This window comes from Cryobacterium sp. Hh38 (assembly GCF_004403235.1).
Lineage (GTDB): Bacteria > Actinomycetota > Actinomycetes > Actinomycetales > Microbacteriaceae > Cryobacterium > Cryobacterium levicorallinum.
In genome coordinates this window covers 1-57671 of sequence record NZ_SOHD01000003.1, presented here as the reverse complement: position 1 = coordinate 57671, position 57671 = coordinate 1, and the positions used below count along the sequence as shown (strand labels likewise).

Here is a 57671-nt window from a genome sequence, read left to right as displayed (position 1 = left end):
TCGCGAATTGAACGGCATCGGGGCGCTGATCAATAACCTCGGCGGCTTCAGCAACCTCGTGATTGTCGATACCGAGCTGCGCCCCTCCATCGCGTCGCCCGACGCCATGGGCATCTACGGCTACAACTTCACCGCGACCCGGTTGAACATCAACAATGTCATCGACGGAATCCACGTCACCGGCAGCAACGTCGTGATCAAGGACAGCTGGATCCACGACAACCTGCACTACCGGAACGACCCGAATCACGGCGGTACGCCGAGTCACGACGACTCGATCCAAATCCAGGTCGGCAACAATATCAACGTCACCGGCAATCGCCTGACCGATGCGTACAGCGCTGCGGTGCAGATCACGCAGGACCGTGGACGGGTCGCCAACTTCTCGTACACGGACAACTACGCTGACGGCGGGCACTGCACCGTGAATATCGCCGAAAAGGACTATGGGCCTCTCCAGGGTACGACGATCACCGACAACGAGTTCGGCCGCGACACCAGTCTGAATAATTGTGCTGTCATCGCGCAGACCTCGACGAAGATCGACTTCGCTCGTAACTACTTCACCGACGGCAGCCCGGTGAAAATTTCCAAGGGGTAATTCTCAAAAATCCTTAAACGGATGCGGCCGGACCTGTTAACGCAGGTCCGGCCGCTTTTTTCTGTCCAAATTTTGCAAAGTGTCTACCCCTGAACGAGGGGTGAAACTGAGAAAGTGATGTGATCGCTTGTAGCATTGCCCATTGTGGGTAATGCTCATCTTGCTCAACAAGGCCTCCTACAGCCTCTCACTCGCACCTCCTGATTCTGTGCACTAGACGAAATGTGAACCATGTCCTCCACTGCTTTCGCTTCGCGTTCTACCCCTCGACCTTCTCGCCGCCTCGCCCTCATTGCCGCGGCCGGCGCCTTCGCCGTCGCGTTCAGCGGCGTCGCCGTTGTACCGGCCAGCGCCGCCGTCAACACCGTCACGGTCGCCGTGCCGGCCGGTAGCAAGGTCTCGAGCGACCTCGGTACCATTCCGGCCGACGCCGCTTCCGTTGACGTCATGTTCGATACCACCGCTGCCGCCCGCACGGACATCAAGGTTCTGGTCGGCCCGGAGTACACGCAGCGCTACTACTTCACCGCTCCGGTCGGTGATGGCCCCGAGCGCACCTACACGGTTCCGGTCACCAGCAAGTCAGACGGAACCATTGTCGTCGCCAGCAGCGACGCCAACGTCAAGGTCGAGATGACCGTCGTCGGCTACACCAAGAAGGTCGTTCCTGCACCGACCCCGGCTCCGGCACCCGCCCTGGCTCCCGCACCCGCCCCGGCTCCGGCACCTGCCCCGGTACCTGCGCCCACTCCGGCACCGGCTCCGACCACGGTGCCCACCGGCACTATGCTGAACGGCACAAATACCGGTGTTCCCGCCGGTACCGTGCTCAAGGTCGTCAACGGTGACATCACCGTCACCGTCCCCGGTACCGTGCTCAACGGCCTCGATATTCGCGGTCTGGTCAAGATCAACGCCGCCAACGTCACGATCAAGAACTCGATCATTCGTGGTCGTGCCGACAAGCCCGGCGTACTCATCAACAACCTGGGTGGCTTCAGTAACCTGGTCGTGACCGACACTGAAATCTTTCCCACCGTCATGTCGAACAATAACCACGGGATCTACGGTTATAACCTCACCGCGACCCGCCTGAACATTCACAACGTGATCGACGGCATCCACATCACCGGCAGCAACGTGACCGTGCAGAACTCCTGGATCCACGACCACGCACACTACGCGCAGGACCCGAACCACGGCGGAACGCCCAGCCACGACGACGGCATCCAGGTTCAGGTCGGCAACAACATCAAGGTCAACGGCAACCGTCTGACAGGCGCTTACAGCGCCGCCGTGCAGGTCACGCAGGACCGCGGAAAGGTCTCCAACTTCAGCTTCACCAACAACTACGCCGACGGCGGACACTGCACGGTGAACATCGCCCAGAAGACCTACGGCCCCCTGGTCGGCACCGTCATCAAGGACAACACGTTCGGCCGTGACACCGACAACTTCAACTGCGGTATCGTCTCGTCGACCACGACCATCATCGACCACGCCCGCAACTTCTTCACCGACGGCACCGCCGTCACCATCCGCAAGGGTGCCTAAGCCGCAGTACTCCCCACCCAGCTAGCTCCCACCAAGAATTCCCTCGCAGGAAACCAGGCGGGCCCCACGTGCGCAGCACGCGGGGCCCGCTTTTTTGCATGTCCAGCGCGCCGAGTCAGGCGCCGCGCCGCTGCGGACCCGGTCCTGGTCCCGCCCGATCATCGCAGGCCAGCCGCACCACTGCGGGCCTCGCTGACAAACGCGACACCACCTCGAACCCGGCCGCCTCGAACAGCGAGAGTGACCCTTGGTAGAGCTCCGCCGCCGACACCGTGGCCTTCGCCGTCACATCCACCGGGTAGCCTTCGAGCACCCGCGCCCCCAGTTATCGTGCCTGCTCCACGCGCCCACGCGCCCACGCGCCCACGAGCCCACGCGCCCACGAGGACGAATGGACCCGGCAGCTGCTCGTGTTCCTGGCGAAGTAGCTGAACCCAGGAGCGCCCGTCACTGACACGTGAAAAGCCCGCGTCGGCTTGCCGATCTCAGGACTTGATTCCTCTAGATCATCACGACGTTGTTGATCACGTTTGCGGCACTCCGGTGCATCGGCTCCTGGTGCGCCCGGGCGTGCTCGCGGAGGCTCTCGAAGGCTTCATCCATATGGATGTTGTTGCGGGCGGCGATGACGCCTTTGGCCTGCTCGATGAAAACCCGGCTGGTGAGTGCACGCTGCAATTGCGCATTCATCGTGGCATTTTTTCGAGCCGAGCGTTCGTGAAGGAGACTGATGGTCGCGACGTCTGCCAGTGCCTGCCCGATTGTGGAGTCTTCACTACTCAGGGCGCCTATTCGCGTTCGAAACAGATTCAGTGCTCCGATGGTGTTGGGACGAAAGCGCAGGGGGATGGCATCCACGGAGTGGAAACCCTGCGACAGTGCTGCCTGAAAATTGGAGTACCGACATCCGTCCGCCGCAATATTGCTCAGCATGACGACCGCGCCGGACCGATAGGCGTCGACGCAGAGACCTGCAGGTTGCCGTTTGAATCAGCCAGTAGAAGGCTCGCCGCGGTGGCGTCGAGCAACACCACACATTGATCGATCAGAGTGCGCGGGAGACGCTGGTGGCAGATTGCACGACCAGAGTGCGGGGCACTAACCGGAGGAGGCTCCGACTTCAAGGCCCACAACGACCGCGAAAGTCGATCGACCTATTCTCCGCAAGAGATCAGGCTGCGGAGCCAGGTATGAGCTTCTCTGCACGATAGCGGTCGAATAGGGACGTGAAGGAGTCGATCGTGCGGTGGTGCGGGGTGAAGCCTGCGAGGCGGCTCTTGGTGATGTCGGTGAACACTTCGATGGTGCGGCCGAGGTCGGCGTCGGTGTGCCACCAGGACGCGATGCGCCCCAGATCGGACTCGACGAGGCCGTGTGCGGTGGCGACGTCGGCCCAGACCGGCTCCATGCCGGCCATCTGCACCTCGAGGGGACGCGGCTCGTTCACAAAACCTTCCGGAATGACGTCAAAGTAGGCGGCGATCTTCGGCCACATTGCGCGCCAGCGAAAGACATCGCCGTTGACGACATTGAATGCTTCGTTGGCCCCGGCATCCGTTGTCGCGGCCCACACCATCTGCTCGGCGAGGATGGTCGCGTCGGTCATGTCGGTGACGCTGTTCCACTGGGTCTCGCTGCCGGGAAACACAAAGGGAATGCTGAGGTGCTTGCACAGAGACGCCTGCGCGGCGAGGGTGAGTCCCATGTTCATGAGGTTGCCAACGGCATGGCCGATCACGGTGTGCGAGCGGTGCACCGACCAGGTAAACCCTTGGCGAGCGGATGCCGCGAACAGCTCGTCTTCCTGCGCGTAGTAGAAGTTCGCCACATTGAGGCGCGGTTCGTCTTCATGAAAGGGGGTGTCGGGCATATTGCCCTGTCCGTAGGCCTCGAACGGGCCGAGGTAGTGCTTGAGCCCGGTGACGAGGGCGACGTGGCGCACCGGCGCGTGGGCGAGTGCGGCGAGGAGGTCCCGCACCATGCCGGCGTTCACCTCGATGTTGAGTTCCTCGGTGTCCTGACGTGACCAGGCGGCGAAGAAGACCTGTTCGGGGTTCTCGTCGGCCAGTGCGCGCTTCAGGTCGGCGGCGGAGCGCAGGTCCGCCTGGATCCAGCGCACCCCGGGTAGGTCGCGGCCGCTGCGGCGGGCCAGGGCGAGAACCTGCCAGCCCTGGGCGGAGAGCTGGTCGACGACGGCGGATCCGGTGATGCCGGAAGCCCCGACGACGAGGGCGGTGCGGGTGTGGGGCTCGGGTGAAATAGTCATTATTTTGTGTAACCGTGTGGTGTGGGAGGTATTCCTCACGCCATGGCAGCCCAGTTTGGGGACGACGTTGCCGGACCGGAGGTGGGGCCACGACCGCCGCCGGCGGGCATCCGTTTCTGAGGTGAGGCAGGCAACTACGTCGACGCGTCAACTAGACACGCGGCGCTGGGCGTTCCTCCGCGACGACGTCTGGTCTGTTTCGCTTGAGCAGGCCCGATATTTTGAACACGATCCCGACGATGATCAGGCCAAGGATCAGGCCGAACACGGCCGACATCGCGGTGTCGGTGACCCAGACGACGATGGGGCCAGCAGCTACGATGGCGTTCGTGACGGCGTGCAAGACGTCATAGGGGCCGTGCCAGAAAGTCTCGACGAGGTTGACGATCACCAAATGGCCGCCAACCCACAGCATTGCGACCGTACCGATGATTCCGATCATTCGGAACGCAGCGGGCATGGAGGCCACGATGCGCGCGCCGGTGCGTCGCACTCGCCGTGCGGGGTTTTTCATCAGTGACAGGCCGATGTCGTCGATCTTGACTAAGAGCGCGACCGCGCCGTAGACGAGCACGGTCATGCCGAGGCCGATCACCACCAACGCGCCGAGCGTCATCCAGATGCCGAAATCGGGGTCGAGGCTGGCCAGCGCGATCAGCATGATCTCGGTGCTGAGGATGAGGTCGGTGCGAATGGCGCCGAAAATGAGTTTGCGCTCATCCCGTGATTCGGCCTCGTCGATGGCGTGATGCGCGCCGAACCATTCGGTGACTTTCTCCGCGCCCTCGAAGCACAGGTAGGTGCCGCCGAGGATGAGCAGCCAGGGCAACACCCAGGGCGCGAATGCGGACAGGAGCAACGCGAGCGGGATGATGATGACGAACTTGTTAAACAGACTGCCGAGGGCGATGCGCCAGACGACGTGCAGCTCGCGCGCGGGTGATAGCCCCTGAACATATTGCGGGGTGACGGCTGCGTCGTCGATGACGACACCGGCAGTCTTCGCGCTCGCTTTGAGAGCTGCGGTGAGTATGTCATCGACGACGGCAAGCAGGCCGACCGACATGTGGTTCTCCTTGGCTGGGGGCGCCCAAGTGAAGGGCGCCGACAATAAAGTCCAGAGTACCGTGGGGGAGGTGGGTGCGAGCCGTGGCAATTCGGCATCCGCTCTTAAAATGGGGATGCTGCTCCGGACGGAGTGACCGTTTCGCACAAGGCCGAGTGGAACCGGCACGTGCTCGCGTTTGAAATCGTTGAATGTGATCCGAACGCGCATGGTGCTGCGCATGCTAACTGGACAGCGATACCAGCGCGGTCCAGGTTTTCCCGAAGTCGTCGCTGGCAGCGATGCCGGTGACGTCTGCGACGAGGATCCAGGGCGAGGAGCCGCCGACGACGGCGAACGCTTCGGGGGCACGTCCGGTCGTTCCGGTTTGCGTCCACGTCTCGCCGTCCAGGCGCCAAACTGCGCCGCTGGGATCCAGACCGACCAATCCTCCGCCTGCGTTGGCGTCGACGGTGTCCAGCAGGAGCAGCACGGGGGCGCCAGGCATCGCGCTGAAGGTGCGACCCACGTCGGTGCTCAGCAGGACGCCTTCGGCGGTCGTGGCGTAGAGCCGTTCGGCCTGAGACGGATCCGCGCTCAGGTCGCGGAGTGCAAGGTTCGCTCCCGCTGTCCAGGTGAGGCCGGAGTCGTCACTGATAGAAACGTTCCCGGCGCCCGCGTCGTACCCGTAGACGCGCAGGGTGCCGTCGTCGAGGGGGACGGCATCCAGATCGTGAAAATCAGTCTTGCCCGCCAGCGACAGGGCCGTCCAGGATGAGGCGCCGTCCGTGCTGGAGATGAGCCCCAGGTTGGGGAGCGCCAGGTCGCTGGGTTCGCTCGGATCTGGGTGACCAGACGCCAACAACTGCCCGGGCGCGGCCACGGTGAAACCCATCGTGTCCTGTGCAAGGCCGGCGATCTGTATCGGCTGGGTCGTGTCGGCTCGTGGCGCTCCGGCCAGATAAGTGTCGGGCAGCATGCCGGTCGGGATGAGCCACACCCCCTGGTGGGTGGCCGCGTAGGTATCTCCGGTCAGGGGATCGGCGCCGAGGCCATGCACGTGCTCGACAGCGTTCGCCGTCGAGTTGGTGCTGGGCGTCGAATCCAGATTATTAGTGGAACACCCCGTAAGGATGATAAGGCCGACGAGCGATACCGACAGGGCCGGCATTCGGCATTGTGATCGGTTGAATTTAACCAAGAGTGACTCCGCGAGTGCTCATGAAGGGTTGTGGATTGACGCGGGCACCATTGACGCGTGTTTCAAAGTGCACGTGACAACCATTGGACGCACCCGTCGTTCCCACGAGAGCGATGGTGGCGCCTGCGGAAACCTGTTGCCCGGTGCTCACGAGCAGAGAGCTGTTGTGCGCATAACCGGTTTGGGTTCCGTCACCGTGGTCGAGGAGGACCCAGTTGCCGTAGGAGCCCAGCCAGCCGGCGTAGCTGACTGTTCCAGCCGATGCGGCCGACACATTCTGCCCGCAGCCCGCGGCTATATCGGTTCCATAGTGGAACGCACCGACTCCCGCCACCGGTTTATTGGGTCGAGCCCCATACGCTGAGCTAATCCAGCCTGACACGGGCAAGGTCCAGCCCTGTCCGTTGGGCGTGCTGCTGCCGCCCGCAGGCCTGCTCGCTGCTGCGGCCGCCGAAGCGGCGGCCGCAGCAGCCTGGGCGGCGCGCGCTTTCGCGGCGGCAGCTTCGGCTGCCCGTCGGATTTCTTCGCCCGCAGCGTAGTCGGCTTCCGTCGCGGCGCGATCCTCGGTCAGAACTGCTAGCTGCGCCTGTAGAGTTGCGGCAATTTCCTGCTGGTCGGCCAGTGCCGTCTCCACCCGGATGCTCGCGGCCATCGCGTCGGCCAACGCGGTTTCAGCCGTCTCGGCTAGCGCGCCGAGCGTCTGCTGTGCGACCTGGGCCTGATCCGTGAGCGATCTGGCGGAGTTTGCATCAGCGGCGGCGGACTCATAGACCACGCTCATCCGCTCGGTCAGCTTGCTCATGGAGCCAAGCTGATTCAAAAGGTCGCTGGCGCTAGGCCCGTCTAAAAACAGCGACAACGACAGGTCGCTGTTTCCCGACCGAGCGAGCATGGCCGCCAGCCGGCCGGCCTGTTCGCCCGAAATGGCGGCGTCGGCCGAAGCCGCGTCGGCCTGGTCCCGCAAATTCGTTGCTCGCAAGGTCGCATCGTCGAATGCGTTTTGCGCCGCCTCGTAGGTGGCCGCGCGACGAGATGCTTCGGCACGCGCAGCATCCACTTCGGCGGTGAGGCCTGCGATCAGCCCGGTCAACTCCGTGACCTGCGCTTGTTTACCAGCTTCGGACGAACGTGCGGTTTCCACATCGGACCAGCTTGGGTACTCGGCTGCGCCGGCCGGCACCGCGACCAGAAGGAGCGACAGAACCGTCACTGCTACGAGAGCGAACCGAGCGCCAGCCCTGCGCCTAGCCAAGTGACACCCCTCGGGTGCTCATGAATATTTCCGCGTCGATGCGTTCACCGTCGACGCGGGTTTCGAAGTGCACGTGGCAGCCGCTGGATGCACCTGTTGATCCCACTACGGCGATGATTTCACCGGCCACGACCAGTTGACCGGCGTCGACGAGGAGCTGACTGTTGTGGGCATATCCCGTCTCGACGCCATTGCCGTGGTCGATGAGAATCCAGTTGCCATAGGAACCCTGATAGCCCGAGGTGACAACTTTGCCTCCGGTGGCAGCGAAGACGGGCTGGCCGCAGGGTGCGGCTATGTCGGTTCCGTTGTGGAAGTCGCCGACACCATCAACGGGTTTGTTCGGGCGAGAACCGAAGGGGCTCGATATTCGGCCCAGAACTGGTAGAGCCCAGCCTTGGTCGCTGAGCTGGCCCGGACTTAAGCTGGCCCATTCCCCATTGCTGGCGACTTCGGTGTACGAGGCCGGTGCGGGTGCTTCCGTAATGGTGTATCCGTCGCGTTCAATAAGAACGGATGCCGTCCCTTCCGCACTGAGGCTTTGTAGCTCGTCCGCCGGGGCGGCGCTCGCAGCAGCGGCTTGCGGTGATTCTGTGTTGACCGCCAGCGCGGGCAGGGACGTGCTTATTGCGAAGAGAGCGATCATCGCCATGGCGCTTCCGGCCGCAGCGCGCTGGCGCAGCGGGATCGAACGGGGTACAACTTTCGCCGCTGGCGCAGTTTTCCAGGGGTCAGAGCGACCCGCGCGCAGCCTGCTCTCCATGGCGCGCAAATCGCGTCGTGACATTGGTGGAATGGCGCCGGGAAGGCGGGGCGCTGTGGCGACGTGACCGGTGTTATCCACGTAGTACCGCCCCCGCGACGCGCAGCAGAGAAAGAATTTGACGGCAATGCATACTTGTGTCCTTGCAGGTCATTCAGAAAACGAACGGTGGGTTCCACCGGCGGGTCCTCCAGAGAAGGACCCGCCGGACGTGCCGCTCTAAAGCGAGGCGAGGAGCTTAGCCATTTCGTCGATTTCGGCCGTCTGCGTCTTGACGATGTTGGCGGCCATCGCCTGCGCATCCGCATTCTCCCCATCATCAATTTCGAGCTGCGCCATCGCGACAGCGCCCTCATGATGCACCGTCATTTGTTCCAGGAACAGGGTGCTGGCCTCTACCCCAGAGGCATCGTGCAGCGCCATCATGTCGTCGTCGGACATCATCCCGTCAGAGCCGCCGCCCATGCCGCCCTTGCCCGACATGCCGTTTTCATCTTCGCCCCATGCCATCAACCAGTCTTTCAGCTGCGTGATCTCCGGTTCCTGAGCGGCCTTGATCTCCGTCGCGAGGTCGATCACGCTTTCATCAATACCGTCCTTGGCAAGGAGGTCATCGCTCATTTGAACGGCCTGCGCGTGATGGGGGATCATCATCTGCGCAAAGGTCACGTCGGCGGAATTAAACGCCGCTGTGGTTTGGCTGGCGGAGGGGGCTGCTGAATCGGTGGCGGGACTGCCGCCAGCGCATGAGCTGAGGGTGAGAGTGGCCGCGAGGGCCACAGCCGCATACAGAAAAGTTCGTGGTTTAAACATTGTTCATCCATTCGTCGTAGGCAGTAGAAACCGACTGGCCGCAAGCACGGCAAAGCTCCGAAGTCACGTGCTGGCTCGGAACTACATCACGGTCTAAACGCGACAGATGGAGAGAAGAGTGAGGCTGGGGCGCCGAACCGGCAGGACGATGGTGCGCCAGGAGTTCGGGAGGATGCTGCCGGCGTCGAGCAGGCGCCGATATGTGGCCGGAAGCCGAGTCAGGAACACCAGGGCGACGAGCGTGAGGAGCAGAACGCAGGTCATCGCGAGAAGGGCGCAATCAAGCATCCCGCCCAGGCTCCCCGACGAGATCGAAGCAACGACGGGAGCAGCCATGACAGCACCCATTCCCATCACCGAAGATTGTTGCTCAGACACAGTCGATGAAGCAGCGGGCGGCGTATGCATGGCATGCCCGGTGGCCTCGGAATGAATGGCGAAAACGGCGAAAAGCAGCGCGACGAGAGCGAGCAAGGCGACGAAAGGCGACAAAGAGACGGGGGCAAAGATCCGTTGTGCCGCGCGATCCCGTGTCATTTCACCTACTTCATTACCTACAGCCAAGATTGAACTGCCAATGTCTTCCCTCGCAGAATACCCCACGGCGCGCTGTGAATCCTGAATGCCAGTCGCACGCGAGCACAACTGCGGGCGGTGACGGCGCTTTCTGCGGACGGCACGGGCAACGCTTCAGGCAGCCACCGTTGATTCCACCTGTGCCAGAGGTGTCGTCGGAGCGGTCCACGTCCGAAGCGCAATGATGCCGGCGAGTATCCCTATGCCGGCGAGCACCCCTGCAGTCGGTGCTAGACCGAGCACGGCACCGAGTATCCCGGCGAGAGGATAGGTGACGATGAAGCAGGCGTGCGAGAGGGAGAACTGTGCGGCAAAGACGGCCGGCCGATTCGTTTCGTCGGACGAGCGGCGCAACAGCCGTGCCGACGGCGTCAGGATAGACGAGGTCGCGGCACCGAGCACGAACCAGATCACGAGGAGGCCAGACCAAGTTAAAGGTGTTGCCGGCGCGACAACAATGCCGGCGAGGGATAGAAGCCCGACGGGCAGCACCGCACAGCCGAGCAGCATGACGTTTCGGTCGTCAAAGCGCTCGAGTACCCGTGGAAGCGCGAGCGCGACGAGCATGGACCCGAATCCGTAGCAGGCCAGAGCGAGGGCGAAGTCAGACTGAGCACGGCCGAAGTGGCTTTGCACGAGTACGACGGTGTTCACAATGACCATGCCGGTCGACGTCGCGACGACCATGTTCATGGCGAGCAACGCGCGCAATTCCGGTGTGCGCCAGAAGACGCGTACGCCGCGGGTGAGGCGGTCCAGAAATGGTGTTGGAGTGGCGACCAGGTGCGTAGGCAGGGTGGTTGTGAGCACGAGCAGGGCAGAACCCACGAATCCGACGACAGTCCCCACGAAGAGAGAATGGTAACTGATCACGGTCAACAGGGCGGCGGCCAGGATGGGGCTTAGAAGCGATTCGAGGTCGTAAGCCAGTCGCGACAGCGACAATGCCCGGGTGTATTCACTTTCATCCGGAAGCACAGCCGGAATCAGCGCTTGGAATGCCGGGGTGAAGGTTGCGGAGGCGGCTTGCAGCACGAAGATGAGCACGTAGATCTGCCAGGCCTCGGTGACGAACGGCAGCGAGAGCGCGACGATCGCGCGCAGCACATCAGCTGACACCAGCAGCATCTTGCGCGGCACGTGCGCCGTCAGGGCGGAGATCACCGGGGCAATACCGACATAGGCGAGCATCTTAATGGTCAGCGCGATGCCGAGCACGATGCCGGCGTCGCCGCCGGCCAGGTCGAAGGCGAGCAGGCCCAATGCCACGGTGAGCAGTCCGGTACCGATCAGCGCCACAATTTGCGCGCTGAACAATCGGCGGTACGTGCGGTTTCGCAGAACCTCAAGCATGAGCGCTCCCGTCGACTGCGTCAGTAGCCCGTTCAAGCGGATGCCGGTGGTGTGCCGGTGTGCCCTCGACGGCATGCTCGGCCTGGAAAATCGCATCCGCAACGAGCTGGCGGGCATGCTCATTGGCCAGACGGTAGAACACCCGCGTGCCCTCGCGGCGGGTCGCCACGATGCGCCCGAGCCGCAGCTTTGCGAGGTGCTGGGAGACTGCAGCTTGAGACTTGTCGACTGTTTCGGCGAGCTGGTTGACCGACAGCTCTGTGTCGCGGAGGGCCAGAATGATGCGAATTCGCGTCGCGTCGGCGAGCATGGCGAAGACCTCCACGGCCAGCTCGACGTACTCCCCATCCGAATCAAGCGTGCACGTCTTCTTATCTGCATTCATATGCAGATTATTGCACATGCATCCTGTGTTGCGATAGAGGCGCTGGACCGGGTGAGATCGGTGGTCCAACCCGCGGGCGAGACGCTGGCGGCCAGCTATGGCGTTGGTTAGCGGGCCCGTCGCGGCGCGTGTCAGCGTCATGAAAACGATGGCCCGCAACCCGGTCCTTAACACTTCCCCTACAGGGTCTCTTAGCCTCGATCCACCGGTCGAGTTGAGGTTGTGGCGGCGCGTTAAAGCGAGAATGCCTGTCGGATCAGGAAAAATAAAACTGACTTAGGGTTCAATTCGATCGCTCCGAGAGGCACCTCGTAGATGCAACTTTTCCATACTTCGAACCGTTTGTCGGCCGCAGGGCTGGTCCAGGCGCTGGCTCTGGCGGTGAAAACGGCTCTCGGGGAGCTTGTCGATGCCCGGCTGAGCCTGCCCAGCTACTTCGGCGCGAACGCCGGATTGAAAGTCACCGCGTTGGTCGCGGGGATGCTCGCCGGCGCCGAGGAGAAGGTGATCACGGTCGTTCTCCAGACGGGCATGCTGAGGCTTCGCCCGGCTGCATCCTGAACTTTGCAGTCTGAGTGCACGCCAATGCGGCGGAGGGGTAGCGGAGCTCCTCCGCCGCATTCTCGTCCCGGCGGCATGATCAGCGCTGGAGGAGCGCACCTGGATTCAGTCGAACCGGTTAGTGGCCAAGCGTCGCAGGGCGAGGGCGAGAGCCAGACGCACGCGTCCGCGGGGAGAGCGCGGGTCGAACCCCAGGGCGTCTGCGAAATCAGCCGCCTTGGCCTGGACGGTCGAGTGGTGGAGTCCGACTTCCACAGCGACGGCGCGCAGGCTGTCGGTATCTGCGATTGACTCCAGAATTGCGGCAGCGCGCGGCTGTGACTGCACCAAAGCTTCCAGCGCGATCAGGTCGGGGGAATCATGCGCACGCCCGTCCGTTGCATCGGCGAGAAGTAACATGACTCCGAGTTCCTCGGCGTTCACGACAGGCTCGCGCTCCGATGAGAGCCGAAGCGCGATCAAAGCGGATGCCCAGGATCGGTCGAGCGCATCGGGCGGTGTCGAGATCCCGATCCCGGCGCGTTCGGTTGGCTCCACGACTTCCATGATCTCGGTAGCCTGAAGGCCCGCGCGAATGGATCCGAAGTCCGTGCTGAGAACGACGCTGGGCCCACTCAGTATCGTGTCCTCCGGAGTGGCGGAAACCCGGTAGAGCGTGCGGGGCACCAGGCGCAGTCGGTGTGTAGCCTCGAGGCGGGCTTGTGGCGTTGACTCTGAGTCAATGATCACTTGCAGGGCGCGCCGCGTCGCAGCGGCAGGAGATGTTTGCTCCCATGCGATCCCGAGTGCAATGGCCAAACGTTCGAGGATCATGTCGTCGTTCGCGTGAGCTGATCCCTCGCGTTCGATCCAGGCCATGCCGCCGCCGAAGGAATGCGACGGCCATCCATCACGGGTGCAGGGTTCCAAAGCGCGAACCCCCGAAGCGTCGATGCGCAGGACGGCGTCGTCGGAGCTGAAGCCGGCAGCGCATCCGCTTAAAATCGCGGCCCCCCGCAAGATGACCTGTGTGCTGGCGTGGCCGGCGACGAGGGCGTCGAAGTACGCGATGACCTTGATGGTTTCGGTCGCCTCGGCGTCGAGAGCCGTGAGACGACCCACGAGTTCCTGCATCTTCGCCACTCATTTGGGTTAGTCGTTGTGCCCACCATAACAGTCGACGCCGACGGGAAGGGTGGGCACAACGATGTCTTTACGCGCCGAGGATGCGGTGTAACCAGGCGACGCGCGCCGCTCGCGCCTCGAGGGACAGAGCTGCCTGAGGAGCCATCGCGTCGAAGCCGTGGAATCCGCCGGGCCAGACGTGCAACTCAGCAATACCTCCTTGTTCCCAGATCTTCGTCGCATAGGCGACGTCTTCGTCACGGAACACCTCGGCCGTCGCGACGTCGATAAAGGTTGGCGGAAGATTGGTCAGGTCGGTGGCGCGGGCCGGCGCGGCATAGATAGATACGTTTTCGGTCCTGCGTCGATCACCGAGCAGGGAGTCCCAGCCCGTGTCGTTGCTCCCGCGGTCCCAAACACCGAATCCGTCAATCTGGTGGCTCGAAACGGTTTCATTGCGATCGTCGAGCATGGGATAGATCAGCAGCTGACCGGCGAGGGTCGGAGTGCCGAGGTCGCGCGCTTTGAGGGCCACTCCGGCCGCCAGTCCGCCACCAGCGCTGGCACCACCGATGACGATTCGGTCGACGTCGATACCGAGTCCGTCAGCATGATTGGCCATCCAGGCGAGTCCGGCGTACGAGTCATCAACGGGGTAGGGGTCGGGATTCTCCGGCGCCAGACGGTACTCGACCGACACGACGACAGCATCGAACTCCATAACCCAGGCGAGATACTCGTCAGCGCCCGTGAACCGGTCGCCGATAATCATTCCTCCGCCGTGCAGGTGATAGATTCCGGGGCCGCCGGCGACATGATCGGTGCGGGAGAAGATCGATACGGTCAGGTCTGGTGCACCAACCGGGCCGGGAATGGTTCGCTCCTCATGGCGGATCGGACGGTCTCCGATGATCTCGTTGATCGGCGTCCCGAGCAGGCCGCCTTGGCGAAAGGGAACGATGAGTTCCGGGGTGATCGTCGGTGGCAGCATTTCTCCAATGACGGCAAGAACAGCGCCGAGTTCGACATCGAACGGTGGAGCGGGGTGGGTTGCAATTGTCATGTGGACCTCCATTGGTCTCGGTCACGGCTTTGTGGCCTGACCCGAGTATGCCGCCTGTCGCCAAGGCAACGGGACCGCCGTCGATACGCATTTGCGTTCGGTGTACCCGCCATGTGGCGGACCAGACTCGATCGCGTAGAACGGACCGCTCTCCCGGTTGTTTCTCCCCGTCGGGAAATCGAGTCAAGAAGATGAGCAGTCAAATGGAAACAAAAAGTCTCGGCAGATCTTGCGATCTTCAAGGACTTTTGGTGGGCCGTTCGCAAAACCCAGCAGGGCGCGGATCGCGGGGGAATCGGGGAACGATTTTCCTCCGCACGGCGCGCGATTTTCCTCCAGTTCGCAGAAATTAGCACTCACCGCTTCGCGGGGATTCGGATGACCGCAGAGCGTCGCGCAGCCCTGCACGCCCTCATGAACCGCCGGTAATCACCTCGCTGTGCACGGATTGTCATTGAGTGCTGGCAGCAAATTCTCGATGATGCGGCAGTCGACACCGCATCGAGCATCCAGGCCTTTCCCGGCCGCAAGGCCCACGTAGAGGGGCAAAGATTTGGCCCAGGCCGGGAACCGACGGGGTGAAACGGTGCGAGCGTGCCTCGCATGAAATCCTCGCGCCTCTGCCGGACATGCCTCAGTATGAGAGTTGTGACCGACACCCAGCGCGAAAAGCGGATGCGCAACCTCGTTGCGCTCGTCGGCGACCCTGTGCGCCGCTACCTGCACCGACGCACCGACGCCGCGACGGCCGACGATGTGATCGGCGACACGCTGCTCGTGTGCTGGCGCCGCCTCGACGAGGTGCCCGACGATGCCCTCCCCTGGGCGATCGTCGTCGCTCGACAGTGCCTCAGCAACGCCCAACGCGCCGAGCGTCGCCGCACCCGTCTCATCGGCCGCATCATCGCGATCGACCCGCCGGCGGCCGTTGCACACGAGAACCCGGCAGCATCCACCGTCGATGAAGGCACTGCCGTGGCGGCCCGCGTGACCGCAGCCCTCGCCGGCCTGCGTCGAGACGATGCCGAGATCCTGCGGCTGTGGGCGTGGGACGAGTTGACGAGCCCGCAGATTGCCGTTGTGCTCGGCGTCAGCGCGAACGCAGCGGCGATCCGGCTGCATCGCGCGAAGGCGCGCCTCAAGCAGGAGCTACTGAAATCGGGCCACCCGACCGGACATGTACCTTACAACGAAGGGAGCGACGATGCACGACGATGACCGTGCGCTGCGCGATCAGCTGCGCGCCGCCGATCCGACCCGCGCGCTGCCCCCTGCCTCGCCGACGTGGCTCGACCACAGAATGGAGCAGATCATGACCGACCAATCCGTCACCACCCCGACTGTCACCCCCGAGACACCGCGACGCGCGTTCCGGCGGTGGATGCCGGTGGCCGGCGTTGCCGCGGGCCTCGCCATCGCCGCCGCTATTGTCGTACCCCTCGTTCTCGGTGGTCCGGAACCCACCGTCGAGGCGCTGCAGCCTCCCATGGGTGGAGGCCTCGCGAGCGGTAGCTGCCTCGTACTCGAGCCGACGACCGTCGCGGCGCAGGAGCAGGCGTTCGCCGCGACGGTGCTGCAGATCCAGGGCAACACCGTTTTGCTGGAGGTCACAGAGCGCTTTGTCGGCGAGGTCGCCGACCGCGTAGAGGTGGCGCAGGTCGACGCGATGACCTCCGATTTCTCGGGCGTGCCCTTCGCGGTCGGCCAGAGCTACCTCGTCGGCGCAGTCGATGGAACGATCACGGGATGCGGCGTGACCGGGGCCGACAGTGCCGAGCTTCGCGCGGTCTACGACGCAGCGTTCCCTGGCTGATCCAGGTCCGCGAGTGCGGCTGGCGGGAAAAGTGCGTGGAATCGTCCCATCTCATATCGGAACGTCACGGCGGTCAGTGCGACCGCTGTGACGTTCCCCAGGAGCACCACGACTCCGGCGGAGTGTAGCTGGGCACAGCGGCTGGTCATTGGAGTTGCGGCGATGACAAAGGACGAAAATAGAGGCTACATTTTTCATACTCTCGCCGGCAAGTGAGGCGGGTCTGACCCAGAATAACCGGCCGACAGCCCACCGCCTCAAATAACTGGCGGACGCTCGCGCAGCATCCCCTCATACCAGAAATCGCTCCTGAGAATCCTCAGGAGCGATTTCTTTTTGTTCCGACCGGGCCGTTTTGCGAACGGACTTTTGGTCGGGCTGACAGGATTCGAACCTGCGACCCCCTGCAGAATCGAAGGCGATTCTGAACTCGACTGAATGTCTTCGAAACTCGCGGATTCCTTTGATTTTTCAGGGAACCGGGCGGTTCGCTTGATCTGAGTGTACGCGTTCAGGTTGGGTCGGCGACGGTTGATTTAGGTGGGTTAATAGTGCGCATTCAGCCAGGATAAATGTGAAAAGCTGATGCGAAGTGGCGCGAAAGACGTGACTTCGAAATAAAGTAACCGGCGTCGTGCACGGCTAAATAAATGAGCCGAAAATCGATCTTCTCGGGGCGGGAAATTACTGTGGCCGTTAGAGAAAGTGTCGACGGTGGGACACTGCGCCGCGCCGCCGACCGCCCATTTTAGGCGTCCTTTAAATCGATGCCCTTGGTTTCCTTCATCATGAAACAGGCCACACCGGTACACGCGCAGAGAATGACGATATAGACACTGGACAGCCAGCCAATATCCAGGGAGTTGAAGAGAGCGTTTAGATAGGGGGCGGTGCCGCCGAACACGGCCACCGAAATGGAATAGGCGAATCCGATGGCCCTGGTGCGGATTCTGGTCGGAAAATTTTCAGAGAGGATCGCCGAGAGCAAAGCGCCGGGGATAGCGACGATCACCAGGGCGATCGCCGAGGCGAGCAGGAGCGTCCACCCTGCAGAACCAATCATGGCGGTCAGTGGGACGGACAGCGCGATCATAAGAACGGCGAAGATCAGCATCATCGGGCGCCGCCCGACTCGGTCGGAAATCCATCCCCAGAGCGGCAGGGTTGCCAGAGCGATCAACTGGGCCAGCAGGGTCATCCAGAAGGCGGTGCCCGAGTCCATGCCTTTCTGGGTGATCGCGTAGGTGGAGGCGTACGAGGTCCAGGTGTAGTGAGCGGCTGTCACCCCGGAGGTCATGGCGATCATCAGCACGATTGCGCGCGTAACCTGGGCCTTTGGGAGCGGTGCCGGCTTTTCGGTGCCGGCCGTGTGCTCGTCGAATACTTCACTTTCGCCCATGTTGCGACGCATATATAGAGCCGCCAGGGCGAGGAAAGCACCGAGGATGAACGGGATGCGCCATCCCCACTCGGCCACACTGTCGTCGGGCATAATATTGGTCACACCGCCGGCGACACCGTAGGCGAGTACAGATCCGCCGAAGATGGCGATGAACACGGCACTGCCCCAGAGTCCGCGATGCCGCCGAGGCGCAATTTCCGCCACGTAGGTATAGGCGGTCGCGGTTTCTCCGCCGTGAGCAAACCCCTGGATGACCCTGACCATGAGCAGAAGGAGTGACGCCCAGGCGCCGGCATTCTGATACGTCGGCATCAGAGCCATGGCCAGACTTCCGCCAGCCATCATGAGCATTGTGGTGACCAGGACGAATTTGCGCCCGCGCCGGTCGGCGACCATGCCGAAGACGATGCCGCCGAGTGGTCGCATCAGGAAGCCGACGGCGAATACTCCCAGGGTCGAGAGGAGTCCGGAGATGGGATCGTCGGGATTGAACATGGCAGCGGCGATGAACGGCGCAAAGACCGCGTAGGCGCTCCACTCATACCATTCGAGAACGTTGCCGAGAGTGCTGGCGATTAGATCCCGCCGCTTCGACCGTTCGGTCACGCCGCTGGTTGGTCTGGCCGTATCGTTATTGGTCTCGTCGATCTGGGTCATCAGAAAAGGCTCCTTTGCCTTAAGGTATTCACGTCAGTGCGTCCCAAGCGGGATGTCGATGGGTCGCAGGTCGGACACTTTGTCGTGCGGGTAGAATCCGGCCCCGGTCTTTCGTCCGAGCTGTCCGGCCTCGACCAGCCGACGTAGGTTGTTCGGAACGATGGTGGCCGGGTCTTTGGACTCGGCATAAATGGAGTCGGCCACGTCGCAGACCACGTCAAGCCCAATGAAATCCGACAGCTCCAGTGGCCCGATGGGATGCCCGCAACCGAGTTTCATACCGTCGTCAATGTCTTTCGCGGAGGCATAGCCGGCGTCCAGCATGCGAGCCGCCGAGAGCAGATAGGGGATCAAGAGCCCGTTGACCGCGAAACCCGGTCTGTCATCAATGGTCAGCGGTGTTTTGTGCAGGCTCGCGCGCACAAAATGTTCGACGGCCGTCACGGTGTGCGGGTCGGTCAGGACGGTCGGGATGACCTCCACGAGGTTCATCCTGGGAACGGGATTGAAGAAATGCAGCCCAAGGAACCTACCCCTCCGGGTCAGGGCTCCGGCGAGTTTGGTAATGGGAATCGAGGAAGTGTTGGTGGCAATGATGGTCTCGACAGGAACGCATTTCTCCAGCCGTCCCAGCACGGAAAGCTTGATCTCGAGGATTTCCGGCACGGACTCGATGGCCAGGTCACACATCGAGAATTGTGACAGGTCCTCCACCGTGTGCAGTGCGGACAACCAGGATTCGGTGTCCTGACCGCTGCTTTGATGCTTGTCGACCGAGCGTTGCAGCGCCGCCTCAATGTGCGTTCGGGCAGCCCGCAGCGCATCTGTTGAAGTATCATGCAGCAGCACCGTCCTGCCCGCGCGGAGGCAGCTTTCGGCGATTCCGCGGCCCATGGCACCCGAGCCGACAACACCGACCGTTTTGATCCTCGATATTGCCGTTTGAGGCGTCATGCCTCGTACCTCCTGATCAGAGCGGCGAGTGCCTGACCGCCGCCGATGCACAGCGTGACGATGCCATATTCCGTGTCGCTGCGCTGCAAATGCCGGGCGGCACGGAGGGTCAGGATGGCGCCGGTCGCTCCGATGGGGTGGCCCAGGGCGATAGCCCCGCCGTAGGGGTTGGTCTTTTCTGGATCAAGTTTCAGGTCACGGATGACGGCGACGGACTGGGCCGCGAACGCTTCGTTAAGCTCGACGATCTCAATATCTGCCGGACTGAGTCCGGTCTCGTCAAAGAGTTTTCGCAGCGCCAGGGCCGGGGCATAGCCCATCAGCGCCGGATCGATCCCCGCCGTCGCGACATATTCCAGAGTGGCCAGGCCACCGAGTCCTCGTTCGCGGGCCGTGCTGTCCTTCATCAGAATAACGGCCGCGGCGCCATCGTTGATTCCCGATGAGTTGCCGGCGGTCACGCTGCCCCCCGTCTGAAACGCCGGGCGGAGCCCCTGCAGCGTTTCAAGGGTAGTGTCCGGGCGCGGTGCCTCATCGACGGTCACAGTCACCGGCTTTTTTCCGGGAACCAGAACCGGCGTGATTTCCTCGAGAAATACCGCCTGGGCTTCCGCGGTGCCCGCTCTGCGTTGGCTCTCCCAGGCAAACTCATCCTGTTCCCGCCGAGACACCCCGTATTTTTGGGCTACGTTTTCGGCGGTGACACCCATGTGTTTTTCGCTGAACGGGTCGGTGAGCATGGCCAGTGTGCCGTCGATTTGGGTGCGGTCCCCCAGCCGGGCATTGCCGCGGGCGTTGTAATCCAGGAAGGGCATCCGGGACATCGATTCATCGCCGCCGGCCAGGATGGCGTCGGCTCCGCCCCAGCGCAGCTGCTGCGCAGCCGACCAGATGGCCTGCAGACCGCTGCCGCAGAGCCTATTCACGGTGAAGGCGGGGGTGCGCTCGGGCACGCCGGCTGCCAGAGCGACGCGGCGGGCGTTGTAGGCATCCGCACCGGCTTGGCCGACGCAGCCCATGATGACCTCGTCGATATCGGCCGCGGTAACGCCGCTGCGCGCCATTGCCGCGGCCGCAGCAATAGCGCCCAGCTGGTGTGCTGGCACGGCCGCCAGGGCCCCGTTGTATTTCCCGACGGGCGTTCTGGCTCCGTCAACGATAACTATCTTCTGCTCTGACACTGCAATCTCGCTTCTATGACGTGAATGTGCTTGGCGTGAATGGGTTCAGGATGCGACGGTCGAGCCGACGCCGGCAAACTGCCGGGCTCCGTCCAGTAGCCTCGGGATGCCTTCTTCCAGCGAGGGGCCGAAGCCGGTGTCGCCCGGTCGTTCACCCTTGAGCCAGCGGGTGTAAATGGCTTCGCAGAAGATGGATGCCTTCCACAGGGCCAGCGTCTGGTACCAGGGCAGCGCATCCAAATCCAGATGCATTCGCTCGCGGTACCGCGAAATGAGCTGATCACGGGAGAGATATCCGGGTTCGCGGGTCACGCTGGTCAACTCGAGCGGCGTAGGAAAACTTCCGGGTTCCGAATAGGTTGCCGTGAGATAGCCAAGATCTGCCAACGGGTCACCCACCGTGGCCATTTCCCAGTCCAGGATGGCCATCACGCGTGCCGGGGACGACGGTTCAAACATCAGGTTGCCGGCTCGGAAGTCACCGTGGATCACTGTGGCGGCCTGGCTGGTGGGAATATTGCGTTCCAGCCAACCACCGATGCTGACGACCTCGGGCAGATTCCGGGTGGTGTTCACCTCCCACAGGGCAGAAAAGCGCTCGACCTGTCGCTTCAGGTAGCCTTCCGGACGCCCGAACGTAGCCAGCTCACCGGAAGAAACATCCACCTGATGCAGCTGCACCAGGGTGTCGACAACGGCGGTGCTGGTTGCCTCACGCTGCGTCATGGAACCGAGGTAGTTCGGAATGCGATCGGTGATGACGGTGCCGCCCAGGAACGACATGATGTAAAAGGGAACACCGAGAAGCGACTCATCGTCGCAGACAGCGAGGATTTCCGGAACCGGTACTCCCTGCTTTCTGACCAGCTGCTGGATTCGGGCCTCACGGACCATGTCATGGGTGGAACGCGGCAGGGGGGGACGTGGCCCCCGGCGCAACACAAACACCTCGCTGCCACGCTGGAGACGATAGGTGATATTGGATTGCCCATCTCCAATCCGACCCCAGGACAGCCGGCCGGCACCGAGGCCCCTAGCATCCATGAACTCTTCGACTGCGTCCAGAATGAGAAGCGCCGGTGAGCCCAACTGTGCCGCATCGGTGCGGCTGGCGACGACTTCGACGCCGTCGGGAGCGGTGTGCATCAGTGAATTTCCGCCAGCTCGGTGTTGAGATCAGCGGCGCGCAGAATACGACGGTCCGTAGTGGAACCGTGCACATCGGCCAGGTACGGCTCGCCCGCATCGACGGCCCGCTTCCGCATCGACGAGGCGCGCCGGGAGATGGCCCATTTATGGGTCTCGTTAGCGCCGTCGTAAATTCGGAACGGACGAACCTCGTTCAGGTACGCGGCCAAGGGAAGCGCGTCGGAAACGCCGTCGCCACCGCAGAGCTGGATGGCGCGGTCGACCACCCGGAAGATCGCTTCCGAGCAGTGCACCTTGGCAATGGAGGACATTGCGGATCCGGCCCGTGGATCCGTGTCGAGCAGCGCGGCGGTCTTAGTGATGATGGCGTCAGAGGTTTCAATATCGATCACCGATTGGGCAATCAATTCCTGGGCAAGGCCCAGGTTCTTCATCGGAGAGCCGAACAGCTCACGGCGCTCGATCCGGTCGAGGGCAATGTCCAGCGAGCGCCGCGCCAGGCCAAGCCAGCGCATGCAGTGCGTGAGCCGGGCGGGGCCGAGGCGCACTTGGGCATATCTGAAGCCGAGTCCGACGGCCCCCAGTACCGCGTCATCCGCCACAAAGCAGTCATCGAGATAAATGTGGGGATGACCGCCAGCTATGGCACGGTCCATGGTGTGGATGCTTTCGCCGAGCCGGATGCCTTGGTTGTCGAGATCGACCAGGAACATGGTGGCACCGGTCGGGGCGTCTCCGACGGCCTCGGTGCGGGCCATCACGATGCAGAAGGCTGCGCCGTCGGCGCCGCTTGTGAACCGTTTGTGACCTTTAATGGACCATCCACCGTCGACCTTTGTCGCCACGGTGAGCAGGGCGGCCGGATCTGAACCGGCACCAGGGTGCGGCTCGGTCATTCCGAAGCAGGACCGCGACGTGCCGGCGGCCAGGGGTACAAGGTATCGCTGTTTCTGCGCCTCCGTAGCGATCAGATTTAGCATGTGCATATTGCCTTCGTCCGGCGCCATGCAGTTGAGCGCGGACGCGCCGATCGGGGAATATCCGGCCTCTTGAAAGATTGCGGACCACTGCTGAATGGGGACGCCCTGGCCGCCGAATTCCTTAGGGACGTGCGGGGCAAAGACATTGGCGGCCTTCGCCGCCGCTTGTAGCCGGTCCCGGGTGGCCTGGCCCAGGCGCTCGCCCGGCCTCGGCTCGGCGGGAATGACCGTGCTGCGGATGAATTCGCGGGTGCGGATTCGCAAATCTTCGATGTCGACGGGCAGTGACTCGGTGCTCATTGTTCTATTTCCTTTCGCGGGTGGGGGCCGATGAGTGGGGATGTTAAGCGGTGCCGCCGGCCGCAAGCAGGCCGCCGTCAAGGTTGATGACCTGACCGGTGATCCAGGCCGAATCTGAGGACGCGAGAAAAGCAACGGTGGCGGCGACATCCTCTGGATTGCCGAGGCGGCCCAGAGGATATCTCGCGGCGACTTCTGCTTCCTTACCTTCGTACAGGGCCTGGGCGAATTGCGTCTTGACAACCGCCGGTGCGACCGCGTTCACTCGTATCTTCGGCCCCATTTCGACGGCGAGAGTGCGGGTCAGATGCGCGATGGCCGCCTTGGTCACGCCATAGAAACCGATGCCGGGTGCCGGTGTCTGTCCGGTGACCGAAGACACGTTAATCACGGTGCCGCCGCGGCCGGCGAAATCCAGGGCAACGTGGTGGTAAGCATCCTGAATCCAGGCCAGGGTACCGAAGACGTTCACCTCGGTAATTTTGCGCGCGGCGGACAGATCTAGATCCATCACCGATCCGTAGACGGGGTTGATGCCCGCATTGTTGACGAGGACGTCCAGCTGGCCGAAGGTTTCGGCGACGGCATTGAGAACCTCGAGGCGGTGGTCCGGATCGTGGGCTTTGCCGGCGAGCGGAATTACGGATCCTTTCGGGAATTGGGCGGCCGCATCGTGTAACGCCTCGGTGTTACGGGCGGTGATACAGACCTGAGCGCCCTCCGCCACCAGCCGCAAGGCGATGGCCAGCCCGATACCGCGACTGGCGCCCGTGACGATGGCCGTCTTGCCCTCAAGGCGGTGCGCTTGGACGGGGTGCTCGCTCATAATCTGTCTTTCTGGGACGGTACGCCCTGGGCTGCCGTGTTTTCATCACGGAGCTCCTGGCGGCGAATTTTTCCGGTCTGTGTCTTGGGTAGGTCGTCGATGATGTGCACGATGCGGGGGTACTTGTAAGCTGCGAGGCGCTCTTTGGTGAATGCGATGAGTTCTGCTGGAGTGGCCGATGCACCTGATTTCAGGGACACGAAAGCGACGACGGTTTCGCCGCGGTACTCATCCGCCTGGCCGATCACAGCGGCCTCATGGACTGCGGGATGTTCGTATAGCGTGTCCTCGACCTCGCGGGGCCAGACCTTATACCCGGAGACGTTGATCTGGTCTTTAAGCCGGTCGACCAGATAAACCCAGCCTTGGGTGTCGATGATGGCCACGTCGCCGGTGCGAAACCTGCCTCCGGGCATTGCGTGGGTGGTAGCGTCCGGATTATTCCAGTAACCCGGGATAATTTGGGGTCCAGATAATTCCAGCTCGCCCTGGGTACCCGGCGGAACGGGTTGACCGTTCTGGTCGATGACTCTGGCTACAACGTGTGGTAGTGGAATGCCGATGGAAAGAGTGCCGCTGGAGGCGTCGACCGGCGCCTCGGCACAGGGCGGGACGGCAATTACACCGGACGTGCTTTCGGTTAATCCATAGGCATTGTGGATGTAGACGCCGAAGCGTTTTTTGAAGCGTTCCACGGTGGCCGGCGGGATTGGCGCCCCGCCGGAATACAGAGTCTTGACGGCGGTAAAATGGCTGGCGCTGGCATGCGGAAGCGCCAAAATCGCGTTGAACACAGTAATCGAGCCGATGGTAAAGCTGACCCTATGCTCGGCGAAGGCCTCCAACACGACATCGGGGTCGAAGCGGCCCGTAAAAACCAAGGTTGTGTCGGTGAACAGTGAGATCGCAGCGTTAATTACGGCGCCAGTAATATGAAATAGTGGGGCCACGGCCATGACGACGTCACCGGGGGCCAGCCGTGCAAAGCGGCCAAACGTCGTGGCGACGGCCAGGACGTTTTCGTGGGTGTTCATGGCGCCCTTAGGCGGCCCGGTCGTTCCAGAGGTATAGGTCAAGAGCGCCACGTCGTCGCGGGTCAGCTCAATGTCAGCGGGTCGCAAGCCGTCGAATTCGCGAATCAGAGCCGCAACGTCCCCGTCAGCCGAAGCTGCCGGGCGTGTTGTCATGTCACAGCTGCGCGGATCGTTCCGCGTCTGAAAGTCACGTGCAGAGGTACTGATGAGCCAGCAAGCGGTGCCTCCGGCAAGCGTTTGACGAGTTTCCGACACAGCCGTATCGGCACAAATAACACCGATGGCACCCGAGTCGTCAACGAGACGGCGCAGCTCTCTACGTTTGTACATGGGGTTCAGCAACAGTGCCGTCGCCCCCAATTTCCAGAGGGCCAGCAGGGCGAGCGCATAATGGGGCGTGTTCTGGAGGTAGATACCTACCCGGGCACCGCGAATTGTGCCGCGGGCCTCGAGCGCTATAGCGAGAGCGTCGGAGGCACGGTCGACTTCGGCGGCAGTCATCCTGCCATCGAAATAGCGAAGTGCGACGCGATCCGGATTGGCGGCGACGCGGGCCTTCCACGCCTCTACGGTGGACTCGTACCGCATCTCTGCACGTACATCCATGCTAAGAACGTCTGGTGCGGTCTGAGAATCCTCTACGGCGTTGATCCCAGAACGACTCTCTACCGAAGAGCCGATCTCACAACGGTTGGTCATAGTTGAACGAGTCACGACAGCCGCCCCCCTCCGGCATCTTCGCCGAAATTGACTTACTAACTCCTACCGAGCGATCGCTCGGTAGGAGTTAGTCTGGAGTAGACGCCATCATCTGTCAAGGCAGACAATAGCAAGCAGGCGTTTACAGTTGAAGGAGTATTCGTGAAAGTTGAGACTGCGAAAAGAGTCGGGAATGCGTGCGTGTGGCGCAAATATTCCGAAAATATTCTGCCACCCCTGCTCCAAGCCGCTTTGGATAGTTTTGTGGAGCACGGCTATCACGGCACGACGATTCGCACTGTGGCCGCTCGGGCCAAGCTCTCCGTACCGGGCCTATATCACCACTACGCCTCCAAGCAGGCACTGCTGGTGGCGATCGTACAGTTTGCGATGGAGGATTTATTGGTCAGGAGCGAAGACGCTATAGCGGAGGCAGGTTCCTCAGTGGAGGAACAGTTTCGCCTGCTGATCGAATGTCTGGCGCTCTTTCACGCTCACCGCAGTGAGCTCGCCTTCATCGCTGCTAGTGAGATCCGAAGTCTGGAAGGCGAGTCGCGAACGGCGCACATCAAATCCCGCGATAAGCAGCAGCAGATGGTGGACAACATCATCAATCAGGGTATGCGGGAGGGGATCTTTGACGCTGAGCACCCCAAAGACACCAGCCGAGCCATCGTGACTATGTGTACCGGTATTGCGCAGTGGTACCGCCATGACGGTGAGCTTTCGCCCGAAGAGCTGGCCATCAGATATGCCAACATCGCCCGAATGACTTTAGGGGTTGGCTCAGGCTCTCAAAGACGGAGTGTCCTCACGGCGCCCACGCCTTTACGAACAGATGCGCGAGGCAGGCCGGACCGCGGCTGACAGTGAGCAGCGACCAGTGAATTTTGGCTATCTCGTCTGGCCGCTGCACGGAGCGACCAGACTGCCCTTAGGTTCGAGGATTCGGGTCACGTCCCGCTGTGTGGTTTCTCGACACCGTGCAGGAACCAAGGCGACGAATGCGACTCTGAGCGATACGTCATTCCCAAAGGTCCCTACTGTCAGGGTTTCTTTGGTGCCCTACGAACCCGGCTAGCCACCTGCATTCAGTGAAAATGACCGCAACCGCCGCATATTTCACTTTTTTCACAAGCCGCCCCTCCAAGACGAATTCGGCCAAAATCGTGGCTATAACCATTCAAACGGACATTTTCACGGGCCTCCGCTCACTGTCGCGCCTGCCGACCACGAGACTTCTACCCACCGGAGACATCCGGTCTACCGCCCAAGCAGGAGATGAACTGTGAGCGACCAGATCACCGAGTTGTCAGCATCCGCGCTCGCTCTAGCCATTCGCCGACGCGAGATCTCGGCCAACGAAGCCCTCGACGCGCACCTCGCCCAGATCGACCGGGTGAACCCTCGCATCAACGCCATCGTCACCCAAGATCGTGAAGCGGCCCGCGACCTTGCGGTGGCCGCCGACACCCGCACCCTGAGCGGCGACGATCTGCCTCCACTGCACGGCGTTCCGATCACGCATAAGGACACGCATTCCACCGCCGGCCTGCGCACGACCTTCGGGTCACCAGTGTTCGCTGACCACGTGCCCGATCACGACGATCTGATCATCGAGCGGTTCAAGGCCGCCGGTGTCGTCACCACCGGTAAATCCAACGTGCCGGAGTTCGCGGCCGGGTCGCACACCTTCAACGAGGTCTTCGGAACGACCACCAACCCGTATGACCCCTCTCTCAGCGCGGGCGGCAGTAGCGGAGGGGCCGCCGCAGCTCTGGCCGCACGCATCCAGGCCATTAGCGACGGCAGCGACATGGGCGGCTCGCTGCGCATTCCCGCCTCTTTTTGCAACGTGGTGGGATTCCGGCCGTCGCTCGGCGTGGTCCCCCTGCAGCCGAGCCGTAACGCCTGGAACTGGCTCTCTCGCAGCGGTCCCTTGGCCCGGGAGGTGACCGATATTGCCCTGGCCATGTCGGTGATTGCGGGACCAGACGCCGCTACACCGTATTTCAACCCGGTGCCGGCACACCGGTTTCTTGAGCCGCTGCAGCGCGATCTCACAGGGCTCGTCATCGGCTGGTCCGACGATTTCGGTCTGGGAATTCCGGTGCAGAAAGAGGTGCTGCGCGTGCTGCATCAGCAGCTGCAGGTGTTCGAAGACCTCGGCGCGACAGTGGAGCAGGCGGCCCCTGATCTGCGTGACGCCGATGAGGTGTTCAGCACAGTGCGCGCGTTCGACTTTGCCTTGTCCTACGGCGATCTTGTGGCCCGGCACGGCGACAAGATTAAACCCGAGGTGCGCTGGAATGTGGAGCGCGGCCTTGCTCTGAACGGAGCCGACGTCGTCTCGGCCGCGCTGGCCCGCACCCGGTTAGCGCAAAAGACTCGTATCTTCTTCGCCCGCTACGACGTTTTCGCGAGTCCGGCCGCCCAGCTGCTTCCCTTCGATGCCGCCCTGCGGTATCCGACCGAGATCGACGGCGTGCCGTTTGAGAACTACCTTGAGTGGATGCGTTCCGCCTGCGTCGTTTCTGCGACCGGGCTTCCCGCGCTTTGCGTGCCAGCGGGTTTCAGCGAGTCCGGTCTGCCGGTCGGATTACAGCTGGTCATGGACCACGGGCAGGATGTCGAGCTGCTGCAGGTGGGGTACAGCTTCGAACAGGCCACCCGCTATGCGTGGCAGGCTCCCGATCTGCGCGACATAGGTAGCTGAGATGCGTCGTCGACGTTCAGATTCGCGCGGGCTGCAGCACTCGTCCGCCTCGTTTGAAAGCCTCGAGCAGCAGACTGACATCAATCGATTTGGTGTGAGCAACCCAAGGCGCGGACGTCACGCAGGCATAGAGGGCAGCTTGGTCCTTCGCCGTGACATTCGCTACGATCTGGTAGTCGCCGGCGACCGCGGCTGCGTACCTCACCAGCGGCGAGGCCGCGAGCTCTCGCCCGACCGCCTCGACGTTCTTCGGGTCGCTGCGGATCCACAAAAACGCTTCGACGGGAAGGCCGACACTCGCCGGTTCAACGACCGCCCGAATGTAAACATGGTTGTTCTGCAGCAGCCATTCCGTGCGGCGGCGGGCCGTGGCGTTGGACACCCCAGTCAGGCGGGCCAACCGTTCGCAGGACACCCGCCCGTCTCGGCAAAGCGCCTCCACGATCTCGTTGTCGACCCGGCTCAGCCGCTGCGGCTCCTGCAGACTCCACGTGTCCGTCGTTACACCGGCCCGCAGGGCATCAGCTTCGACCTCCGTCAGCAAGTCAGGCTGCCAGCCGCGGATGGTGCGGAAGTAGCGCATCACGGGGTAGCTAACCGCGCGCACCAAACCGACCGTACCGGGGATCTCGTCCGTGAGCAGTGCCGGCATCAGCTCGGCCTCGGTCAGCACTTCGACGACACAGTCCACGCCGCCGGTCATCGTGTACGAGAAGGTCGAATCGCGACGCTGCGCCAGTGCGTTCGCGGTCGCGCGCGTGGTGCCCGGCGCGGTCTGAACGCGGATGATCACCGAGGTGGATTGTGGGCGGAGTCCGGCCACCTGCACCAGCCGGGCTTCGATCAGTTCACTGCCCCGGCGGGCGACAGTGCGCTCCGGTTCGCCGAGCACGACGGCGATTTGGCTCCAAGAGCTGCGCCCGTCGAACTGCAGCGCGGCCGCAATCCGCCGCTCCAAGGGATCCAGTAGCCGCACAATCCATCCTTGCTCGTACGCCGTTCCTTGAAAATACAAGGATTTCCTTAGCGCCGAACTTATCATCACTCACTGCCCCACCCGCATTCCAGCACTGGAGCACTTATGATTACGTCCCTACCCGGTGACCCTGACTCAACCGACATCCTTGCCATTGCCAACCTGCCAATCCTGTGGATTTTGGCTGTCGGCGTGTTCGCCGCCATCATCCTGCAAACGGTCGTGTACATACGTGCGGCCCGGATCGCCGCGCCGGCGGCCGGCATCAGCTCGGCCGAACTGAAAACCTCGTTCCGCGCCGGCGCCGTGGCCGCAATTGGCCCCTCCCTGGCGGTAGTGCTCGTCAGTGTGGCCCTGCTCAGCCTGTTCGGAACCCCGGCTGTGCTAGTGCGCGTCGGTCTGGTCGGGTCGGCTGCCACCGAGACTGCTTCGGCCAGTATTGCCGCCAGTACCATGGGAGCAGCCCTTGGCGACGCGAGCTACACCCAGAGCGTGTTCGCCGTCGCATTTATGGCGATGAGCCTCTCCGGCGCCATGTGGATGATCGCCACCCTGGTGTTGACCCCGCTGCTTAAACGCGGCGACTCTCGGCTGCGCAGCGTGAACCCCACCCTGATGGCCATCATCCCCGCTGCCGCGCTCCTCGGAGCGTTCGCGAGCCTCGGCATCGGCGAGCTCGGCAAAACCCCCGTGCACATCCTGACCGTTGTCACCTCGGCCGCGGTGATGGGCGCCTGCCTGTTCCTGGCACGCCGCTTCAACTTGGGCTGGCTACGCGAATGGGGGCTCGGCTTCTCCATCGTGATCGGCCTCATCGTCGCATACACCGCCCACACCACCGGCCTCGCACCGGTCGCCTGAACCAACATCGAGAAAGGCCAGCATGTCCTCCACAACAGTGATCACCACGCCGTCCGCCGATTTGGCGACCTTCGACCGCACAACGAGCCGCTGGGGTCGGTCCACCATGATCGCCGCACTGGTCATGTCACTCGCCGCGCCGCTCTACCTGGTGCTTTTCGCCGACCTTGGCATCACGCAGACACAGGTCTGGATCGCGTTCCTCGCCGTTGCCGCCGTGTTCTCGGTGCTGTGGGTGGTCGAACCGATCACCTACTACCCGATCCTTGGTCCCGCGGCAATGTACCAGGCGTTCATGATCGGCAACATCGCCAACAAGCTGCTCCCCTCTGCACTGGTCGCCCAAGCGGCCATCGGCGCTAAGGCTGGCACCAAGCGCGGCGAATTCTCAGCCCTGATGGCCATCTGCGGCGCCGCGATGGTGCACGTGTTCTTCATGCTGGTGTTTGTCGGTCTATTCGGCTCTTGGCTGGTCAACATCGTGCCAGCCGACGTCACCGACGTCGCGCGCCTGTACATCTTCCCCAGCATCATCGGCGGGGTCATCGTGCAGCTCGTGGTGTCATTGAAACAACCTCGCGTCACGCTTATCGCCATCGGCACAGCCGCGTTCGTCTTCTTTGTGCTCGTGCCCGCCGTCCCCAGCGTCGCAAACCTCGCCACCGGAATTACCGTCGTCACCACCGCCGTGCTGGCCTGGTTCCTTCGCAGCAAGCCCCGTTCCGACTCCACGAAAGAGATCTCATGACCGTGACCCTACTTCCGACTGATGACACCACGACCCGCACGATGCAGGAGCTGTACCGGCACCTGCACGCGCATCCGGAACTGTCCATGCAGGAGACCGAGACCTGTGCGTTCCTCACCCGGCGCCTTGATGATCTCGGGCTCGAGACCTTCCGCTGCGGCGGGACCGGCGTCGTCGGTATCCTGCGCAACGGCGCCGGTCCCACGGTCGCCTACCGCGCCGACATCGACGGCCTGCCTATCCAGGAAGAGACCGAACTCGACTACGCGAGCACCGCCCGCGGCACCCTGGCCGACGGCACCGACGTGCCTGCGATGCACGGGTGTGGCCACGACACTCACATGACAGTCGCGTTGACACTGGCCGAGCACCTCGTCACCCACCCGTCGGCTTGGGCAGGCACCGTGGTGTTCATCTTCCAACCCGGGGAAGAGACCGGAGCGGGAGCGGTAGCCATGCTCGCCGACGGGCTGTGGGACCGCGCCCCCCGCCCCGAGATCGTCTTCGGCCAGCACGTATGGCCCGGCCTCGCTGGCACCGTCGACATCAGCAGCGGTGTGGCGATGGCGATGGCTGATTCCTGGAAGGTGACCGTGCACGGCCGTCAGGCCCACGGCTCCCAGCCCGATCAGTCGATCGACCCGATCGTGATCGGCGCTCACATGGTCGTGCGTCTGCAGACCGTCGTGTCGCGAGAGGTGCACCCGATGAAGGCCGCTGTGGTCACGGTCGGCACCTTCCACGGCGGACTCAAGGAAAACATCATCCCCGCCACTGCCGAGTTCACTGTAAACGTGCGCACTTTTGACGTCGAAGTGCGGACCCGCGTACTGGATTCGCTGCGCCGCATCATCGCGGCCGAAGCACAAGCATCCGGAGCCCCCGATCCGATGATCGAGGTGCTCTCCACATTCCCCCGCTGCTACAACGACCCGGCGGCTACCCAACAACTGATCGCTGCGCTCAGCGGCGCCCTCGGAGCGAACGGCGTAAAAGAGGTTCCGCCAGTGATGGGAAGTGAGGACTTCGGACTGCTTGCCGAGGCCATCGGCGTACCCTCGGTGTATTGGATGTTCGGCGGCTATTCCCAGCAAACCATCGACGCAACCGAATCCGTCGCCGGCAACCACTCCCCACATTTCGCCCCCGACTCCGAGCCGGCCTTGGCAGCCGGGCTCACCGCCGCCCTCACCGCCATACTGTCGCGGGTCGGCACGCCGGGCGGCGCCGCATGAACACCTCAACAGCCCGACTCTCGGTCAACGGACCCCGACTGGTCGCTGACCTCAAAGCACTCGGCAGCATCGGATGCGGGCCGGGCGGCGGCCTGGATCGCACTTCCTTCTCGGCAGCGGATGGCGAGGCTCGCGCATGGCTGCTCGGGCGCTGCGCCGAAGCCGGTCTCAGGGCGGAAGTGGACGGCATCGGGAACATCGTCGTATCGCCCGACTACGATGCCCGGACTGCGGCCCAGCCCGCCGTGTGGTCCGGGTCGCACATCGACACCGTGCCAAACGGGGGCGCATTCGACGGGGCGCTCGGTGTGCTCGCCGCGCTGGAATGCCTGCGCCGCATCCAAGAGGAACGCCCAGCCCTAGACCGGCCGGTGCGGGCGGTCATGTTCACCGACGAGGAGGGCAACTACGCCCATCTGTTCGGGTCGAGCGCACTCGCACGAGGATTTTCCCGCACCGAGCTGGAGTCGCTCACCGGTCGAGACGGCGACCGGTTCGCTGACACCTTTGCGGCCACCGGCGGAGACCTCGATGCGGCCACGGCGACCAAGCTGGACCCCGCTACGCTGCACGCCACGGTGGAGTTGCACATCGAGCAGGGACCGACGCTCGAGCAGCTCGGGCACGACATCGGCGTGGTCACCGGCATCGTGGCGCTCGGCGGCGGCGTGGTGTCGTTCCGAGGCCGGGCCGACCATGCCGGCACCACCCCGATGAACCAGCGCCGCGACGCCCTCACTGCCGCCGGCGCGCTGCTCGTGGCGTTGCCCGAAGTGGCCTCAAGCGTTAGCGAGCGTGCCGTCGTCACCTCGGGAATCGTGACGGTCGAGCCGGGAAGCGCCAACGTGATCCCAGGGCTGGCCAGGGTTACGGTGGATTTTCGGGAAGCGGAGACGGATCTGGTTGACGCCCTGCAAACGACCATCGTGGATGTGGCCCGGGAGATTGCGCTGCGCTACGGGGTGCAAGTGGAGTTCGATTTTGAGGTCACGATCCCGCCGGTTCGGCTCGACGCCAGCATTCAGGCGACCATCGAGGCCGCGGCCGCCGCGCGTGAGTTGTTGTACAGCTCGCTGCCGTCCGGGGCTGGCCATGACTCGCAAAACATGGCTCAGCTGGCGCCGACGGGCATGATCTTCGTGCCGAGCATCGACGGACGCAGCCACTGCCCCGAGGAGAACACTGCGTGGATCGACGTGGAGAACGGCGCGAATGTGCTGCTCGACACCCTGCTGAGCCTCGCCCGCGACTGATGGTCCCGCCCCGCGCCTTCAAGGTGGCCAGCGAGAAGTGCTCCCGGGATTCTATAGGCCAACATGTGGTTCTCGAGCTGACCCAGCGCGACGCACCCCAGGAGTACATTTCCGCCGTTCAATAAAAGAAGGCAGTCAAACAGGATTCACGCGTTCCGGAGAAGAAATGGGTGATGCCTCTTTTCGAGATGATGTTTTTCCCTGGAACGTGCCTACGCAGGACCGATCAGAATGCTAGCCGACCATACATGTTCGTGACATTGCGGGGAGTCACATGATTAGATACCGAGGGGCAAGCCACGATTCGCCATCACGTTTGGTTAGGCATTCCGGTGACCATTGATATTTCCCGCAGGTATAGAACGCAGCCTCGGAATCCCGCCTCCGCGCCACGTTCTCGTCGCGGTCGCTGACGTCGTCGTCGTCTGCCTTCGCAGGCGGTTCGGCGGCCAAGCCGTCTGGCGCGTCGGCCGATCACGCTCCAGCCGCGTCCACCCAGTCGCGGAGGCGCTGGCGGGCGTCGCCGAATTCGCGGAGCCATCCGAACGGGGCCGAGCAGTGCTGGGCGGGGTCGTAGGCGCGAGCCCGTGCAGATGCACGGCAGAGAGTTCTCAGACGAGTTAGGAGTCCCGGTGCCAGAACGGCGGCACAACGGATGCCGGCAGCCCGTAGGTGCGTCGAAGACACTTCACGCACTAGTTGAGTCCGATCCATTCGGCCTCGGCATCTTCGGCGTTGAGGAGGCTTCTGCCAACTTGTTGGGGTGTTGCTAGTGCGTTCGTGCCTAGCCGCAGTCGATCAGTCGACCAGTCGAATAGAATTATAACTATCGTGCCGCCGGGGCTCAGCCGGAATCGCGCCCAAAAGAATAGGTGAGCGAGCAGGTAAATCAAATAGAATCCAAAAAGTCCCAGTAAATCTTGCGATCTACCAGCACTTTTTTGTCTCGTCGGGCTGACGTGATTCGAACACGCGACCCCTTGCAGAATCGGGGCGATTCTGGCCGTGACCGAATGTCTCGGGAACTCGCGGATTCCCTTGATCTTGCAGGGAACCGGGCGGTTCACTTCATCTGAGCGTACGCGTCCATGTTCGGTCGGTCACGGTTGATTTAGGTGGGTCAATGGTGGGCATCCGACCATTGATTGGTCCGACCGCGTCGAGCGCTCTCGTCTGGCCATGGAACTGGAATCTCAGTGCCGCTCGATCATTGCATCGGAGGCAGGCACAGCGTGCCGCCGCTAGACCCCTGGGGCAGGATTCGCGACGAGTGCCCTGATGAGCGCCGCCAGTCGGTCAGCTGGTACGCCCGAGTGGGCCACGACAAGGCTCTGGCGTGCCGAGTCCGCAAGGGCATGCAGGGTTCGAGCGGCGTCGAGTCTCGTTCCGGATACGGGAGGAGTTCCAATCTTCCAGCCACCGATCTGGTCGACTGGATACTCGAACGCGATCGACAGGAGGTTGTAGAGATCGGTGATGTCCTTGGGCGCGTGGCGTGACTGTGCGGCATAGGCCTTGAAAAGGAGGGCGAGCTCGACCGGGGGCACGCGGACCACGAAATCAAGCCGCGTTCCGTCCGTCAACAAGACGCCAACTTCGAGGACGATCGGATCAACGCGGTGAGCAACAGACTCGCCAGGTGGCCGCCGATGATGCGGACATCGCCGATCCGTTTTGTGATCTCGGCAACGTCGGCGAGAGCGCGGAAGGCCGCGTCGTCCGCGTTCGATGTAGCGACGGTCTCGATCCGACGCCTGATCACGGGAGCCAACCCGCCAGAACCGCTCGCCGGATTCTCTCGACAGCGTCGGCCGCGTCGGGACCCCCCGTCCGCTGCACATCCCACGCCACGAGGACCGGGTCGGCTATCCAGCCGGACCCCGTCGACGTCCAGGCACGGGCGGTCGACCAGATCGTGGGATCAGCTGGAACCACACATTCAAGGGTGGCGTTCTCTCGCGTGGTTTCGGAAAAACCGAATTGGGCCAGGTCAAGGCCTGTTTGCGCGTAAACGACCGCGCGGCGGCCCATGCGCCACGGCGCTATCAGATCAGCGGCCGGGTCCCCTGACAGGAGCACGTTCAACTCGGCGGCAGCGTCCTGAGCAGCTTGCGCCTGCCGCGTGATGGAGTCCAGCCCCATCCAGTAGCTGGTAATGCCTTGCGGCCCCGGATATTTCGTTAGGAATTGCTCCCACAATGCGTCGGGCCGCAGTGCGTGCCAGCCGCCCGTTTCGCGAGTCACCGCGGTGTCCAGCGCGCGGAGTGCGTTGGAAATGGCTACCTGCGACACACCGCACTCAGCGGCGAGATCGATCTGGGTTCGCGGTCGCGGCGTCCGAAGGAGCACCCGGAACAGAGCGAACCGCCCCCACGCGACTCGCCCACGTGCCGGCGCAGGTCTACGGGATGGTGCGCGCCCCCTGAGCAGTCCGTCTTCCATGCGCTCACCGGCAAGAAAAACGACACGATCCTGCACAGAGACAACAGAAATCCGCGGGTCGAGTGATGCGGCCTCAGCCAATCCTGCAGTCGCCACCACGCGTAGATCAGTCACCCCAACCGATCGAAGCATCACCGGTCTTCACAATTTCTCTGGCTAAGGCAGCAATCACTGCGCAAGCGCGAGAAATTGATGGCGAGTTCACCGTATTGCAGGGTTCAGGGGCCCGGCCGATGTGGGTAGGAAAGCGGCACGGCTATGGGGGATTGCACGCAAAGCTCCTCGGTGACGGGTCTATTGTCGTTGACTCGTCCGGAACGGCGATGTTCACTCGAGACGTGGCTTTCGCGTCGCCGTCGGCCGCCGGGGCCGTGATTACCGGGCGAGCGTGCAACGGTCGCACAGCGTGGCTGAGCACGGAAGCCGGCGAAACATTCGGGCATTGGCAGAGTCGCGGCCTCGGTGATGGGCAGTTAGCCGGTGTCTGAGCCCACGCCCTCGAAGAGCCAGTTTCTTGTCTACCGGGATGAATCCGGCCAGGCGCGCATCGATGTCCGCTTCGATGGAGACACGGTGTGGTTCACGCAGGCGCAGCTTGCCGAGCTTTTCAACACGTCCCAACAAAACGTCAGCCTGCATATCAGGAATATTTGCGAAGAGGATGAACTGACCCCAACGGCAACTCACAAGGAATACTTGTCGGTTCGCAGCGAAGGAACCCGCGACGTGTCCCGCAAGCGCGCGCACTACAACCTCGACATGATCATCTCGGTCGGCTACCGGGTGCGGTCGAAGACAGCCACGGCCTTTCGGGTCTGGGCGACCAAGCGGCTGCGTGAGTACATCGTAAAGGGGTTCGTTCTCGACGATGAGCGGTTGAAGAACCCCGATGTCCCCTTTGATTACTTCGATGAGCTGCTGCGGCGCATCCAGGACATCCAAACTTCGGAGCGGCGCTTCTACCAGAAGATCACCGACGTATACGCGACGTCCGTTGACTACGACAACGACGCCGCCGTGACCCAGACGTTCTATGGCACGGTGCAGAACAAATTGCATTGGGCGATCACCGGTCAGACAGCGGCCGAAGTGGTGCAGTCACGGGCGGATGCGACGAAGCCGAACATGGGGCTCACCATCTGGCGCAAGCCACGCATCCACAAGTCCGCTGTGTCGATCGCGAAGAATTACTACACCGAACCAGAGTTGTCTGCCCTGCAGAACTTGACCGAGCAGTACCTGGTCTTCGCTGCCGGGCAGGCCGAGCGGCGCGTTCCGATGCGCATGGCTGACTGGGTGAGCAAACTCGACGGGTTTCTGACTCTGAATGATCGCGAGATTTTGCGGGATGCGGGTAGGGCATGATCTCGCCGTCGCGCACGCAGTACGCGAGTTCGAGGCGTTCAAGCGCCTCGACTCTGCCAGTGCGATTTCGGATTTCGACGAGTTCAGCAAGCGGATGATTGAAGGAGGCACGCCGCCGAAAACGGGGGATAGATAGTTGGGGGACAAAACGTGAGCGTCAGGCAGGTCGAAAGAAAAACTCAAGAGCGCGTCGTCGAGCTCTTTCAGGCGCGAGGCTACGAGTGCGCCGGTAATTGGGATCAGCGCGTGGGCACCTCTCACATCGATGTTGACTATCTGCAACAGAAAATTCAGTCCCGCGTCTACGACGTGCGTCAGTATTGGCCAAGGTTAAAGCAACGCCGTGAAGACTCCGTTCTTGCGCCATGACGGGAAGCACGCTCGTTCTGGCGGCAAAACCGCTGCGGAACGCACAGCTGGCGTGCGGCCGTGAATCGCCGGATCCCAGGACTTGAACCTGCGACGCCGCGACTCTGGGTCCAATGATCACTCGATCAGCTTGCTTGGATGAATCCAGCGATTAAACACCTTTTGATCAGGACAAATATGCGCAATCGACAAATCTGAACGAGGATAAAATGCGCGAATTAGACTCCAAAACTGGGCGAAAATGCCCAAATTCGCGCCCATAAACAATGGGTGAACAATGGCTTTGCAAGTTCTTAAACGAAAAGAGTCCTGATAAACCTAGGTTTATCAGGACTTTTGTGGGCTGTTCGCGAAACCCTTCAGGGCACGGAACTCAGGCGTCTGGCAAAAGCATTTTCCTCCGCCCTAGGACACTTTTTCCTCTACTTCTGTTTCTTCGCCTGAAAACAGGGACGAACGGGGTTTCTGCAGTTGCCTAAAACGCGTCGACCTGACGCGCGGTGGTTGCTGGCCATGGTGCTATCCGGATAGGCGCTTGCAGCTGCAGGCGCGCGCCTGTCGGCCTAGTTCTCGTCCCGGGCCGTGTAAACGTCCGCCGTGAGCCCGCGCATTCCGGCACGCATCTCTACCAAGAGCTCTTGCCGGTTTCGGTCCCCGACTTCATGGAGAAGGTACCTGATTTGGTCGCCGTGGGTGCGCCGTTCTTCGTTATCGAACAGGGCGTCGCGTAGGCCAATCGCGGTGAGCTTCCCGCCCAGAGCTTCCGATAAATTTATGCGCACGTTTTGCGCTGTTCCGGAACATTTGCTGCACCAAGGCCGGTCAATGGCTTCGAGAATTGTGAGCGGCTCGCCGTAGAGGTAGACGCCGACCTCGAGGTAACTATTCGGTCGGTGAATCGGGGTTCTTCTGACCGCATTGCAGGCGAAAGTCGTGCCCCAATGCTTCGTCCGCGCAGTACCGCCGGACGAATCGACTACCGATGGGTTTGGGCGAAGGACGCAAGCGACAGTCGATTCACCATAGATGTCCGGAAGAATCGCGTGGAGTGACAGCGTCCCGTTGCCACAGAATTGGCAGTGCCCGGTCTTCGTCAGCGATTCGGCGAGTACAACGGAAGCGGCAAGGTCCTCGACCGTCGGCGCGTCGACCAGGGTCGTGAACGCCCGTTCGCCTGAACCTATTTTGTGCGGTGGGTCTTGCTGGATGAAACCGGTGCCGTACGGGTTTGACCGGAGCCAAGTCCGGTCAGTCGGGTTCCATCGCAAGCGAACCCCCGACCCGTGGTCACTGTAAAGAACGACAGCGAACATTTCAGACAGGATGCTGGGAACTGCCGACGGGGGGATTTCTGACATGAAGCCATCATGCCGTAAGGCCTCACGAGGACTGGCACACGGAAGGTTAGTCTCCGCCCACGTCCGAGCGCGTGACCTTGAACTGTGCTCGCATTAGGCAATGTAGGTCAGCCAGGCGCGGTCAGGTCTTCGTTTCTTATCTCTTGGATACGTTCCGTCGTGTGAACTAACAACTCGGCCACATTCCAGGACATCGGCGCACCGACGCCTCCGGTGACGTGTCGCGGTAGAAGTCGCAGAATGAGTACGAGATTTGCCGCCGTGAGCGTGCGAAGGATGTCGTCTAGCTCTTTGACCGACTGGGACACTGCACGGTATCCATTTACAGTGATTTCGCCAGCGATTTCACTGTATTCCTGAAGTGAGGCCAGCGCTTCGTTGGCGATTTCGAGCCGCTCCGCTCCCATTGACGCGAGTGGGTAGCCGATATTGCACTGAGCCGCGTTCGACAGTACGTTCCACACTTGTGCGCCAGAAGCAGCGTCCTTGAACAGAATTTTGTCCTCATCGGCCGTGGTGACTATTCGGGTCGGGCCCACCGGTTCAGGTTTATTCTCGTCAAAAAGTGACTCGGCCCAGCTTTCATGCTCCGTCTTAATCTGGAGCACACGGTCTACCGGGTAGGTCCATGGCATGTCATCGATTGCCTTGTGGTGGTTCTTGCACAGGAGGATGACGTTACCGTACCCGTCGATGTCGGCACGGTCGCCGTCACCGCCTCGCGGCCCTGCCGGCGAGCGAGCGATGATGTGTGCCTCGTCCGCAACAATGGCTTCCTCGGGCTCTGAGTCCGAGTCTGGCGTCAGGACCGAGCGACACATCGCGCAGCGATTGTGGGCGCGACCCCAAAGCAATTTCCTGTCGCGGTCCGTGATTGCCATGTCACCATCTTGGTCTGTATTCCGCCTAGATACCGCACTACAGGAGTGGCTGTGACATGTACGCCCGAGGAACGCAATAGAGTCACCCTGGGGGAAAAATGACTAAAGACACCTGGACGATGCAGCTTGAGGTTCTCGCAGAGTACGTGCGCGTGAACAACAAGCTGCCCACTCACAATGCACGTATACCTAAGGCGGAGCGAGACCCCATAGCGGTGAAACTCGGGTACTTCGTCACCGACCAGAGGAAGAAGCGGGACTCTCTTTCATCAGAGCAGCAGACTTCTATGGAAGCAATCCCTGGTTTTGTCTGGGAACCGCTCGACGAAAAGTGGGACGACAACGTCAAGTATTTCAAGGAGTTCGTTGAGCAACACGGTCGCCGACCGTCGGCATCTTCGAAAGACAAGCGGGAAAAGCGTGTTGCCGGATGGGCTTCCGAGCAGCGGGCCCTGATGAAGGGCGTCGCGGACCGCAATCCACCGACTGTTGAACGTCAGAAGCAACTGACAGCGCTTCCCGGGTGGGCCCCGACGACGCACGCCCAAGTACAGACGCACCGCGTTCAGGAGTTCACACACTTCGTGACCGAAGTTGGGCGTGCTCCGCGGCGGGTCGAGGGTAAGCCAGCTGGTGCGCTGGAACCGTCCGAAGTCAGCGAATCATCGCTTCACACTTGGCTGACGAACCAGCGCAAGAAGCAGCGCGAAGGTACGTTGGACGTTGACGTGGCCCAGGAGATTGAACGACTGCTTGGAAGTGCGGCATTCCCCACGCCGAGGTAAGGACGGGCTGTACCTGACCCACCTTTCCCAGCAGGGGTGCTCGGCAGAAGCTAGCGCGCAACTGGACGCTGCCATCGGGGGCTCGCCCCTGAGCGTTCCTATGCCCTGACCACTCCAAATTCTGCGAAGTCCTGGCGATGCCAACGACGGTTGATGACGTAATGCCCATCGAAGCGAAAGCCACCTACGTCGAGTCCGGCTACGGAGGCACCGGTGCTGCCCGTCCGGCGTTGTGGCCAATGTTCCGGAGGTTGGCCTCAGGTCGGAGCCAACCTTTCATCGATGGACTGGTCAGTCTGTAACGCACCCTAAATTTGCGCATGCCCTGTTTCGGATTCAGTGCCGGTTGCAGGGTTCAATTCCTTCATGGGCGTGAGACCACTCCTAGGGGTTCCCTCGATTCGTTGGCGCGCCTTATCTATGTGCTAATACAATAGTGACCAAGTGGTACTCACAATCGAAGGAGATGAAGATGGCTGATTACGACGTCTATAAACGAGGCGACGAATGGGTGGGCAAGCGAGACGATGCCTCACGCATTTCCACGCGGGCGGACACCCAAGCCGCAGCATATGCGGCAACCCGCGACATTTCGTCGCGCAACGGCGGCGGCGAAATTTCACTCCATGGCGTTAATGGGCAAATTCGGGACAAGAACACAATCGCGCCTGGCAACGACCCGCGCCGAACCAAGGGTTAGCGGACCGGCTCTACCGGTCGATGGGAATGCTGACCGGGCGTTCCGTAGGCGGGCACGAGCACGCCATCGCCTTCGTTCCTCGACAGCGCAGTTATTGGATGAGGCCGGCAGATTGCGCGAAGATTCCTTTCACACGGTGCGTCGTGTTGAGAAGCATATAAGCCAGGCCTGAGGCAGTGCGCCCGCGCGGCCCCGCCAGAAAGAAACAGCCCGAATAAATGACGAAAAGAATCCCAAGCCGTCGCGACAGCATCTTGACATTTCTGAGTGACGGTGCCGTCCCAGAGATTGCACCGTGGATTGGGACCACCGTTGGTAGCGCTGTCATCTCTGGCGCAAGTGAGAATGTTTGGCAAGTAGCTATCGGAGCCACAATCGTTGCTCTGGGGCTCATTCCGCTTTGGCTACGCTCTTGGGTTCTCCGTCAGGGATGGCGTGCAGATGACATGCTTGATGCCCGCGAGCGTCTTGTCGGTGAAGCTGCTGCCCGTGTGCTGAGCGATGCAGCAGACTTTGAGGTGATGCCGCGAGCAGGCAGGGTGGACCTCGTCCAAGAACGAGTCGACGAGTTGCTTGACGAAATGGGAACGTCAATGTTTGAGGGCTTCCCCGGCGTTCGTATCGTTCTTTACGATATCTCCGCCGATAAGACGAAGTTATCCGCGACAGCCGTCCGCGGGCGCAACGATGCCCCTCGCGGGTTCGACGTGTCGGATGTGCATGGTGAAATTGCGATAGATAGGTTGTCCGACGTTGAGGACCACTTCTTCTGCGCTGACACCTCTCAGCTCCCCGAGACCTGGGGAACAGCCGGGCGGCCCTATTCGACTTTCATCTCGCTGCCTGTTCGTTCGTCGGACGAAGCGTATGGGATGCTGACGATGGACAGCCCGAAGATTGGCGACTTAACGCTGCGAGACGCTGAGATGATGGAGACTCTCGCCTCAGCGTTTGCTTTCTACCGAGCGGCACAGGCGCGCGGAAAGCGCAAGACGATTAGTATTGAAGGAGAGAAGGAGGAGCACAATGACTAGCATCCAACTGAGTATGGAGACGAAGAAACAGCGTGCAGCAATGCGCGCAACTCGTTCAGGCCGTACTCTCTCTCAAGTGACGGCTGAGGTTCGCCAGGAACGACTGCAGCGGGAGCGTGAAGTCATTCGGGACCTCTTCAAGAGCAACAAGTCTTAACCTCTTCAACTCGCAGGCTGGTTTACGAAGCGCAGGCGAATGACGCCCGGCCCAGTTCTACTCGTCGGGCCGTTCGCGAAGCCCGTCAGGACGCGGAAGCCAGGTGTCGAGCGAATTCGTTTTCCTCCGTAGGCTGACGCTAATTTCCTCCAAACCGACTCTCTGCATCGTGGGAGCCAGCGAGCGTAGGATATTGCCCACCCGCCGGCTCATGCAACCGCGGCCACAACCCATGCCAACGTCGGAGTGTAGGTGGAGGGCGAAAATTTAACTGCGCTATGACGACTGAATGACCGCAGGAGACGCCGCCGGAGTGGCCGTCCCGCTCGGCTGATTGTTGATTTTCGATAGGTCATCGCCAAGCGGCACTCGATACTGAAGACGATTTGGCCAGAACCATCTCCGGGCGAAGCCAAAGGTCTGCCGCCGCCACCTCAGCGTGATGCGAAACTTCGCCATCTCGAACATGGTGGCATCGCCGCTCATGTATGGACGGATTCGCCGGTCCTGCAGGGCCCGTTCATCTCGCCGCACATGCGCCTGTATCAACACCTGAATCTCTCCACCCGGTTCAACGCGAAGGCGTCCTTCAGAGGGGAACTCGCGTAGCCCGTCGAGGTGGGGTGCTCGCATCACCGCATGGGAGTCCTCGGCCGCGGCCGTTCCGACATTCCGGAAAACCAATGCAATCATATTGAGCTCGGAATTGCAGTCCCGAAGCAGGATTCGGTTGAGTGACCATCGCACCCTTGGCCTGTAGACAATGGACCACGCCACGGTCCAGACGAACGAGATGATTCCGACGACACCACCTACGACCCCGAGCAGCGCTGCTGATTCGGGTAGTTTCAGAATGTCCATCCGTTCAGAATACTGGTATCAAAGTAACGCCTTGCCACGCTCCCGGTCGGAAGTCCGGTCCCCAAAATTCAGTGCGGATGCAATCCTCTGTGAGCCTGGATAGCGCCTTCTCGTGCACGTCAGGAGACACCACGCGAAGCGACCTATCATCATTTATCGGCATTCCGACGACGAAGGAATTCTCGCGGGAATCTGGCCGAGCGCGTCGCCGAAGAAAGCAACGTTGCAGAGAAACGCACGCTGACACCCTGACCCGCCGCAGAACAAAGCTATCCGTCTGTTCGTGCGATGCGCATACCAATCGCCGTCAAACGGATGCGCCTTGCGCCGAGTCGCTGAATGGGATGAGCGCAATGTGTGAAATTCTCGCTAGCCGGTTAACTATTCATCAGCGGCGTCAGCGATTCGGTTTGGCGACCAAATTTTGTTTGCCAAGTCGAGCAGCAGCTCGCGTCGCTCGACCTGTTCGTCTTTTCCGAAAACTTCATAGGGGTGAAAGTTGAGCTGCTCGCTCGTTCGAAACGACTCGAACTGGGGCTGATGCGCGTACGCGGCAGATGTGAGGCTTGCCGCATAGAGGTTTTGCTTTGCGTAGTGGGGTGCTTTTTCCTCGAAAGTTTTCGCTTGGTAGCTGCGATTTACATCGGCCGGCAGCAGGAGAAGCCCGGCGGCGTTGTTCCGCCAGTCGTCAAAGTCCTGAGGCGATGTGCACTCGGCTTCGTATCGTTCGAATTTATCGGCCCAGATGTGTTCAATATCGCTCGGGTTCTTGACCTTTCGGTCTACGTACTTGTCGAAGAGGTCTGGCTTTCCGGAACTGGTCTCGACGAACGAGGTCACCCGCGCGAGCAAATGGAAGATATACCTGCGGGTGGCTTGGTTCAGCCGCAGGTCCCTTATTCCTTGACGCCCACGGCTCTCGCTACCTTCGAAAGCGGGGTCGCTCTCCGCTAGTCGTGTGGTGAGAGCGTCCACGAGCTCAGGCAATGTATTGCGGCGAATTTCTTTGACGAGGAGGAACATTGTGTAGCTGGTCGTCGAGTATCCGACGCGGATATTATTCGTGGTTCGCCGCATGAGCCAGATGTCCAGGAAGGTGGCCGTCGCGGCGATTTTTTTCCGCACCGTGGTTTGGTCGTCACTGGGGTCCAGCGCTGCGAGCAGGACAGTGCTCTGCCACGTGAAGTCGTTGTGGGCGTTGTAGAAGACGGCCTCGAGGCCGGGGGTGTAGTGCGTGCTCGCGTGAAGGATGAGCTGGTATGCGTTCGCGAAGAAGGGAAGTTCTTCAGTCATGACTTCGTAGTTTCGTTGCGCGACTCCCGTTCCGATTCGGGACTCGTTGTCGCGAATCCAGCGATGAAACGTCGTGCCGATGAGCTCCCAGTCGCGGTCGACTGACCCCGCTTTGCGCTCGCGCACTGAGTTGGCGTACTGAGCGCGGAGCCAAGCTTTCATTGCTGCTGCGTCGCGTTCAGCGTCCGGTTCCTCACCCCAGGAGACGAGGCCGAGAACTGTTTTTCGCCAGGTGGAGTTGGCCCTATTGCGCAGGTCTTCGTCGGTGATGGGTGCAAGCAGGTATGCCTTGAGCATGTCAACAGGGCTGAGCGGCTTGCCGCGGTCGTTCATCGTCTCGAAGATTCCATAGGCTTGTGAATCGTTCGCCGCTTCGATTTCAATGAGGCCGACGTTGTTCATCAGCCAGTAAATGAATCCTTGAAGTGCATCGCCGAGTTCTCCGGCTAGGTCAAGACTCTCAATGTCGTCGTACCGCGCGAGAATATTGCTAATCGACTCATCCTTACCCTCGGCTTTATACGCTTCGCCGTTGAAGAGGGCGCGGATGACAGGAACGCGTTCCTTGATATCGAGGTTGAATTGCTGCTCTCCGAAGTTGTCGGAAAAAATCAGAGGCTCAATCGTCGCCGAAACATTCAATTCCTTTGCTCGTGCAATCCGGTACAGATGAATCATGAGCAGGGTCAGAGATGTGACGCGCTGCTGACCATCCACGAGATAACTTTTGCCGCCCCGCTCGGTCACAATGATTGAGCCGAGAAAATACTCTCCATAGCTGCTGACATCCTTGGGCAAATGCCCCTCTCGATATTCTCCCCAGAAGCGCGCAAGCAAATCAGAGACGAGCTCCTCAATGTGCCGTCGCTCCCACTTGTACTCGCGCTGGTACTCGTCGATTGCAAAGGAACGGCTCTGCAGCAACTGCGTCACGGACCGATAGTGCGGGGTAATGCTGCTCACTTAAGGAACCTTTCATTCAAACAACTGACAAGCTTGCGTTGCCTACCAGCGTTACGCTGCGACTGCGGCAATTACTTCGGCCTGCTTGAGTATTGTCAACGTCGCGCTCTCCTGCATGTCTGGTGGATACCCGTGCCGGCGCAGTAACCGTTTGATTGTGGCGCGCAGCTTCGCCCGCACTTGCTCCTTGACTGCCCAGTCGGTCTTGGCGTCACGACGCACAATCTCGACTAGGTCGTGGGCGATGGCCTTCAGTTTATCGTCGCCGAGTTCAATGACGGCAGAGTCGTTTGTGCGGATGGCATCGTAGAACGCCAACTCGTCATCAGTCAGTCCGAGTTGCTTCGCACGGTTCGCTTCGGCCGTGAGTTTTTGTGCCAAGTCCGCAAGCGCCGACATGACCTGCGCGGAGTCGAGGGTGCGGTTCTGGTAGCGCAGCAGTGAGTCGGTGAGCATCTCCGAGAACTGTTTGCTGGCGATGATGTTGCGCTTGGCGATTCGCTTTATCTCGTCGTTCAGCAGCCGACGTAGCATCTCCAACTGCAGGTTCTTCCGGTCGGACTTCTTGAACTTCTCGATGAAGTCATCGTCGATGAGCGACAGGTCAGGCTTGCCAAGCCCTGCCTCCGCGTAGATGTCGATGACGCCAACTCCGGTCATGGCGTCGGAGACAATCTGACGGATGGCGGTGTCGACCTCGGCGTTGGGGTCGACACGAAGGTCCCCGCCCTCGATTTTGGCAAGCTGGGCACGCACAGCCTCGAAGAACGCGGCGTCGCCCTTGAGCGCTTCCGCCTCATCCGTTCCGGCACACATCGCGTAGAGCCGCACAAATCGGCCGGCGTGCGCCAGAAAACGATGCTTCAAACACGGGCTGTCCTTGGTGCACTCGTCACCGACCTGCGTATGTGCGGAGAGCAAGTATTCAACCGCGCCGGTCAGAGCGGTTAGGAACGCCTTCGCTCCACCAGCGGTCAGGCCACGACGCCAGGGGTAGCCATACAGAATGGTGTCGACGATTCCGTGCGCCTCAACCATGCCTGGGATGGCTTGCTGGCGCAGGTCCTCGCCGAGCTCTTCGTTGTCGCGGTCGCGGTCTGTGTATTCCTTGAGCGCTGACTTTAGGTCTTCGGCAATGCCGAGGTAGTCGACGACGAGGCCAGCCGGTTTGTCTTTGAAGGTTCGGTTGACCCGTGCGATGGCCTGCATGAGGTTGGCACCACGCATCGGCTTGTCGACATACATGGTGTGCATGGACGGGGAATCGAAACCGGTCAGCCACATGTCCCGCACAATGACCAACTCAAGCTCGTCTTTGGGGTTCTTCGCGCGCTGCTTCAAATCGCGCAGGGCTTGCTTTGAGCGAATGTGCGGCTGCAATGCCTGGTCGTCAGCCGCCGACCCAGTCATCACGACCTTCAACTTTCCCCGTGCGTCGTCGTCATTGACCCAGGCCGGACGAAGGTCAGCGATAGCGGTGTACAGCGCAGCAGCGATGCGACGCGACATTGTCACAATCATCGCTTTACCCGCGAGCACTTCACGCCGGGCTTCCCAGTGCGTGACGAGGTCGGCTGCCAGCTCGGCGATACGTTTGTCGGAGCCCACAATGGCTTCAACCCGTGCCCACTTCGATTTCAACCTATCTTTGGCTTCATCCTCGGAGCCAGAGGTCGCGTCACGGAAAGCATCATCGACATCACCCAATGCGCCCACAGGCAGCTCTACCCGGGCTAGACGTGGCTCGTAGTAAACCTTGACTGTGGCACCGTCGGCGACGGCCTGGGTGAGGTCGTAGGTGTCAATGTAGTCACCGAACACGTTCCTCGTCGACTTGTCAGTCGATTCAATCGGTGTTCCGGTGAAGCCGATGTAGGTGGCGTTCGGCAGCCCGTCGCGCAAGTGACGGGCGAATCCGTCGATGAAGTCGTAGTTCGAGCGGTGAGCTTCATCGACCATCACGACAATGTTCATCCGGTCTGACAGCAACGGGAACGCGGTGCCGGCGTCCTTCTCCTCCTTCGAGATACCGAACTTTTGAATCGTCGAGAAGATAATGCCACCGGATGCCCGGCCGCTCAGCAGGTGCTTCAAATCATCCCGCGACCCAACTTGCACGGGCGATTCCGGCAATGGTGCCCCGATTCTGGCGGCCGCGAAGGTGTCGTCGAAGAGTTGGTCGTCGAGGTCATTCCGGTCGGTGAGCACCACGACGGTCGGATTCTCCATGGTGGGGTCCCGCATGATTTTGGCCGCATACCAGAGCATCTCGTAGCTCTTTCCCGACCCCTGCGTGTGCCAAACAACACCCGCACGACCGTCACCTTCTACAGCCTCAACGGTGGCAATAACTGCTTTGTTCACCGCCCAGAACTGGTGGTACTTCGCCACAAATCGCACGAGGTTGCCCGCGTCTCCGGTGTAGACCGTGAAGTTTTGCACCAAGTCGAGGAGCCGCGCCGGGTCAAGCATGCCCTTGGTGAGCACTTCATACTCCGGCAAGAGCGGGGGAGCGAGTTCGCCATGAACCGTCTTCCACGGCGCAAAGTGCTCCCAATTGCCCGCGAACGTGCCAGCTCGCGCCTGCACCCCATCACTAATGACGGCGAGCTGATTCCAGGTGAACAGGTCTGGGATGTCATGCGTGTAGGTGCGCACCTGGTTGAACGCACCTCGCAGCGACGACGCTTCGTTGCCCGCCCGTTTCAGCTCCAACAACACAAGGGGCAGACCATTGACGAACAGCACGATGTCGGGACGCCGCTTCGCGGAACCAACGACGGTGAACTGATTCACAGCGAGAAAGTCGTTGTTGAGAGGGTTCCTCCAGTCGATGAGCTGCGCCCGCGTCGTGCGCGGCGCACCAGAGGAATCCCGCACCTCGACCGGCACACCCTGCGTTAGCAGCTGGTACGCCCGCCAGTTCTCCGTCATGACCAGTTGCGACTCCGGCCGTAAGACCGTTTTCACGGCATCCTCGACCGCTAATTCGTCGAGTTCAGGATTGAGACGACGGACACCGTGAGCCAGTCGATGCTGCAGTACCACCTCGCGGAAGTCATGGCGTTCAGCCTCACCAGATTCTGGGTCTATGTCGGGCCCGTAGGCGACCGTCCACCCCAGGCCCCGCAGTTCATCAAGCACGAGCTCCTCAAGCTCGGCCTCCGTCGGAATCCCGCTCATTCTTCCCCCAGTACTCCGGCTTGAGAAACGTCACCCACTCGCACCTTCCCCGACATTAGCAACGGCAGCAACTCGTCCCGCGTGAGACGAAGCTGCGCGGCCATCGTTCGTGAGGCCTCACTCTCGCTCACGAGGTTCCGAATAAGCAGTCTCTTGTCGTCTGAGAGGCGCCGCACGTCTGGGACCTTAAGGTCGAGGAGGGCCGACTTATCGACTCGCTGATGGCTACCGGTTGTGCCGGTCACCCTCATGCGCATCTGCTCAACAAAACTCGTAGTAGAAGCGACGGCAAAGACTTCTTCCGTCGTAACATCCGTGCCGACAAGGGGCACGAACTCCGTTGAAGCGAGATTCTTCTTGTCTGCTACAGGGTATGCGGTCCAGATTCGGGGGATGTGCGGGTTCAGCCTGGAAATAAGGACCATGCTCTGGCCAAACGCAAGTTTTGCGCTCTTGATGGTGGAACCATCTACGAGCTCGGGTGCTGGACCTGAGTCGAACGCCGGAAGAGAGAAGTGTGCCACTGGTCCGAACGGAGTCACGGTCTTTGCCACTCCCGCCTTCGCGAGCCGACTTAGCTGAACTAGGTCGCTTATGGTGGCAGCGATGGAACGCGCGAGGCGCTCACACCCAGAAGCAACTGCCGCGTTTGTGTCGATGAGGTCGTCGAGCACACCGAGCACTCCCGCAATTCGCTGCTGCTCTTCGAGCGGCGGTAGCTCGACCTGATATGCCTCGATGCGTGAAGGTGCCGTGTGGAGAATCTTCGAGCCGCTCGCCGTCGTAGCGAGGTAGTGGTTGAAATCATTGGTGCGAAATAGGTACTCGAGATAATCAATCGACACACGAGTACTATCTGTCACTTCGACGCGCCCAATACGCTGGTTATGCAGGTAGTTCAGCTCATCCGACGGCACTCGCATCGGCCAGCCCAGAATCTCTCCCCCCGGCGTCTGACAAGTCATCGCCATGAGCAAGTCTCCAGGCTTCAGATTGAACGCTGTCGGGTACTCGCCGCGATAGCTCTCAGTTGCACTCCGTTTGAAGACCGCGCCCCTTGACCCCGCGAAGTTGCCAATTCGTATCAGCCTGGGCTCGTCCGGCCGAGCCGGACCAGCTTCTAAGCTACGAAATGGCCACCCATGGTGAACCTTTGCAACGTCGCCAAGCGAGCTCAAGACGCGTCCTGCGTCGCAAGCGAACCTAGAGCCGCCATCACTTGCTCTTGGAGCTGCACCCGGCGCTCGAATCCCTCACGTACCTCGACCGTCAGCCGCGAAATCTTGTCATCAAGGGGCTCCTCGTCCTCATCAACCGCTTCGCTCCCAACGTAACGACCCGGTGTGAGCACATGACCGTGTTCGGCAATCTGCTCAAGGCTGACGCTCGCGCAGAACCCTGGCACATCTTCGTACGTGTTCTCGCCGGGCTCACCGCGCCACGAGTGGTAAGTGCCCGCTATCCGTTCCAAGTCCGAATCGGTCAGCTCCTTGTTCGTTCGAGAAACCATAGAACCGACCTGACGCGCATCGATGAAGAGAACTTCGCCCTTACGGGAACGCTGCGACCGCTCACTCTTGACGGTCTGCCCTGACTTGTCTTTCGTCAGGAACCAGACGCAAACGGGAATTTGAGTTGTGAAAAAGAGCTGCCCAGGAAGCGCCACGATGCACTCGACAAGGTCCTTCTCCACCAGATTCTTTCGAATCTCGCCTTCGCCGCCAGCCTGAGCAGAAAGCGACCCGTTCGCGAGGACCGTGGCCATGGTTCCCGTGGGATTCAGATGATGCAGCATGTGCTGAATCCAAGCAAAGTTCGCGTTATTGGCGGGAGGGTTGCCGTGCTGCCATCGGACGTCACCAGCCAGTTTGTCGGCGCCCCATTTCTTGACGTTGAAAGGCGGGTTGGCTATGACGAAGTCAGCCCGCAGGTCGGGGTGTTGGTCGTTCGTGAAGGAATCGCCCCATTCTGGGCCGAGGTTTGCCTCAATACCCCGCAGGGCGAGGTTCATTTTCGCGAGCCGCCACGTGGTCGGGTTCTGTTCTTGCCCGAAGACGCTGATGTCGTTGCGGACGCCATCGTGGGCTTTCACGAAGCGGTCAGCCTGCACAAACATGCCACCCGAACCGCAGGCAGGGTCGTAGACGCGGCCGTTGAAGGGTTCGAGCATGTCGACCATGAGCTTGACGACGCTGCGGGGTGTGAAGAATTCACCGCCGAGCTTGCCCTCAGCGTTCGCGAACTTGGAGAGCATGTACTCGAACACTCGGCCAAGAACGTCGAGGCTTTCGTGCTCTTCTGCGGCAAGATTTTCGTTTGAGAACAGGTCGATGAGCCCGCCGAGCATCTGCGGGGTGAGTTCACGTCGCGCAAAGTTTTTCGGAAGCACACCCTTGAGGGTGGGGTTCTCCTTTTCAATGGACTCCATCGCGGCGTCGATTCGTCCACCTACGTCGGTCTGCTTCGCTGCCTTGCGAAGGTCATTCCAACGATTGCCCTCGGGAATCCAGAAGATTCCCTCGCCGGCATACTCGTCACGGTCTTCGAGAAGCTGTTCGCGCGCGTCATCCGTGGGCATGAAGTAATCGCTCGAATCGTCAGCGGCAAGGCGCTTGAGTTGTGAGTGACGTTTCTCGAAAACATCTGAGACGTATTTTAGGAAAATGAGGCCAAGCACGACGTGCTTGTATTCGGCAGCGTCCATGTTCGAACGCAGCTGGTTCGCCGCCTCCCAAAGCGTGTCTTCTAGACTCGCCGCTGCAGTCTTATTAGTCTTGCTGGCCAACAGAATTCCCCCTACGGCCGAGCAAATGATTGGGTGCGTGAAGAAGCAGCCCGGCCTCATATTCACCCTAGCGAGTCGGGCCGACACTACTTACACGACGCGGCGCAGGGGCGCTTCGACGCACGGCTCTGTAGTCATTGGACGCGAGTCGCGGCGGCGCTCGTGTCGGAGGCAGCCAGTATCGTGCAACCACACGAGAGGGCCTTCAACGATGCGAGCAATTTGTCCGGTCTGCGACCAAACTGCCACGGTAAGCACCACACAAGTGATGACGGCCCACGAGTCCAGCGGAGGTCGCTGCTCAGGAACAGGCGGGCCGCCGGGGAAGTTGGTCGTGGACACCTTGCGCCCTCGACCAACAGCGGCCCAAGAACGCAACTTACTTCGGGCATCTCGAAAGGCCCTGGCGCCGAAGCCCCGCGTTCGTCCGCGACTCGTAGAGCCGCCAGCTTCGTCCCGCCAGCGGCGGAACGCAGTTCCAGCCCGCGAAATCAAGGCGCCGGCACCGAGGCCGGCTGTTGCCCGCCGCTCCACCACAAAGCCAGGAGGAGTGGGCAAAGCAAAGTCCTTCGAATCACGTCGACAAGCGTCGCTTGCATCCCAACGAATCTACGAAGCAGAGGCCGCCGCTCGCAAGAAGGCGAACCTTGAACGTGGAACCGTGCCCAGACGCAAGTCAGCGCCGGACCCGAAGAAGAAGAGGTGGGTTCAGTCGATAGTCGGTGGAGGGTCTCCGGGGCTGGGTAAAAGGTAACTACTTGGCGTTGGCCGCCAATACATTGCGCGTGCTGCGCTGATTGCGGCGTCGCTGGGGGGTCGAATCGTTGGTTGGTTGCTGACTGCCGCCCTGTCACCACTCGATGCTCGCATGAGCGATGAATGCCTCGACGAGGTGTTCCAGTTCGTCAAGGTGGTTGAGTGGCCGGTCGCCGGCAAAATATGTGGTCGGCGTGTACAGCCAGAACGTCAGGCTGAAGCCCGTGATGTCCAGGCTGGCGGCCGCTGAGACGAGTGGGAGCACGAAGGGCTCGATATGGTCTCGGTTGGGTCCGAATTGAAGGCCGGGGAACACGATTTCATCCCTCCAGATGAGCGCAATGAGCTGGTCCGTAGCGAGCATCACCCTGATGTGGGGCTCGTCCACCTTCAGCATGGTCGCGACCTCGTCCATGGAGTAGAGCCCATCCAGGGCGTTGATATTTTGAAGGGCAACGTCCGTGGCTGCCTTCCCAAGTGCCGTTCCGTTGAGAAGCTCAATTCGCACGATGGTCGTGCTTTGCTGCGTGTAGTAGTCGGCGAATGAGTCGTCGGATTTCATCGTCCAATAGCCGGTCTCGCCGACTTTGCACGCATTGAGGGTACGCAGCGGGCGTTCGAAATCGTTGAAGGTGATGTTGCTGTCGATACCTGGGATGCGGGTGACGGTGCCTCGCTGGAAGTTCATGATGTAGCTGCTGCAGACTGTCGTGACGCGCCAGACGCCGCCTTCATCGCCGTGCAGTTCTTCGACGGTTGTCATTGGTGGTCCTCCGTATCACGTTCTGCGGCGCTTGAGATGAACTTCATTTCCGTTGGGACTCGGTTGATGAGGCGCCGGGTGCGGGGTGCTGCTGAACACTATGTGCAGGGAAAGGAGGTCGGCGTGGTCTTCGTGCGGGAGGCCATGGGCCGCGCCGTCAAAAGCACAAGGCTCGTGAACGGCGCGGCGCATGGGACTCTGTTCGGTGTTACGCGGCCGAAGCTACTGCGTCAGCAGTCCGTTTGTGCTGAGCCGGTCGAGTTTTGTCACAGAGTCGGTTTTTCGGCGACGTCCGTCGGCAGGGCCAAGAGCGCGCTGATGTGCGCCTCTCGGTCCCGCGAAAGCGTTCTAGATTTCAGCTGCCGCAGCTGGCGTCCAAGCCATCGCCCCAGCGCAAACTCCGCCGGGTCAGCGGAAGTGAGGCGCGGCAACCGACCATTGGTTTGCACGTGGTGGATGCACGCGGCGAGGTTGATTTGCCAGCGGCTCTCGTGGGGGTCCCACTCGAACGCGGGGGAGACGTCTAACCGGATGCGTTGATAGGCGCTGAGCCTGTCATCGAACCGGCGCTGGTGTCGCGCCCATTCCCCGAGCCGGCGCTCGTGGCCCGGCAGGCTTGAACGCTTTCGAGTGTTCTCGCGCGGTGGGTGCTCGTTTGCTCGCCAGAATTCTTCGTAACGGTGGAGCGCGCCTGCCCAGTTGGCTGACCGCCGGAAACCCACCGCTCCGTTCGTCTCAGCGCCGCTCGCACGCCGTTGGTCCGCTGTCTCATATTGCTCGGACTCCATGTCCACGATGCCGACCTGGAGCCAGAGCGTGCGTGCTTTCTCGTGGAGTTCTATTGGGCTTGTTCCTCGTTGCATTGTGCCGCCTGTTCTGGCCGCATGAATTGCGGCCTCACTGCAGCTATGCGCTGTGCCCAAAAGGACTAATTCGGCCCGGGTTTGTCACTGAGTCGGTGGTTTGAAACCGGGCGAATCTCTAATGTTGTGCTCCAGAGCCCGAGACCACGAGACGGACGACGTGATGCCGACAACTGCGGAACACCCACAGAACGCACTGACGGATGCCGACCGCGGCCGATACCTCGTTACGACGGCGTCCGCGACCTGCTACTCGCTCGACCTCGACGCACGGGTCCTTCGACGGGTGGCCAGCGCCATGTTCAATGACACGCTCAGCCTCCGACGGGATGGTGATGACGTCGACCTGCTGGAAATTGTCACCTGCTGCGTCGGCAATCCCATGGTGGTGCTGATAAACCTGCACGTACCCGGCGTCTGGCTCACCACCCGAGAGACCACCAGAGTGGTCTCAATCGAGCCGATTAGCGAACCACCTCAACGGCCATGAGCAACTCTGATGCGCGGGCCTATCAATACCGCCCCATCTACGCGCTGGCCTACTGGGAAACTATTGGCCCATTCATCGAAGCTGCGGTTGCCGATGCTGCTTCCGCGACGGGGCGCGCACCTCGCACGCTGTTCCCCGCCACAGTGGCGTTCGTGCTCTGGTGTTGGCAAACACGAGGGACTCCGCTCGAGCGGCGACGCATCTTTCGGCGCCGCGTCGTTGAAGGGTTCATCCACCGTGGAATGGGCAACTACCTCAGCGGGAGCAAGGCCACCCACCGGGCGACGCTCGCTCTGATGGTGGAGTCGCTGAACCCCGCTGACGGCGTTCGAGAGCGCCGGCCCATTCCCCGGTCCGCACCGACCAAGCCGTACGCACCGGGCGAAATCGCCGCCCTCCACAGTTGGGCGCAGAGCCAAGGCACACCGCGTCGTCAGCTGGACGCGATTGCGCTCATGACACTTGGACTGGGTGCCGGTTTGGCGACCCGTGAGCTCCTCGCCGTCCGAACGTCCGACCTCGAGCTACGCGATGACCACGTGCTCATTATCGTCTGGGAAAGCCGCCCCCGCCTCGTGCCCGTCCTACCCGAATGGCATAAACCTTTGCACCGCATCATCAATGACCTCAATCCCAACGATTGGTTCTTCTGCCCTGGTCGCACCAACGTGCACCCCGGGCAGGTCACGGATTTCTTGCAGCGTGCCCGGACGACGTTGGATGTTCGACCGAGCCGAATGCGTGCGACGTGGCTTCTCGGGCATCTCATTGCGGGTACGCCCCCGCGGGAGCTCCTGCGCATATCTGGGCTCAAGAACCTCGCGGCGCTTGACCAGCTCATTGCCCAGGCCGCGGAATCGGGCACCCAACCCACTCGCTCTACCTCCACATAGGAGCGCAATCATGATGCGCGACAAGTGACGGTGAACAGCCATGGTTCGGTCGCTGCGGCAGCTCGTGCAGCTTTTCTGCGAGCCCCCGTACACGGTTTACATGACCGACCGAAAAGACCGATTCAACAACAAATTCCTCAGCGACTCCGCAGCATATGCGCACCTCCGGGCTCTCGACCCGGAGCTCCCCGACGCGCTCTGGGGCATCATCGTCCGATATCACCCGAAGGTCTCGCTGACACAGTGGAAGGCCGTACGGGAGTTCACCATCGCTACGGCAGTGCAGATGAAGCCCCGCAGCTACGAAAGCACTCGCCGGCTCATGACAATGACGGCGAGGTTCCACAGCTGGCTGTGGGCTGCCACCGGTAGTGAACTCACCGCTGAACGCATTTACACATCGCGCAATGTGTATCGCTACTTGCAGGAATTTCTGCCTACCCACTCCGAATCGCACCGTTGGGGAATCGTTCGGCAGCTCGGCACCATCGCCGACCTCCTCGCCAATGGTGGTATCAAACGCCTGCCAGCACCTCACCTGCCCGGGCGGCGCCCCTTCAGCCTGGCCGATTCCGCCACCATGCACAGCTGGGCGGGAAGTCTCACGACGAATTTGAAACGTCAAAACGCGTGGGCGATACTGGGCCTTGCCGGCGGCGCCGGCCTACGCACCGACGAAATCATCGACGTGCGCCTGGGCGATATCGAAATATCTGACGGGCGTGTCTTCGTCAACGTTCCCGGGCCACGACCACGCCGAGTCCCCGTGATGAACCCGTGGAACCGAACACTCCTCCGCAGCCTTGACCAACGCGCGGACCCAGACGAGTTTCTGTTCCGCGGGCACCGAAGTGAGGAATATCGGCCCACCGGCATCCAGACCTTCCTGACTATGCACCCGTCAAGGGTGCGCGCCACAGTCTCACGGCTTCGCTCAACATGGATAGTCACCCAAATCGACAGCGGACTCCCGCTGCCGGTCCTCAAAGCCATCGCCGGTTTCGCCTCAGCGCAGAGCCTCGATAAACACCTCCGCTATGCGAAAACCCTAAACATCGCCGACTACACCGGTCTCATCATCGGCGAAGAGGTCGCCCGATGAGCGCCGGCGATACCGACCACAGCTCCTCCGTGTACAACAACGATTTGGGCGGCGTCACCCCCGAAGAAGTGATGGGGCGGGGCCGAGTTCATCACGTCATCGCTGACGACATCGTGGTTTTGATGGAAGGCCGTGTTCGCAAGACGGGGGCACTCGCCAAACTCCAGGAATGGCGCGACGAAGATGTCGCTGGTGAGAGCCTTGGTGGCCGACCTGCGCTCATCTCGGACCGGGCCATCCTGACGGGAATGCTGTTGCTCGCCAAGGCAAATGCCCCAATTTTCATCACGCGCCTCGCCGCACTGTTCCAATATGAACTCAGCGACGAATCTCGCAAATTACTGGGACTCGAAGCATCCATGACCAGCTTCATTGGTCACGTCGGTGAACAGAAGCGTTGGTACCACAATGCGCACCGGGCCTTTCATCGGATGAACGATTTAATGGACCCCTTCCCACAGGAGCGTCGCCATTCGAAAACGTACACCGAAATTCAACACATTCTGGATAACCATGACAAGGCGCTGGCTGACAAACGTAAAGCTCGGCTCGACGAATTCACCAAGCTGTTCCTGGTCATGACCTACAACGAACAGCCGCGCCACATTCGTCGTGTATCAAGCAAAATCGATATCTCCTTTGACCAGACTTATATCGGAACGCCAACAACAAAGGGCTACTCCAAAAGGAACCTCGCCAAGCGGGTGGCCGACGAAAAGAAAATTGAGGAAAAGCGCACTCTGACGCCAGGGCCAGTCGATGCCTTCGCTGGATGGCACGTACGCGCCGGAGAACGAGTCGACTCTCGTCGTGGCCAATCCGACCAGACGGACCCGCACGGGAAGGCCGATGCGGGGACGAATTACGCCTGGGGGTGGGAAGCGAACATCGCTGTCCGCGTCGACTCCGAAGCTCCCGGCCAGTCCCGCTTTCCGGCACTGGCCATCGCCGCAACTCTCAGCTTGCCCAACGTCGGTGTCGCCGAAGAAGCCGTCTCACTAATGAGGGCTGCCAAGGCCACCGGATTGAAGCCAGGAGTCGGAGATGCGGACAAGCAATATTGGGCAAATTCCCTCGTTGAGCGCCTCCACGACCCCGCATTCAACGAAGGATTCACACCCTCGACGGACTATCGCGTCGACAGACTGGGGGTGCAGGGCGGCGACCACGGCGCAAAATACATCGAGGGAGCGGCGTACTGAGTATTAGAGCCTCTGAGCCCCACCCGATCGTGCGGTTGAGCCCCACTGATCGTGCGGAAGAGCACCGGCGGTGGTGTGGCTCAGCACCACAGGTGCTCCCCGTCA

The 57671-nt window shown here is 61.5% G+C and carries 52 protein-coding genes (1 of these 52 running past the window's edge); 21 read left to right on the top strand and 31 right to left on the bottom strand.

The genetic code is table 11. From position 1 onward, the window contains the following. Both E3T41_RS18155 and E3T41_RS18150 read left to right on the top strand, forming a co-directional pair. Positions 1 to 601 carry the final stretch of a hypothetical protein gene (locus E3T41_RS18155; protein ID WP_194088208.1) on the top strand. It extends 869 nt beyond the left edge of the window, so 601 of the gene's 1470 nt are visible here — the last part of the coding sequence; its start codon lies off the left edge, out of view; the stop codon is at positions 599 to 601. Positions 602 to 832: 231 nt separating this feature from the next. Beyond that, the gene (locus E3T41_RS18150) at positions 833 to 2155 is read left to right on the top strand and encodes a hypothetical protein (RefSeq protein WP_194088207.1); all 1323 of its coding nucleotides are present in this window, start codon (positions 833 to 835) and stop codon (positions 2153 to 2155) included. Between the two features lie 501 nt (positions 2156 to 2656). Here E3T41_RS18150 and E3T41_RS18315 read toward each other — a convergent pair. The 10 genes from E3T41_RS18315 to E3T41_RS01705 all read right to left on the bottom strand — a co-directional run bounded on the left by E3T41_RS18315 (position 2657) and on the right by E3T41_RS01705 (position 11809). Next, positions 2657 to 2845, bottom strand: a complete 189-nt coding sequence (locus tag E3T41_RS18315) for an ANTAR domain-containing protein (protein WP_092452877.1) — start codon at positions 2843 to 2845, stop codon at positions 2657 to 2659. Between the two features lie 481 nt (positions 2846 to 3326). Continuing rightward, on the bottom strand, positions 3327 to 4421 hold the full coding sequence (locus E3T41_RS01745) for an SDR family oxidoreductase (protein ID WP_134477040.1): 1095 nt from the start codon (positions 4419 to 4421) through the stop codon (positions 3327 to 3329). 151 nt (positions 4422 to 4572) lie between these two features. Beyond that, positions 4573 to 5487: a DUF808 domain-containing protein gene (locus E3T41_RS01740; protein ID WP_134477037.1), complete on the bottom strand. Its 915-nt coding sequence runs from the start codon at positions 5485 to 5487 to the stop codon at positions 4573 to 4575. A gap of 223 nt (positions 5488 to 5710) precedes the next feature. Then, positions 5711 to 6637 carry a hypothetical protein gene (locus E3T41_RS01735; RefSeq protein WP_104132695.1) on the bottom strand — a complete coding sequence of 309 codons (927 nt, stop codon included), beginning with the start codon at positions 6635 to 6637 and terminating at the stop codon, positions 5711 to 5713. Between the two features lie 22 nt (positions 6638 to 6659). Next, positions 6660 to 7919 (bottom strand): M23 family metallopeptidase, encoded by a 1260-nt coding sequence (locus E3T41_RS01730; protein WP_166791479.1) that lies wholly within the window; start codon positions 7917 to 7919, stop codon positions 6660 to 6662. Continuing rightward, entirely contained in the window at positions 7912 to 8571 is a 660-nt protein-coding gene (locus E3T41_RS01725; RefSeq protein WP_166791478.1) for a M23 family metallopeptidase, read from the bottom strand. The genes E3T41_RS01730 and E3T41_RS01725 overlap by 8 nt, the downstream gene beginning before the upstream one ends. A gap of 330 nt (positions 8572 to 8901) precedes the next feature. Continuing rightward, the gene (locus E3T41_RS01720) at positions 8902 to 9495 is read right to left on the bottom strand and encodes a DUF305 domain-containing protein (protein WP_134477028.1); all 594 of its coding nucleotides are present in this window, start codon (positions 9493 to 9495) and stop codon (positions 8902 to 8904) included. Between the two features lie 93 nt (positions 9496 to 9588). Then, on the bottom strand, positions 9589 to 10032 hold the full coding sequence (locus E3T41_RS01715; RefSeq protein WP_134477026.1) for a hypothetical protein: 444 nt from the start codon (positions 10030 to 10032) through the stop codon (positions 9589 to 9591). Positions 10033 to 10185: 153 nt separating this feature from the next. Continuing rightward, a complete protein-coding gene (locus tag E3T41_RS01710) occupies positions 10186 to 11424 on the bottom strand; it encodes an MFS transporter (RefSeq protein ID WP_134477023.1) in 1239 nt (412 codons plus the stop codon). Beyond that, entirely contained in the window at positions 11417 to 11809 is a 393-nt protein-coding gene (locus E3T41_RS01705) for a metalloregulator ArsR/SmtB family transcription factor (RefSeq protein WP_134473486.1), read from the bottom strand. Before E3T41_RS01705 ends, E3T41_RS01710 begins: the two co-directional genes overlap by 8 nt. Positions 11810 to 12190: 381 nt before the next feature. On the opposite strand from E3T41_RS01705, the gene E3T41_RS18880 reads away from it, so the two are divergent. Beyond that, positions 12191 to 12370 (top strand): hypothetical protein, encoded by a 180-nt coding sequence (locus tag E3T41_RS18880; RefSeq protein ID WP_369828688.1) that lies wholly within the window; start codon positions 12191 to 12193, stop codon positions 12368 to 12370. Positions 12371 to 12475: 105 nt separating this feature from the next. Here the strand turns inward: E3T41_RS18880 and E3T41_RS01695 are convergent, their stop codons facing one another. Further along, positions 12476 to 13492 (bottom strand): hypothetical protein, encoded by a 1017-nt coding sequence (locus E3T41_RS01695; RefSeq protein WP_198416381.1) that lies wholly within the window; start codon positions 13490 to 13492, stop codon positions 12476 to 12478. A gap of 70 nt (positions 13493 to 13562) precedes the next feature. After that, the gene (locus E3T41_RS01690) at positions 13563 to 14537 is read right to left on the bottom strand and encodes an alpha/beta hydrolase (RefSeq protein ID WP_134477020.1); all 975 of its coding nucleotides are present in this window, start codon (positions 14535 to 14537) and stop codon (positions 13563 to 13565) included. Between the two features lie 648 nt (positions 14538 to 15185). Between E3T41_RS01690 and E3T41_RS01685 the strand changes: the two genes are divergently transcribed. Both E3T41_RS01685 and E3T41_RS01680 read left to right on the top strand, forming a co-directional pair. Further along, positions 15186 to 15755, top strand: coding sequence for an RNA polymerase sigma factor (locus tag E3T41_RS01685; RefSeq protein WP_092452917.1), 570 nt, complete (start codon positions 15186 to 15188; stop codon positions 15753 to 15755). Continuing rightward, the gene (locus E3T41_RS01680; RefSeq protein ID WP_092452920.1) at positions 15742 to 16350 is read left to right on the top strand and encodes a hypothetical protein; all 609 of its coding nucleotides are present in this window, start codon (positions 15742 to 15744) and stop codon (positions 16348 to 16350) included. Before E3T41_RS01685 ends, E3T41_RS01680 begins: the two co-directional genes overlap by 14 nt. A 748-nt stretch (positions 16351 to 17098) precedes the next feature. Here the strand turns inward: E3T41_RS01680 and E3T41_RS01675 are convergent. The 7 genes from E3T41_RS01675 to E3T41_RS01645 form a co-directional block, all read right to left on the bottom strand. After that, positions 17099 to 18409, bottom strand: a complete 1311-nt coding sequence (locus E3T41_RS01675; RefSeq protein WP_134477018.1) for an MFS transporter — start codon at positions 18407 to 18409, stop codon at positions 17099 to 17101. Between the two features lie 33 nt (positions 18410 to 18442). Beyond that, positions 18443 to 19363 carry a 3-hydroxyacyl-CoA dehydrogenase family protein gene (locus tag E3T41_RS01670; RefSeq protein ID WP_134477015.1) on the bottom strand — a complete coding sequence of 307 codons (921 nt, stop codon included), beginning with the start codon at positions 19361 to 19363 and terminating at the stop codon, positions 18443 to 18445. Beyond that, positions 19360 to 20544, bottom strand: coding sequence for a thiolase family protein (locus tag E3T41_RS01665; RefSeq protein ID WP_134477012.1), 1185 nt, complete (start codon positions 20542 to 20544; stop codon positions 19360 to 19362). The genes E3T41_RS01670 and E3T41_RS01665 overlap by 4 nt, the downstream gene beginning before the upstream one ends. 45 nt (positions 20545 to 20589) lie before the next feature. Continuing rightward, positions 20590 to 21690 (bottom strand): phosphotransferase family protein, encoded by a 1101-nt coding sequence (locus E3T41_RS01660; protein ID WP_198415539.1) that lies wholly within the window; start codon positions 21688 to 21690, stop codon positions 20590 to 20592. Beyond that, the gene (locus E3T41_RS01655; protein ID WP_241990993.1) at positions 21690 to 22937 is read right to left on the bottom strand and encodes an acyl-CoA dehydrogenase family protein; all 1248 of its coding nucleotides are present in this window, start codon (positions 22935 to 22937) and stop codon (positions 21690 to 21692) included. The genes E3T41_RS01660 and E3T41_RS01655 overlap by 1 nt, the downstream gene beginning before the upstream one ends. 79 nt (positions 22938 to 23016) lie before the next feature. After that, the gene (locus E3T41_RS01650; RefSeq protein ID WP_092451406.1) at positions 23017 to 23799 is read right to left on the bottom strand and encodes an SDR family oxidoreductase; all 783 of its coding nucleotides are present in this window, start codon (positions 23797 to 23799) and stop codon (positions 23017 to 23019) included. After that, positions 23796 to 25439 carry a class I adenylate-forming enzyme family protein gene (locus E3T41_RS01645; protein ID WP_104132705.1) on the bottom strand — a complete coding sequence of 548 codons (1644 nt, stop codon included), beginning with the start codon at positions 25437 to 25439 and terminating at the stop codon, positions 23796 to 23798. Before E3T41_RS01645 ends, E3T41_RS01650 begins: the two co-directional genes overlap by 4 nt. A 255-nt stretch (positions 25440 to 25694) precedes the next feature. Here E3T41_RS01645 and E3T41_RS01640 point away from each other — a divergent pair, with 255 nt between their 5' ends. Then, positions 25695 to 26399, top strand: coding sequence for a TetR/AcrR family transcriptional regulator (locus E3T41_RS01640; RefSeq protein WP_104132706.1), 705 nt, complete (start codon positions 25695 to 25697; stop codon positions 26397 to 26399). Positions 26400 to 26820: 421 nt separating this feature from the next. Further along, positions 26821 to 28248, top strand: coding sequence for an amidase (locus E3T41_RS01635; RefSeq protein WP_134477010.1), 1428 nt, complete (start codon positions 26821 to 26823; stop codon positions 28246 to 28248). 16 nt (positions 28249 to 28264) lie between these two features. Here the strand turns inward: E3T41_RS01635 and E3T41_RS01630 are convergent, their stop codons facing one another. Then, positions 28265 to 29224 (bottom strand): Lrp/AsnC family transcriptional regulator, encoded by a 960-nt coding sequence (locus E3T41_RS01630; RefSeq protein ID WP_092451414.1) that lies wholly within the window; start codon positions 29222 to 29224, stop codon positions 28265 to 28267. A 105-nt stretch (positions 29225 to 29329) separates the two neighbouring features. Between E3T41_RS01630 and E3T41_RS01625 the strand changes: the two genes are divergently transcribed. From E3T41_RS01625 to E3T41_RS01610, 4 genes are read left to right on the top strand one after another with little or no spacing between them, the layout of a single operon-like run. Next, complete coding sequence (locus tag E3T41_RS01625; RefSeq protein ID WP_092451416.1) at positions 29330 to 30085, top strand: DUF5058 family protein; 756 nt, start codon at positions 29330 to 29332, stop codon at positions 30083 to 30085. 22 nt (positions 30086 to 30107) lie between these two features. Beyond that, positions 30108 to 30833 (top strand): hypothetical protein, encoded by a 726-nt coding sequence (locus E3T41_RS01620; protein ID WP_092451418.1) that lies wholly within the window; start codon positions 30108 to 30110, stop codon positions 30831 to 30833. Next, positions 30830 to 32068, top strand: coding sequence for an amidohydrolase (locus tag E3T41_RS01615; RefSeq protein WP_092451420.1), 1239 nt, complete (start codon positions 30830 to 30832; stop codon positions 32066 to 32068). Before E3T41_RS01620 ends, E3T41_RS01615 begins: the two co-directional genes overlap by 4 nt. Then, complete coding sequence (locus E3T41_RS01610) at positions 32065 to 33321, top strand: Zn-dependent hydrolase (RefSeq protein WP_092451422.1); 1257 nt, start codon at positions 32065 to 32067, stop codon at positions 33319 to 33321. The genes E3T41_RS01615 and E3T41_RS01610 overlap by 4 nt, the downstream gene beginning before the upstream one ends. Before the next feature lie 1241 nt (positions 33322 to 34562). Here E3T41_RS01610 and E3T41_RS01605 read toward each other — a convergent pair. Beyond that, on the bottom strand, positions 34563 to 34877 hold the full coding sequence (locus tag E3T41_RS01605) for a hypothetical protein (protein WP_134477008.1): 315 nt from the start codon (positions 34875 to 34877) through the stop codon (positions 34563 to 34565). Between the two features lie 202 nt (positions 34878 to 35079). Further along, the gene (locus E3T41_RS01600) at positions 35080 to 35613 is read right to left on the bottom strand and encodes a hypothetical protein (RefSeq protein WP_092451428.1); all 534 of its coding nucleotides are present in this window, start codon (positions 35611 to 35613) and stop codon (positions 35080 to 35082) included. A 215-nt stretch (positions 35614 to 35828) separates the two neighbouring features. Between E3T41_RS01600 and E3T41_RS18875 the strand changes: the two genes are divergently transcribed. The 3 genes from E3T41_RS18875 to E3T41_RS01585 all read left to right on the top strand — a co-directional run bounded on the left by E3T41_RS18875 (position 35829) and on the right by E3T41_RS01585 (position 37497). Continuing rightward, complete coding sequence (locus E3T41_RS18875) at positions 35829 to 36251, top strand: DUF4357 domain-containing protein (protein WP_092451430.1); 423 nt, start codon at positions 35829 to 35831, stop codon at positions 36249 to 36251. Next, positions 36244 to 37128 carry a virulence RhuM family protein gene (locus tag E3T41_RS01590; RefSeq protein WP_198416380.1) on the top strand — a complete coding sequence of 295 codons (885 nt, stop codon included), beginning with the start codon at positions 36244 to 36246 and terminating at the stop codon, positions 37126 to 37128. The genes E3T41_RS18875 and E3T41_RS01590 overlap by 8 nt, the downstream gene beginning before the upstream one ends. 150 nt (positions 37129 to 37278) lie before the next feature. After that, positions 37279 to 37497 (top strand): hypothetical protein, encoded by a 219-nt coding sequence (locus E3T41_RS01585; RefSeq protein WP_134477005.1) that lies wholly within the window; start codon positions 37279 to 37281, stop codon positions 37495 to 37497. A gap of 563 nt (positions 37498 to 38060) precedes the next feature. On the opposite strand, the gene E3T41_RS01580 is transcribed toward E3T41_RS01585, so the two are convergent. After that, positions 38061 to 38855: a hypothetical protein gene (locus E3T41_RS01580; protein ID WP_134477002.1), complete on the bottom strand. Its 795-nt coding sequence runs from the start codon at positions 38853 to 38855 to the stop codon at positions 38061 to 38063. Between the two features lie 107 nt (positions 38856 to 38962). Beyond that, a complete protein-coding gene (locus E3T41_RS01575) occupies positions 38963 to 39736 on the bottom strand; it encodes an HNH endonuclease signature motif containing protein (protein ID WP_134476999.1) in 774 nt (257 codons plus the stop codon). Positions 39737 to 39834: 98 nt separating this feature from the next. Here E3T41_RS01575 and E3T41_RS01570 point away from each other — a divergent pair, with 98 nt between their 5' ends. The 3 genes from E3T41_RS01570 (at position 39835) to E3T41_RS01560 (ending at position 42255) form a co-directional block, all read left to right on the top strand. Next, positions 39835 to 40521, top strand: coding sequence for a helicase associated domain-containing protein (locus E3T41_RS01570; RefSeq protein WP_134476996.1), 687 nt, complete (start codon positions 39835 to 39837; stop codon positions 40519 to 40521). A gap of 472 nt (positions 40522 to 40993) precedes the next feature. Then, positions 40994 to 41221, top strand: coding sequence for a DUF2188 domain-containing protein (locus E3T41_RS01565; RefSeq protein WP_134476994.1), 228 nt, complete (start codon positions 40994 to 40996; stop codon positions 41219 to 41221). A gap of 446 nt (positions 41222 to 41667) precedes the next feature. After that, positions 41668 to 42255: a GAF domain-containing protein gene (locus tag E3T41_RS01560; protein ID WP_134476991.1), complete on the top strand. Its 588-nt coding sequence runs from the start codon at positions 41668 to 41670 to the stop codon at positions 42253 to 42255. A gap of 433 nt (positions 42256 to 42688) precedes the next feature. On the opposite strand, the gene E3T41_RS01555 is transcribed toward E3T41_RS01560, so the two are convergent. The 7 genes from E3T41_RS01555 to E3T41_RS01525 all read right to left on the bottom strand — a co-directional run bounded on the left by E3T41_RS01555 (position 42689) and on the right by E3T41_RS01525 (position 53810). Further along, positions 42689 to 43273, bottom strand: a complete 585-nt coding sequence (locus E3T41_RS01555; protein WP_134476989.1) for a hypothetical protein — start codon at positions 43271 to 43273, stop codon at positions 42689 to 42691. A gap of 381 nt (positions 43274 to 43654) precedes the next feature. Beyond that, on the bottom strand, positions 43655 to 45529 hold the full coding sequence (locus E3T41_RS01550; RefSeq protein WP_134476986.1) for a DUF262 domain-containing protein: 1875 nt from the start codon (positions 45527 to 45529) through the stop codon (positions 43655 to 43657). A gap of 51 nt (positions 45530 to 45580) precedes the next feature. After that, positions 45581 to 48712 carry a type I restriction endonuclease subunit R gene (locus E3T41_RS01545; protein WP_134476983.1) on the bottom strand — a complete coding sequence of 1044 codons (3132 nt, stop codon included), beginning with the start codon at positions 48710 to 48712 and terminating at the stop codon, positions 45581 to 45583. Then, positions 48709 to 49635: a restriction endonuclease subunit S gene (locus tag E3T41_RS01540; RefSeq protein WP_255455255.1), complete on the bottom strand. Its 927-nt coding sequence runs from the start codon at positions 49633 to 49635 to the stop codon at positions 48709 to 48711. Before E3T41_RS01540 ends, E3T41_RS01545 begins: the two co-directional genes overlap by 4 nt. Positions 49636 to 49886: 251 nt before the next feature. Further along, the gene (locus tag E3T41_RS01535) at positions 49887 to 51497 is read right to left on the bottom strand and encodes a type I restriction-modification system subunit M (protein WP_370256876.1); all 1611 of its coding nucleotides are present in this window, start codon (positions 51495 to 51497) and stop codon (positions 49887 to 49889) included. A gap of 850 nt (positions 51498 to 52347) precedes the next feature. After that, on the bottom strand, positions 52348 to 53016 hold the full coding sequence (locus tag E3T41_RS01530; RefSeq protein WP_134476977.1) for a hypothetical protein: 669 nt from the start codon (positions 53014 to 53016) through the stop codon (positions 52348 to 52350). A 266-nt stretch (positions 53017 to 53282) separates the two neighbouring features. Then, positions 53283 to 53810: a hypothetical protein gene (locus tag E3T41_RS01525; protein WP_134476975.1), complete on the bottom strand. Its 528-nt coding sequence runs from the start codon at positions 53808 to 53810 to the stop codon at positions 53283 to 53285. Positions 53811 to 54042: 232 nt separating this feature from the next. Between E3T41_RS01525 and E3T41_RS01520 the strand changes: the two genes are divergently transcribed. From E3T41_RS01520 to E3T41_RS01505, 4 genes are all read left to right on the top strand, one after another. Next, positions 54043 to 54369, top strand: coding sequence for a hypothetical protein (locus E3T41_RS01520; protein ID WP_134476972.1), 327 nt, complete (start codon positions 54043 to 54045; stop codon positions 54367 to 54369). Next, complete coding sequence (locus E3T41_RS01515) at positions 54366 to 55262, top strand: hypothetical protein (RefSeq protein ID WP_134476969.1); 897 nt, start codon at positions 54366 to 54368, stop codon at positions 55260 to 55262. Before E3T41_RS01520 ends, E3T41_RS01515 begins: the two co-directional genes overlap by 4 nt. Before the next feature lie 100 nt (positions 55263 to 55362). Beyond that, complete coding sequence (locus tag E3T41_RS01510) at positions 55363 to 56364, top strand: tyrosine-type recombinase/integrase (RefSeq protein ID WP_166791475.1); 1002 nt, start codon at positions 55363 to 55365, stop codon at positions 56362 to 56364. Beyond that, positions 56361 to 57566 carry a hypothetical protein gene (locus E3T41_RS01505; RefSeq protein WP_134476964.1) on the top strand — a complete coding sequence of 402 codons (1206 nt, stop codon included), beginning with the start codon at positions 56361 to 56363 and terminating at the stop codon, positions 57564 to 57566. The genes E3T41_RS01510 and E3T41_RS01505 overlap by 4 nt, the downstream gene beginning before the upstream one ends. Positions 57567 to 57671: the final 105 nt, after the last annotated feature.

What these genes read in the sequence shown, in the direction of transcription:
- E3T41_RS01705 (WP_134473486.1), bottom strand. Translation starts at nt 11,809, where the DNA reads ATGAATGCAGATAAGAAGACGTGCACGCTTGATTCGGATGGGGAGTAC.
- E3T41_RS01515 (WP_134476969.1), top strand. Translation starts at nt 54,366, where the DNA reads ATGAGCAACTCTGATGCGCGGGCCTATCAATACCGCCCCATCTACGCG.
- E3T41_RS01540 (WP_255455255.1), bottom strand. Translation starts at nt 49,635, where the DNA reads ATGCGAGTGCCGTCGGATGAGCTGAACTACCTGCATAACCAGCGTATT.
- E3T41_RS01690 (WP_134477020.1), bottom strand. Translation starts at nt 14,537, where the DNA reads ATGACAATTGCAACCCACCCCGCTCCACCGTTCGATGTCGAACTCGGC.
- E3T41_RS01720 (WP_134477028.1), bottom strand. Translation starts at nt 9,495, where the DNA reads ATGTTTAAACCACGAACTTTTCTGTATGCGGCTGTGGCCCTCGCGGCC.
- E3T41_RS01505 (WP_134476964.1), top strand. Translation starts at nt 56,361, where the DNA reads ATGAGCGCCGGCGATACCGACCACAGCTCCTCCGTGTACAACAACGAT.
- E3T41_RS01580 (WP_134477002.1), bottom strand. Translation starts at nt 38,855, where the DNA reads ATGTCAGAAATCCCCCCGTCGGCAGTTCCCAGCATCCTGTCTGAAATG.
- E3T41_RS01545 (WP_134476983.1), bottom strand. Translation starts at nt 48,712, where the DNA reads ATGAGCGGGATTCCGACGGAGGCCGAGCTTGAGGAGCTCGTGCTTGAT.
- E3T41_RS01645 (WP_104132705.1), bottom strand. Translation starts at nt 25,439, where the DNA reads ATGGATGTACGTGCAGAGATGCGGTACGAGTCCACCGTAGAGGCGTGG.
- E3T41_RS01670 (WP_134477015.1), bottom strand. Translation starts at nt 19,363, where the DNA reads ATGACGCCTCAAACGGCAATATCGAGGATCAAAACGGTCGGTGTTGTC.
- E3T41_RS01735 (WP_104132695.1), bottom strand. Translation starts at nt 6,637, where the DNA reads ATGCCGGCCCTGTCGGTATCGCTCGTCGGCCTTATCATCCTTACGGGG.
- E3T41_RS01675 (WP_134477018.1), bottom strand. Translation starts at nt 18,409, where the DNA reads ATGACCCAGATCGACGAGACCAATAACGATACGGCCAGACCAACCAGC.
- E3T41_RS01615 (WP_092451420.1), top strand. Translation starts at nt 30,830, where the DNA reads ATGACCGTGACCCTACTTCCGACTGATGACACCACGACCCGCACGATG.
- E3T41_RS01570 (WP_134476996.1), top strand. Translation starts at nt 39,835, where the DNA reads ATGACTAAAGACACCTGGACGATGCAGCTTGAGGTTCTCGCAGAGTAC.
- E3T41_RS01575 (WP_134476999.1), bottom strand. Translation starts at nt 39,736, where the DNA reads ATGGCAATCACGGACCGCGACAGGAAATTGCTTTGGGGTCGCGCCCAC.
- E3T41_RS01555 (WP_134476989.1), bottom strand. Translation starts at nt 43,273, where the DNA reads ATGGACATTCTGAAACTACCCGAATCAGCAGCGCTGCTCGGGGTCGTA.
- E3T41_RS18315 (WP_092452877.1), bottom strand. Translation starts at nt 2,845, where the DNA reads ATGAATGCGCAATTGCAGCGTGCACTCACCAGCCGGGTTTTCATCGAG.
- E3T41_RS01610 (WP_092451422.1), top strand. Translation starts at nt 32,065, where the DNA reads ATGAACACCTCAACAGCCCGACTCTCGGTCAACGGACCCCGACTGGTC.
- E3T41_RS01620 (WP_092451418.1), top strand. Translation starts at nt 30,108, where the DNA reads ATGTCCTCCACAACAGTGATCACCACGCCGTCCGCCGATTTGGCGACC.
- E3T41_RS01560 (WP_134476991.1), top strand. Translation starts at nt 41,668, where the DNA reads ATGCTTGATGCCCGCGAGCGTCTTGTCGGTGAAGCTGCTGCCCGTGTG.
- E3T41_RS01715 (WP_134477026.1), bottom strand. Translation starts at nt 10,032, where the DNA reads ATGACACGGGATCGCGCGGCACAACGGATCTTTGCCCCCGTCTCTTTG.
- E3T41_RS01565 (WP_134476994.1), top strand. Translation starts at nt 40,994, where the DNA reads ATGGCTGATTACGACGTCTATAAACGAGGCGACGAATGGGTGGGCAAG.
- E3T41_RS01650 (WP_092451406.1), bottom strand. Translation starts at nt 23,799, where the DNA reads ATGAGCGAGCACCCCGTCCAAGCGCACCGCCTTGAGGGCAAGACGGCC.
- E3T41_RS18875 (WP_092451430.1), top strand. Translation starts at nt 35,829, where the DNA reads ATGCGGCCTCAGCCAATCCTGCAGTCGCCACCACGCGTAGATCAGTCA.
- E3T41_RS01510 (WP_166791475.1), top strand. Translation starts at nt 55,363, where the DNA reads ATGACCGACCGAAAAGACCGATTCAACAACAAATTCCTCAGCGACTCC.
- E3T41_RS01680 (WP_092452920.1), top strand. Translation starts at nt 15,742, where the DNA reads ATGCACGACGATGACCGTGCGCTGCGCGATCAGCTGCGCGCCGCCGAT.
- E3T41_RS01530 (WP_134476977.1), bottom strand. Translation starts at nt 53,016, where the DNA reads ATGACAACCGTCGAAGAACTGCACGGCGATGAAGGCGGCGTCTGGCGC.
- E3T41_RS01660 (WP_198415539.1), bottom strand. Translation starts at nt 21,690, where the DNA reads ATGCACACCGCTCCCGACGGCGTCGAAGTCGTCGCCAGCCGCACCGAT.
- E3T41_RS18150 (WP_194088207.1), top strand. Translation starts at nt 833, where the DNA reads ATGTCCTCCACTGCTTTCGCTTCGCGTTCTACCCCTCGACCTTCTCGC.
- E3T41_RS01745 (WP_134477040.1), bottom strand. Translation starts at nt 4,421, where the DNA reads ATGACTATTTCACCCGAGCCCCACACCCGCACCGCCCTCGTCGTCGGG.
- E3T41_RS01725 (WP_166791478.1), bottom strand. Translation starts at nt 8,571, where the DNA reads ATGGCGATGATCGCTCTCTTCGCAATAAGCACGTCCCTGCCCGCGCTG.
- E3T41_RS01740 (WP_134477037.1), bottom strand. Translation starts at nt 5,487, where the DNA reads ATGTCGGTCGGCCTGCTTGCCGTCGTCGATGACATACTCACCGCAGCT.
- E3T41_RS01625 (WP_092451416.1), top strand. Translation starts at nt 29,330, where the DNA reads ATGATTACGTCCCTACCCGGTGACCCTGACTCAACCGACATCCTTGCC.
- E3T41_RS01520 (WP_134476972.1), top strand. Translation starts at nt 54,043, where the DNA reads ATGCCGACAACTGCGGAACACCCACAGAACGCACTGACGGATGCCGAC.
- E3T41_RS01710 (WP_134477023.1), bottom strand. Translation starts at nt 11,424, where the DNA reads ATGCTTGAGGTTCTGCGAAACCGCACGTACCGCCGATTGTTCAGCGCG.